At 44.0% G+C, this 57671-nt stretch carries 49 protein-coding genes and 1 pseudogene (2 of these 50 cut by a window edge); 47 read left to right on the top strand and 3 right to left on the bottom strand.

What is annotated here, in order from left to right:
- The 20 genes and pseudogenes from D9X91_RS06695 to D9X91_RS06600 form a co-directional block, all read left to right on the top strand.
- Positions 1 to 195, top strand: the 3' portion of a protein-coding gene (locus tag D9X91_RS06695) for a flagellar protein FliT (protein ID WP_121679803.1). Its footprint begins 153 nt before the window's first position; only the last 195 of its 348 coding nucleotides appear in the window; its start codon lies off the left edge, out of view; its stop codon occupies positions 193 to 195.
- Between the two features lie 9 nt (positions 196 to 204).
- Positions 205 to 588, top strand: a complete 384-nt coding sequence (locus D9X91_RS06690; protein ID WP_121679802.1) for a hypothetical protein — start codon at positions 205 to 207, stop codon at positions 586 to 588.
- Positions 589 to 927: 339 nt separating this feature from the next.
- Positions 928 to 1953, top strand: coding sequence for a dTDP-glucose 4,6-dehydratase (rfbB, locus tag D9X91_RS06685; RefSeq protein ID WP_121679801.1), 1026 nt, complete (start codon positions 928 to 930; stop codon positions 1951 to 1953).
- Positions 1954 to 1957: 4 nt separating this feature from the next.
- The gene (locus D9X91_RS06680; RefSeq protein WP_121679800.1) at positions 1958 to 2515 is read left to right on the top strand and encodes an LbetaH domain-containing protein; all 558 of its coding nucleotides are present in this window, start codon (positions 1958 to 1960) and stop codon (positions 2513 to 2515) included.
- Positions 2516 to 2533: 18 nt separating this feature from the next.
- Positions 2534 to 3266 (top strand): annotated as a pseudogene (locus tag D9X91_RS06675) (sugar phosphate nucleotidyltransferase).
- A gap of 31 nt (positions 3267 to 3297) precedes the next feature.
- Positions 3298 to 3771, top strand: coding sequence for a GNAT family N-acetyltransferase (locus D9X91_RS06670; RefSeq protein WP_121679799.1), 474 nt, complete (start codon positions 3298 to 3300; stop codon positions 3769 to 3771).
- Positions 3768 to 4904: a dTDP-4-amino-4,6-dideoxygalactose transaminase gene (gene rffA, locus D9X91_RS06665; protein WP_121679798.1), complete on the top strand. Its 1137-nt coding sequence runs from the start codon at positions 3768 to 3770 to the stop codon at positions 4902 to 4904. Before D9X91_RS06670 ends, rffA begins: the two co-directional genes overlap by 4 nt.
- A gap of 207 nt (positions 4905 to 5111) precedes the next feature.
- Positions 5112 to 7301, top strand: coding sequence for a glycosyltransferase family 4 protein (locus D9X91_RS06660; protein ID WP_121679797.1), 2190 nt, complete (start codon positions 5112 to 5114; stop codon positions 7299 to 7301).
- A gap of 161 nt (positions 7302 to 7462) precedes the next feature.
- Positions 7463 to 8029, top strand: coding sequence for a ribosome hibernation-promoting factor, HPF/YfiA family (gene hpf, locus D9X91_RS06655; RefSeq protein ID WP_121679796.1), 567 nt, complete (start codon positions 7463 to 7465; stop codon positions 8027 to 8029).
- Between the two features lie 685 nt (positions 8030 to 8714).
- A complete protein-coding gene (locus tag D9X91_RS06650; RefSeq protein ID WP_121679913.1) occupies positions 8715 to 10319 on the top strand; it encodes a gamma-glutamyltransferase family protein in 1605 nt (534 codons plus the stop codon).
- A 37-nt stretch (positions 10320 to 10356) separates the two neighbouring features.
- Entirely contained in the window at positions 10357 to 10917 is a 561-nt protein-coding gene (locus D9X91_RS06645; RefSeq protein WP_121679795.1) for a chromate transporter, read from the top strand.
- Positions 10914 to 11447, top strand: coding sequence for a chromate transporter (locus D9X91_RS06640; RefSeq protein WP_121679794.1), 534 nt, complete (start codon positions 10914 to 10916; stop codon positions 11445 to 11447). The genes D9X91_RS06645 and D9X91_RS06640 overlap by 4 nt, the downstream gene beginning before the upstream one ends.
- 472 nt (positions 11448 to 11919) lie before the next feature.
- Complete coding sequence (locus D9X91_RS06635) at positions 11920 to 12954, top strand: SEC-C metal-binding domain-containing protein (protein WP_121679793.1); 1035 nt, start codon at positions 11920 to 11922, stop codon at positions 12952 to 12954.
- Between the two features lie 407 nt (positions 12955 to 13361).
- Positions 13362 to 15875, top strand: a complete 2514-nt coding sequence (gene secA, locus D9X91_RS06630; protein WP_121679792.1) for a preprotein translocase subunit SecA — start codon at positions 13362 to 13364, stop codon at positions 15873 to 15875.
- Between the two features lie 143 nt (positions 15876 to 16018).
- A protein-coding gene (gene prfB, locus D9X91_RS06625) for a peptide chain release factor 2 (protein WP_121679791.1) occupies positions 16019 to 17120 on the top strand; the annotation gives its coding sequence in 2 pieces (ribosomal slippage) (positions 16019 to 16090 and positions 16092 to 17120; 1101 coding nt in all).
- A 441-nt stretch (positions 17121 to 17561) separates the two neighbouring features.
- Positions 17562 to 18428 carry a YitT family protein gene (locus D9X91_RS06620; RefSeq protein WP_121679790.1) on the top strand — a complete coding sequence of 289 codons (867 nt, stop codon included), beginning with the start codon at positions 17562 to 17564 and terminating at the stop codon, positions 18426 to 18428.
- Positions 18429 to 18472: 44 nt separating this feature from the next.
- Complete coding sequence (gene cccB / locus D9X91_RS06615; RefSeq protein WP_121679789.1) at positions 18473 to 18811, top strand: cytochrome c551; 339 nt, start codon at positions 18473 to 18475, stop codon at positions 18809 to 18811.
- A gap of 421 nt (positions 18812 to 19232) precedes the next feature.
- Positions 19233 to 19919 carry a cell division ATP-binding protein FtsE gene (ftsE, locus tag D9X91_RS06610; RefSeq protein WP_121679788.1) on the top strand — a complete coding sequence of 229 codons (687 nt, stop codon included), beginning with the start codon at positions 19233 to 19235 and terminating at the stop codon, positions 19917 to 19919.
- A complete protein-coding gene (ftsX, locus tag D9X91_RS06605; protein WP_121679787.1) occupies positions 19909 to 20793 on the top strand; it encodes a permease-like cell division protein FtsX in 885 nt (294 codons plus the stop codon). The genes ftsE and ftsX overlap by 11 nt, the downstream gene beginning before the upstream one ends.
- Positions 20794 to 20922: 129 nt before the next feature.
- Positions 20923 to 22224, top strand: a complete 1302-nt coding sequence (locus D9X91_RS06600; protein ID WP_121679786.1) for a murein hydrolase activator EnvC family protein — start codon at positions 20923 to 20925, stop codon at positions 22222 to 22224.
- 167 nt (positions 22225 to 22391) lie between these two features.
- Here D9X91_RS06600 and D9X91_RS06595 read toward each other — a convergent pair whose 3' ends face one another.
- Positions 22392 to 23423, bottom strand: a complete 1032-nt coding sequence (locus D9X91_RS06595; RefSeq protein WP_233569715.1) for a LacI family DNA-binding transcriptional regulator — start codon at positions 23421 to 23423, stop codon at positions 22392 to 22394.
- A 387-nt stretch (positions 23424 to 23810) separates the two neighbouring features.
- Between D9X91_RS06595 and D9X91_RS06590 the strand changes: the two genes are divergently transcribed.
- The 7 genes from D9X91_RS06590 (at position 23811) to egtB (ending at position 31650) form a co-directional block, all read left to right on the top strand.
- Positions 23811 to 25130 (top strand): ABC transporter substrate-binding protein, encoded by a 1320-nt coding sequence (locus D9X91_RS06590; protein ID WP_407644176.1) that lies wholly within the window; start codon positions 23811 to 23813, stop codon positions 25128 to 25130.
- Positions 25130 to 26011 carry a carbohydrate ABC transporter permease gene (locus tag D9X91_RS06585; protein ID WP_121679784.1) on the top strand — a complete coding sequence of 294 codons (882 nt, stop codon included), beginning with the start codon at positions 25130 to 25132 and terminating at the stop codon, positions 26009 to 26011. The genes D9X91_RS06590 and D9X91_RS06585 overlap by 1 nt, the downstream gene beginning before the upstream one ends.
- Positions 25998 to 26828, top strand: coding sequence for a carbohydrate ABC transporter permease (locus D9X91_RS06580; RefSeq protein WP_121679783.1), 831 nt, complete (start codon positions 25998 to 26000; stop codon positions 26826 to 26828). Before D9X91_RS06585 ends, D9X91_RS06580 begins: the two co-directional genes overlap by 14 nt.
- A gap of 329 nt (positions 26829 to 27157) precedes the next feature.
- On the top strand, positions 27158 to 28102 hold the full coding sequence (locus tag D9X91_RS06575; protein WP_233569714.1) for an MTP-1 family protein: 945 nt from the start codon (positions 27158 to 27160) through the stop codon (positions 28100 to 28102).
- Positions 28103 to 28130: 28 nt separating this feature from the next.
- On the top strand, positions 28131 to 29192 hold the full coding sequence (locus D9X91_RS06570) for a BtaManbiosPhlase (protein WP_121679781.1): 1062 nt from the start codon (positions 28131 to 28133) through the stop codon (positions 29190 to 29192).
- A 75-nt stretch (positions 29193 to 29267) separates the two neighbouring features.
- Entirely contained in the window at positions 29268 to 29645 is a 378-nt protein-coding gene (locus tag D9X91_RS06565) for a thiol-disulfide oxidoreductase DCC family protein (RefSeq protein ID WP_121679780.1), read from the top strand.
- Positions 29646 to 30369: 724 nt separating this feature from the next.
- Entirely contained in the window at positions 30370 to 31650 is a 1281-nt protein-coding gene (egtB, locus tag D9X91_RS06560; protein WP_121679779.1) for an ergothioneine biosynthesis protein EgtB, read from the top strand.
- Positions 31651 to 31704: 54 nt separating this feature from the next.
- Here egtB and D9X91_RS06555 read toward each other — a convergent pair whose 3' ends face one another.
- Positions 31705 to 32373 carry a haloacid dehalogenase type II gene (locus D9X91_RS06555; RefSeq protein WP_121679778.1) on the bottom strand — a complete coding sequence of 223 codons (669 nt, stop codon included), beginning with the start codon at positions 32371 to 32373 and terminating at the stop codon, positions 31705 to 31707.
- 484 nt (positions 32374 to 32857) lie between these two features.
- Between D9X91_RS06555 and D9X91_RS06550 the strand changes: the two genes are divergently transcribed.
- From D9X91_RS06550 to D9X91_RS06490, 12 genes are all read left to right on the top strand, one after another.
- Complete coding sequence (locus D9X91_RS06550; protein WP_158598251.1) at positions 32858 to 34054, top strand: MGDG synthase family glycosyltransferase; 1197 nt, start codon at positions 32858 to 32860, stop codon at positions 34052 to 34054.
- A 635-nt stretch (positions 34055 to 34689) separates the two neighbouring features.
- Complete coding sequence (locus D9X91_RS06540) at positions 34690 to 38376, top strand: EAL domain-containing protein (RefSeq protein ID WP_121679775.1); 3687 nt, start codon at positions 34690 to 34692, stop codon at positions 38374 to 38376.
- Between the two features lie 189 nt (positions 38377 to 38565).
- Positions 38566 to 39141 carry a class I SAM-dependent methyltransferase gene (locus tag D9X91_RS06535; protein ID WP_121679774.1) on the top strand — a complete coding sequence of 192 codons (576 nt, stop codon included), beginning with the start codon at positions 38566 to 38568 and terminating at the stop codon, positions 39139 to 39141.
- A 155-nt stretch (positions 39142 to 39296) separates the two neighbouring features.
- Entirely contained in the window at positions 39297 to 39995 is a 699-nt protein-coding gene (locus D9X91_RS06530) for a response regulator transcription factor (RefSeq protein WP_233569713.1), read from the top strand.
- 78 nt (positions 39996 to 40073) lie between these two features.
- Complete coding sequence (locus D9X91_RS06525) at positions 40074 to 40457, top strand: OsmC family protein (protein ID WP_121679773.1); 384 nt, start codon at positions 40074 to 40076, stop codon at positions 40455 to 40457.
- A 13-nt stretch (positions 40458 to 40470) separates the two neighbouring features.
- Positions 40471 to 41085: a hypothetical protein gene (locus tag D9X91_RS06520; RefSeq protein WP_121679772.1), complete on the top strand. Its 615-nt coding sequence runs from the start codon at positions 40471 to 40473 to the stop codon at positions 41083 to 41085.
- The gene (locus tag D9X91_RS06515) at positions 41082 to 41669 is read left to right on the top strand and encodes a peroxiredoxin family protein (protein WP_121679771.1); all 588 of its coding nucleotides are present in this window, start codon (positions 41082 to 41084) and stop codon (positions 41667 to 41669) included. The genes D9X91_RS06520 and D9X91_RS06515 overlap by 4 nt, the downstream gene beginning before the upstream one ends.
- 64 nt (positions 41670 to 41733) lie before the next feature.
- Positions 41734 to 42870: a trans-sulfuration enzyme family protein gene (locus D9X91_RS06510; protein WP_121679770.1), complete on the top strand. Its 1137-nt coding sequence runs from the start codon at positions 41734 to 41736 to the stop codon at positions 42868 to 42870.
- A 197-nt stretch (positions 42871 to 43067) separates the two neighbouring features.
- On the top strand, positions 43068 to 44531 hold the full coding sequence (locus tag D9X91_RS06505; RefSeq protein WP_121679769.1) for a S41 family peptidase: 1464 nt from the start codon (positions 43068 to 43070) through the stop codon (positions 44529 to 44531).
- Positions 44532 to 44681: 150 nt separating this feature from the next.
- On the top strand, positions 44682 to 45869 hold the full coding sequence (locus D9X91_RS06500) for a PDZ domain-containing protein (RefSeq protein ID WP_121679768.1): 1188 nt from the start codon (positions 44682 to 44684) through the stop codon (positions 45867 to 45869).
- Positions 45870 to 46261: 392 nt separating this feature from the next.
- The gene (locus D9X91_RS06495; protein ID WP_121679767.1) at positions 46262 to 47494 is read left to right on the top strand and encodes an O-antigen ligase family protein; all 1233 of its coding nucleotides are present in this window, start codon (positions 46262 to 46264) and stop codon (positions 47492 to 47494) included.
- A gap of 140 nt (positions 47495 to 47634) precedes the next feature.
- Positions 47635 to 48831, top strand: coding sequence for a MalY/PatB family protein (locus tag D9X91_RS06490; protein WP_121679766.1), 1197 nt, complete (start codon positions 47635 to 47637; stop codon positions 48829 to 48831).
- A 66-nt stretch (positions 48832 to 48897) separates the two neighbouring features.
- Here the strand turns inward: D9X91_RS06490 and D9X91_RS06485 are convergent, their stop codons facing one another.
- Positions 48898 to 50016, bottom strand: coding sequence for an S-layer homology domain-containing protein (locus D9X91_RS06485; RefSeq protein ID WP_121679765.1), 1119 nt, complete (start codon positions 50014 to 50016; stop codon positions 48898 to 48900).
- A gap of 197 nt (positions 50017 to 50213) precedes the next feature.
- Here D9X91_RS06485 and D9X91_RS06480 point away from each other — a divergent pair, with 197 nt between their 5' ends.
- The 8 genes from D9X91_RS06480 to D9X91_RS06450 all read left to right on the top strand — a co-directional run.
- Positions 50214 to 51686 (top strand): MFS transporter, encoded by a 1473-nt coding sequence (locus D9X91_RS06480; RefSeq protein ID WP_233569712.1) that lies wholly within the window; start codon positions 50214 to 50216, stop codon positions 51684 to 51686.
- A 127-nt stretch (positions 51687 to 51813) separates the two neighbouring features.
- A complete protein-coding gene (locus tag D9X91_RS22995) occupies positions 51814 to 51936 on the top strand; it encodes a hypothetical protein (protein WP_267900801.1) in 123 nt (40 codons plus the stop codon).
- Between the two features lie 454 nt (positions 51937 to 52390).
- Positions 52391 to 53215 (top strand): undecaprenyl-diphosphate phosphatase, encoded by an 825-nt coding sequence (locus D9X91_RS06475; protein ID WP_121679764.1) that lies wholly within the window; start codon positions 52391 to 52393, stop codon positions 53213 to 53215.
- 377 nt (positions 53216 to 53592) lie between these two features.
- Positions 53593 to 54234 carry a response regulator transcription factor gene (locus tag D9X91_RS06470; protein WP_121679763.1) on the top strand — a complete coding sequence of 214 codons (642 nt, stop codon included), beginning with the start codon at positions 53593 to 53595 and terminating at the stop codon, positions 54232 to 54234.
- A gap of 11 nt (positions 54235 to 54245) precedes the next feature.
- Entirely contained in the window at positions 54246 to 55349 is a 1104-nt protein-coding gene (locus tag D9X91_RS06465) for a sensor histidine kinase (RefSeq protein WP_121679762.1), read from the top strand.
- Positions 55350 to 55465: 116 nt separating this feature from the next.
- The gene (locus D9X91_RS06460; protein WP_121679761.1) at positions 55466 to 56401 is read left to right on the top strand and encodes an ABC transporter ATP-binding protein; all 936 of its coding nucleotides are present in this window, start codon (positions 55466 to 55468) and stop codon (positions 56399 to 56401) included.
- A 21-nt stretch (positions 56402 to 56422) separates the two neighbouring features.
- Positions 56423 to 57541 (top strand): ABC transporter permease, encoded by a 1119-nt coding sequence (locus tag D9X91_RS06455; protein ID WP_121679909.1) that lies wholly within the window; start codon positions 56423 to 56425, stop codon positions 57539 to 57541.
- 1 nt (position 57542) lies between these two features.
- Positions 57543 to 57671 carry the 5' end (the start) of an ABC transporter permease gene (locus D9X91_RS06450; RefSeq protein WP_121679760.1) on the top strand. It continues 1017 nt past the right edge of the window, so only the first 129 of its 1146 coding nucleotides appear in the window; its start codon is at positions 57543 to 57545; the stop codon falls past the right edge of the window.

The raw sequence follows: 57671 nt of genomic DNA, 5'->3' as shown, positions 1-57671 counted from the left end.
TCTCCGGATGAAGAGAAAATGGGAAAGCAGATGGTGCGCTGGAACGAGGAAATCGGCAAGAACCTTGAATTAATCAAACGTTTGATTAAGAGAGATATCAACGGTTTGTCCAAGAAAAAGACGTCGGTCCGGCGCTATATGAATCCATATGAAAACTTGCAATTCGACGGGATGTTCTACGACAAGCGGAAATAGGTGAAATCATTGAATTTGACGGAAGAACAGCTGGACTTTTGCCAGCGCTATGCTGCTTTGATTGAAACGATCAACGAGGCACTGGACTACGTAGCAGCCAGCTTCACCGATTTTGAAAAGACCGAGGGCGACGTGGTGCTGCAAGATGTCATCGATGCTTTTGCACAAATTGCCCAGAGCCATGTCACCCTGGAAATATTGTTTCAAGAAGAAGAAAAAATGGTAGAGACGATTGAAGCATTCGTACTAGTGGTAAATGAAGCTTCCATGCTGGATGGCAACCTAGCGGATCCAACCCTAATGTGTTCGATCATAACCGAAGGCCTGACACCGACCTACCATAAGTGGAGCGAGAAGATGCAGAAAGAACTTCAGCCTTACATAGTAATTTAAGTTGAAACCACTGAATATTTGGTGGTTTTTTCAAGTTAACAAAGGATATTTTCAAATGATTTTGTATAAAAAATGTATTATTGAAGTAAGCCATTATTTATGTGGTTGATTGGAGCGGCAGGTGCGAGACTCCGGAGGGATCAGCGGGCATGGTGAGACCCCGCAGCGCAGCGAGGAGGCTCACCGACCGCCCCTCGGAAAGCGAGCATCCTGCAGCGGAAATCAACCCGCACGACCACCGTCTTAACGGTGGTTTTTTCTATCCCCAGACATAGCCCAAGTCCCAACAGAATAAGCTGATGAAAAGATCCTTATTTTCAGGAAAAGGGATGAAGCGGTATGGATCAAGGAGCGCTTGCTCGAACGATATTGGTTACTGGTGGGGCGGGGTTCATCGGCTCACATTTTATCCATTATTGGCTCGGCCGATATCCACATGATCACATTATAAATGTTGATAAACTTTCCTATGCGTCAAGCTTGGACTATTTGAAAGGGTTATCCCCAGATTCGCACACATTTGTCCATGCGGATTTAGCGAAAGAAAAAGTTATTCACAGGACGATGGAGCAGTATAAGCCCGACCATATCATCCATTTGGCGGCCGAATCGCATGTCGATCAATCGATCCAATCCCCTTGCAACTTTATTTCTTCCAATATCGTCGGCACGTTTCATTTGCTGGAGGAGGCAAGAAAGCTGTGGACAAAGGAAGGCCGGCTGGAAACCTCGCGTTTTGTTCACATATCAACAGATGAGGTTTATGGAAGCCTAACCAAAGATGATGATGCATTTTCAGAGGAATCTTCGCTTTTGCCGAATTCCCCTTATTCAGCGACCAAGGCGGCGAGCGACCATCTTGTCCGTGCTTACTGGAAAACGTATGGACTGCAGACGCTCACGACAAGATGCAGCAATAACTTCGGTCCCCATCAGCATGAAGAAAAATTCATCCCCAAGATCATCCACAATGCCCTGAATCATCAATCGATTCCGGTGTACGGGAACGGTGAACAGATCCGAGATTGGCTTTATGTCCTCGATCATTGCCGGGCGATTGATGCGGTTTTCCACAGAGGACAGGTGGGAGAGATATACAACATCGGGGCTCAAAATGAGCGGAGGAACCTTGATCTTGTATCGCTCATTTGCCACATACTCAATGAGATGAAACCTGATAAGGAATTAAAAGACTACAAAAAGTTGATCACCTTTGTCGAAGACCGGCCAGGGCATGATTTCCGCTATGCGATGAATGCCGACAAACTCAAGTCCGAGTTGAATTGGAAGCCGGATTATCCATTTGAATATGCACTCAAGTCGACAGTCCGACGGTACATAAAAATGATGGAAGAGAAGGAGTGATGTGATGGTTGTGGATAAGTCTTTATTGATATATGGGTCATATGGGCTTTCCGAAGTGGTCAGGCAGCTCGCAGTCGACACTGGATGGAAAATTGGAGGTGTCGTGACGGAATTAGAAAGAGATTTTGATTTGATCGAACTGATCCATAATGAATATCCTCCGGACTTATACGAGGTTGCGATTGCTCTAGGATACAGCAGTCTCAACGACAGAAAACAGGTGATGGCACAGCTTCATTCATCAGGTTATGATATGGCGACGCTTATCCATCCGAAAGCATATGTGTGCCAAACGGCCACGATACAAACCGGCGCAATCATCATGAACAGTGCAGTAGTTGATATGCATGCTTCCATCGGTGAAGGGGTCGTCATCTGGCCAGGGGTGGTCATCAATCATAACGCCAAAATCGAGGAAGGGACGTTTTTATCCCCCAACTCAACGATATGCGGTTATTGTACCGTTGGCAGGGATAGCTTCATCGGAGCAGGGGCGGTGGTGGTCGATCATCGCATCGTTCCGCCGGAGAGTTTGGTAAAGGCAGGAAGTGTTTTCAGTTGAAGATATGGAGGTGAGGTAGTGAAGGGCATCATTTTGGCTGGCGGAAAGGGGACTCGCCTCTATCCTCTAACGAAAATCACCAATAAGCATTTGCTCCCTGTCGGAAAAGAACCGATGATTTTCAATCCGATCAAGCAGCTTCGGTCTGCCGGGTTCGACGAAATATTAATCGTGACCAGCAAAGACCATATGGGCGAAATCGTCCGGCTGCTGGGAAGCGGCAAGGAATTCGGCTGTGAATTTACATTTAAGGTACAGGAAGAGGCGAAGGGGGTGGCTCATGCCCTTTCCCTTGCACATTCATTCACACGCGGGGAGAGGTGTGCGGTCATTTTGGGGGATAACATCGCCACTCACAGTATCCGTCCGTATGTGGATGAGTTCATGAAGCAGCCTTCAGGGGCAAAAGTGCTGCTCAGGAAAGTCAGCGACCCGGAACGATACGGGATTGCCGCATTGGATGAAAAAAAGGTCATCCAGATTGAAGAAAAGCCCAAACAGCCTAAAAGCAGGTACGCCGTCGTCGGCATTTATATGTACGATGAGCAGTTGTTTGATTTGATTAAGCAGATTAATCCATCCAAACGGGGGGAGCTTGAAATCACCTCAGTGAACAACTTATATATCGAAAAAAGGCGAGCTCAGCTATGGCATTTTGGCTGGAGAATGGACCGATGCCGGCACCTTCGAATCACTTAGACTGGCGAGTGAAATGCTCAATCGGGTAAACAACAAAATTTTGGATCGGTAATAGGCACTTGAATAGAAAGGATGGATGACGAATGTTCACCATTCGCAAACTCACTCCCCAAGATGTGGACCTCGTATACGAATTCTCAACAGAAGCCCAAACAAGAAAAATGTCTTTGAATCAGAACTCCATCCCTTATGCCTCCCATCTTGTTTGGTATGGTTCTTTTCTAAAATCGGCCAATGTCGGACTGATCGTGGAGGAACATGACATTCCAATTGCTTTTTTTCGTGTAGCGTCAGATGGGGAAGTCAGCATTACATTAAATAAAGATTACCGCTCCAAAGGTTTGTCGCACCTTATCGTCAATCAATCTATACATACATCGCGGGAATTCTTCACACCAGAGCTGTATATCGCCTTCATCCGCCCGGAAAATACGCCTTCCATCAAATGTTTTACAAAAGCCGGATTCAAGCAAAATGGCGAACAAATCGTCAGAGGGGTGAAGTGTTTAAGGTTCGAAAAAACATTTTATGACGCCGATGGGGAAGTGAGCGAATGATCCCGTTCCATAAACCGCTGGTAACCGGAATCGAGATGAATTATTTAAGGCAAGTGATTGAAACGAATAATCAATTCTCCGGAGACCATACCTTCACGAAAAAATGCAGCCAATGGTTTCAGCAAAATCTCTCCTGTCCAAAAGTCCTTCTCACGCCTTCTTGCACACATGCTCTTGAGATGGCTGCCATCCTCGCCAATATCGGACCGGACGATGAAGTCATCATGCCCTCCTATACCTTTGTGTCGACCGCCAATGCGTTTGTTCTCCGCGGCGCAAAAATCGTTTTCGTTGATATCCGAAAAGATACGATGAACATCGATGAACACCTATTGGAAGGAGCCGTGACGGAGAAAACAAAGGCGATTGCAGTCGTTCACTATGCGGGTGTCTCCTGCGAAATGGCTGCCGTTTTGAAAATAGCTGAAAAATACAATCTTCTAGTCATTGAGGATGCAGCGCAAGGGTTGATGAGTACGTATAAAGGGAAGGCGCTTGGGACGATCGGTGATCTCGGCTGCTTCAGCTTCCATGAAACGAAGAATTACCATTGCGGCGAAGGCGGGGCGCTTCTCATCAATCGCCAGGATTTGATTGAACGTGCCGAAATCATCCGGGAGAAAGGGACGAACCGTTCGAAATTTTTTCGCGGCCATGTCGACAAATATACGTGGGTCGATATTGGTTCATCTTATTTAATGAGTGAGTTGAACGCAGCATTTTTGTTCGCACAGCTCGAAGCGGCAAAAGAAGTGAACAAAGAAAGACTGTCGCTTTGGGAGCATTATCATGAGCGAATGTCGCCCTTGAAAAACAGCGGCTTAATCGAGCTCCCTCACATCCCGGAGGAGTGCCTGCATAATGCCCACATGTTCTATATCAAGCTCAAGGATATTGACGAAAGAACCCGTCTTATCGACTATTTGAAAAAGAATGGGGTGGGAGCAGTCTTCCATTACATTCCGCTACATTCCACTGAAATCGGAAAATCCGTTGGCAGATTTCACGGCCAGGATACCTTTACAACAACAGAAAGCGAGAGGCTGCTTCGGCTACCTATGTTTAATGGCCTCAATCGAGAAGAAATAAATACCGTCGTCCAGTCGATTCGGGGATTTTTTAATCAAGGTTGATCTCTAACATATTGTTTCTTGAAAAATTGATTGCCAAGCGGAAGGCGAATATTCTGTAGAGGGAATTTATGTGAAAACTTTGCTTTGGTAATAACAGATTTCCAGCTGTTGATTGGAGTGAAAGTCGTAGACTCCCGACCAGCCCGCAGAAAGCGAACAACCTGCAGCGGGAATCAACAATTTAATGAAAGAACAGGATGTGATTTGGTGGCAGCGAAAATCCTGCTTGTGTTAAAGCAAGAAGGAAGAAAAGACGCGAGACTGCAGAAGCTGGTCAGGACATTCAAAAAGAAAGGATTTCAACTGGAAAACGTCTCATTAAAGAATTTGAAATTCGATCAATTAGAAAATGTCCTCGAAAAAGTAAAGTCGAATCATAAAAAAGTAGAACGGATCTCACTCATATCCAACCATCGCCTGCTGCTTTGGGGATGGTTTCGTGCCTATAATTCGTTGATTGATGATTTTATATATGTGCCTGCCATAGAGGAAAAAGATACATTTCATCAGGAGCCGCTGAAAACATTGGCCAACCTGTATGAAATGGAAAAGGAAACAATCGTCGGTGACATATACGTAGACATCGATTTTGAGAATCAGCATTTGTTATTCCCGATGCTGCTGGTCAATTTCCGTTTTCAATACTTTTCGACGATGGGTGAATTTGATTGGGATGAGTCACCTAAGAAGGATCCAATTCTAAAAACTTATCAACTTGCAGGAACGACCTACTCATTCGGGAAAATAGGGATGGCCAACGAAACGATTGAATTGAATGATCAAAAACCGAAGCCGTTTGCCATGGATATGGATTTTATGAAGGCATTGGCAGCAAAGCCGGATTTATGCATGTATATTTGCATCAACGTCCTTAATATGCAAATACCTGCGAGCATGAAAGGGGAAGTACTGAATACGATTTTTTCCCTATTTCAAGAGACAACAGCGAAAGAAAGCATTTTTGGAGATTTGGAAAAATATCTTATGACCAGCAACCCCTCTTTTCCTGAAAGAGTCTATTTATTAGCATCCAGTCTCTTTTTAAAACATAAACCAAAGCTGTTGGAGCTGATCCATAAAACGATGCTCCAATCGCCAGAATATACGTCTTATCACTATCCTTTGTTGATGTCATCATTGGGCTTCATGACTTCATATGGCCTTGATAAATATGAGGATTTGTTCAATGACCAAATTCAGATTATGGAAAGAATCGTGACTTATTATAAAAGCCTGCTGCCGGAGCCTGTAATCCAAAAGAAGAAAAAAATTATTCTAGTGGTAAGTCAGCTTCTCAGTGTGAATCACTCTCCTACCTCTCTTGCGATTAATTATGCGATTTACTTAAAAAAAGCAAATCCCGAATATGGAATATCGATATTTGTCGATGATTTTTTTGCATACAGTCCAAATGAAGTGTTATTTCCAAATGCCTATCGGTCTGCATTATCAACACAACTGCAAAAAGAACATGAAAAAATGCTTGATGGCCATGAAGTCCATCTTCATTACTCAGATTCTTCGCTTCCTCGCGTAGATAGGCTGAAAAAGGACCTTATATTCATGGAAAATGAGGGACCGGAGCTCATCTGGAAGCTGGGAGCGAATTTTAGCTTGATTGGTGCGATTCTTTACGATCATGTCCCTGTCTTATCGACCACATTGGGCGGTGCTGAACCGATTCCGTACGCATATCTCTTTACAGGAGGAAATACAAAAGAAGAAATGGAAGATGAGTGGAAAAAACATAATGGTATTTCAAGCAAGTACAAGCAAATCACATACGGTCTGGATCTCCCTGGGCCAACAGCTGTTGAAGAACGGTCGAAATATGGATTGACGCCTGATGACTTTGCGCTGGCAACGGTGGGGAACCGGCTAGATGCCGAAATGACAGAGGAATTTATCTCTATCATGAACGACGTTCTGAAAAAGGATCATTCAATAAAATGGATGATCGTAGGGAAAGGAAGTTTCGGCGATCTACGAGATGCATGCAAAGATTTCATTCAAAATAAACAAATAATTTTTGTGGATTATCAACGTGACCTGCCCGGTTTTTATCAGCTATGTGATGCTTATGTGAATCCTTTTCGGCAAGGCGGAGGGATCAGCGGGGCGATGGCCATGAATGAAGGGCTGCCTGTCGTGACACTTAAAGGTCCGTACGATGTCACCATCTACACTGGTAATCATGCCGCTGTGGAAAAAGAAAAGTTTGGAGCTGAAATCGAAAGGTTATTCCTTGATCCGTCCTATCGGAAAGAGAAAGGCGAAGAAATGAAACAAAGAATCCAGGAACAATTCGGTTTTGATAAAGCAATCCAGGATATTATGGAATGCATCGAAATTGCAAAAAAAGAATTTGAAAATAAAAACAAGCAAAGTGAAGCATAATGAGTAAGGTGAAAATATTGCCATGTGCAATCCTGCCCTGTAATGTCAGGATTTGACGATATGTCCATTAATTTGACAAAATTTTTAGAAAGTTTAAGCAGGAATTAAAAGGGTAAACTCGAATATTATATACAAGCTTTTATTAAAGGAGGATTCCACATATGCTAACTTACAACATTCGAGGCGAAAACATTGAGGTAACTCCAGCAATCAGGGAATATCTTGAAAAGAAGATCAGTAAGCTTGAACGCTATTTCAACGATACTCCTGACGCTAATGTACATGTAAACTTGAAAGTGTATCAAGATAAAACAGCAAAAGTCGAGGTTACAATTCCAATGCCGCATTTAGTATTGCGTGCTGAAGAACATAATGACGACATGTATGCCGGAATTGACCTGATTGTCGATAAATTGGAGCGTCAAATCCGTAAACATAAAACGAAAGTGAACCGTAAATTCCGTGAAAAAGGCAGCCCTGGCGAATATTTCGCTGCAATGGAAGGGACAACGCAAGCCCCTGAAGTGAAGGAAGAAGACCCGGATATGGAAATTGTCCGTACTAAGCAGTTTGACCTGAAGCCGATGGACAGCGAAGAGGCCGTCCTGCAAATGAACCTCCTTGGCCATAGCTTCTTCATTTACACGGATGCCGATTCCATGGGAACGAACATCGTCTACAAACGCCGCGACGGCAAATACGGCTTGATCGAAACCCAGGCCGACTAATAAAAAAATTAAAGCAAACCTCCGCAGTGGATGCTGCGGAGGTTTTTATGTGCAGAATATTTGCGATTTCTTATAGAAAGTGTCGCTATTTCCCGGAAAATAGAATTTTAAAAAAGTGGAACAAAATTTTTGTCGGAACATTAATGATTGATAGGACATTTTCATTAATTGTTTTAGGTGTTTTAGAAGGCTAGAAAAGTAAAAATAAGGCTGTTTTCAAAGATTATTCTTTTAATAGTACTCTTGGAAATATTCATCTTATGGTGTTGATTGGAGCGGAAGGTGCGAGACTCCTCGAAAATGCATACTCATTTTCTTCGTGCGGTGTTAGTTCAAAGATGTGAATTCAATGTCCAGAGGGAGTAGCGGGACAGGTGAGACCCCTCAGCGCAGCGAGGATAGGGAAAATAGGATGTTCGATTAAGTTCGGCACATCGTGTGCCAACATCGAACGACCTCACTTCGTGTGAGGCTCCTCGGAAAGCGAGCATCCTGCAGCGGAAATCAACCGTCGTACGTTTACTTTTATGTAAACCTTACATGGACCCAATGTTATTAGCAATTCACTCTATCTCTTACAAAAATAGATAAAATTATTGTAAAATTAAAATTATTTTTACTATAATAGACATATCTTACATTTCGACAAACGAAAGATTTTCAAAGGAGGGGAATCAAATTGAAAATGGATCATCTTTACCAGCCGTATCCATCCCAGCGGAATACGGTGTTTGCTAAAAATGGAATGGTGGCGACCTCACAGCCGCTTGCTGCACAAGCGGGACTTGAAATTCTCCAAAAAGGAGGAACCGCCATCGATGCAGCCATTGCGACGGCTGCCGCATTGACCGTTGTGGAACCGACGTCAAATGGGATCGGCGGCGATGCGTTCGCCCTTGTATGGGTGAAGGACAAGCTCCACGGTTTGAATTCCAGCGGTCCTGCACCAGAAGCACTGACAATCGAGCAGGTGAAGGCACTCGGTCATGAAAAGATGCCCGTCCACGGCCTCATTCCGGTGACAGTACCGGGCGTACCTGCGGCTTGGGGAGAGCTTTCGGAACGGTTTGGAAAGCTGCCATTGTCGGATGTACTTGCACCGGCAATCAAGTATGCAGAGGAAGGCTATCCGATTTCGCCGATCCTCGGAAAGTATTGGGGGCTAGCCTTTAACAAATTCAAGGAGCTTTTCAAAATCGAGGAATATCAGCCATGGTTCGATACATTCGCTCCTGGGGGCAAGGCGCCTGAAATTGGTGAAATATGGAAATCGGCCGGTCATGCTGCAACACTTCGATCCATCGCAGAAACGAACGGAAAAAGCTTTTACGAAGGTGAACTTGCCGATGAAATTGACCGCTTCATGAGGAAACACGGTGGATTTTTTACAAAAGAAGATCTAGGACGCTTCAAACCGGAGTGGGTCGATCCGATTTCAGTCCACTACAAAGGTTATGATGTTTGGGAAATCCCACCGAATGGCCAAGGAATCATCGCTCTCATGGCATTGAATATTGCTAGCGGTCTTGATTTCAATGAAAAAGAAAGCATTGATACATATCATAAACAAATCGAAGCCATGAAGCTTGCGTTTACCGATGGGAAGGCGCATATCACCGATATCCTCCATATGAAAACGGAGGTGGAGGAGCTCCTGTCAGAATCCTACGCCAAGGAGCGGCGTTCACTGATTTCAGAACATGCCATTCAGCCGGAAGCATACAAGCCTCCAAAGGGCGGAACCGTTTATTTGGCGGCAGCCGATTCTGAAGGAAATATGATCTCGTATATCCAAAGCAATTACATGGGCTTTGGTTCCGGCATCGTCATTCCAGGTACCGGCATCGCACTTCAAAATCGCGGTGCTGATTTTTCTCTGGATGAAGGGCATCCGAATGCACTCAAACCAGGGAAGCGGACCTACCATACGATCATCCCTGGATTCTTGACGAAGGACGATAAACCGGTCGGTCCGTTCGGAGTGATGGGAGGCTATATGCAGCCGCAGGGTCATTTTCAGGTGATCATGAACAGCATCGATTTCCATTTAAATCCACAGGCCGCCCTTGATGCACCGCGCTGGCAGTGGATGGAAGGGAAGAAAGTGCTCCTTGAGCCCCATTTTCCAAACCACTTGGCTCAAGGGCTCGCTAGGAAAGGACACCAGGTGCAGGTCGCAACGGATACGGGAAGCTTTGGAAGAGGACAGATTATTTGGCGCGACCCTGAAACAGGAGTTTTGATGGGCGGCACCGAATCTAGAACAGACGGAGCCATTGCCGCTTGGTAAAAATAAAAACGATACAGCTTGAGAAGGATGAGTCATTGTGAAGCTTTGGAATTTGTTTTTAGCTTTTTTTCGAGTGGGGATCCTCGGCTATGGGGGTGGCCCATCCTCGATTCCACTTGTTCATAAAGAAGTCGTAGAAAAATATAAATGGATGAATGATGATGAGTTTTCGGATGTGCTCGCACTTGGAAATGCATTGCCCGGACCGATTGCGACGAAGATGGCCGGGTATATCGGCTTTCGGGTGAGCGGCTTAATGGGGATGATCGTTGCCGTGTTCGCAACCATCATCCCGAGCATCATCTTGATGATCTTACTATTGACCGTGCTTCATGCCTATAAGGACAAGCCATGGGTAAAAGGGATGTCAAAGGCGGTGGTCCCGGTCGTAGGGGTCATGCTGGCCGTGCTGACGTGGGACTTTATCAAAAAATCAAAAAAAGGACTCGGATGGCTTTGGAGCATCGTCCTGATTGCGGGCAGCTTCATCTGGCTGCAGGTGCTTGATCTTCACCCTGCGATTTTGATCGGTATACTCCTTGCAGCCGCGCTGCTTTCAAAGAGTGATCCTAAAGAGAAGAAGGTGAAGTCATCATGATCTATTGGCATATTTTCTTGGCCTTTTTCCTGCCTGGAATATTGGGATACGGCGGAGGCCCGGCTTCGATTCCGCTCGTCGAGAATGAAGTCGTGGGCCATTACCACTGGCTTTCCGTCAACGAGTTCAGTGAAGTCCTTGCCCTTGGGAATGCGCTCCCGGGACCGATCGCGACAAAAATGGCCGGCTACATCGGCTTTCAGGTCGGAGGTGTATTCGGTGCGATCGTCGGAGTCTTTGCCACGGTGGCGCCGTCCTTGATTTTAATGATTGCGCTCTTGAGCCTTTTATTGAAATACAAGGATTCACCAAAAGTGAAAAGATTGACCAACCTTGTCCGACCGGCGATTGCCGTTTTGCTGGGCATCATGGCATTTGGATTCTTCGCCAACTCCTATCAAGGGGTCGGATGGCTGCAGACCATCATCATCGGTGCGATCAGCTTCCTGCTCATGGAAAAATGGAAGGTCCACCCGGCCTACGTGATCGGCGCAGCACTCGTATATGGGGCGGTATTTTTGGGGTCGTAAACAGGAAAATTTTATTGATAAGCTACCAAATTTAAAAACGGTTCGGTTTTATTAGGTTCAACTTTCGAGCGAACGATTAAGCATTACATTAAGTTTGCTGATATTCTTCCCCTCGTATTTCCATGAGGGCAAGGGTTATTTTTTCTAATATACATAGAGAGTATAAAGCTCATCTATGTAGTCAGTTGATTGGAGCGGAGGGCGGCGACTCCAGCGGGAAAAGCGGGACCGGCGAGACCATGGACTGAGCGTAGCGAGGGAAGCGGCTCGGCCCCGCCCGCGGAAAGCGTCCGCCCGGAGCGGAAATCAACACTTAATTAAGCTAGGAAGAAGCTACCATTTGATTGGTGGCTTTTTTTATTTATAAAATAGATATATAGTCTGAATGTTGATAAATTAGATTTTACCGGCAATTTGGTATAAGATAAGTAATTGTGTATTTAGATTTAAGACGTTTTTAGGAGAGGATTTTATGTTGCAAGTTGGACGAAATGAACCTTGTCCCTGCGGAAGCGGGAAAAAATATAAGAAATGCTGTGCGAATAAAACGGTATCGATCGATAATCTAGTTCAAGAGGAGCTGGATTTGCTCCAGGTTGAATTGGAGGAATATTTCATTGATTATTACCGCATTACCTTCAATCGCTTCTTCCTTTATGAAAAAGGCAATTATCCATTGCTGGCACAAAACGAGGACGAATTGATCATGGAGCCGGTGAGGGACTGGTACATTTTCTCCCAGCCGACGCTTGAGGGAAAAACCGTTGCGGAAAAATTCGTAGAGGAGCGCATGCCGACGATTCAGCGCCAGCGCACGAAAGATCTTTTTGCCAAATGGCTGGACTATGATATTACTGCGGGCATCATCAAGGATATGGAAGGGGACACAATGAAACTTGTAGATTCTCTTTCCAATGAAACACTGAATGTCCATGCACACGGCGGCAACTTTAACGAAATGTATGAAAAAGGACAGTTTATTTTCGGTATATTGGTTGGCGATCGATTTGCTGGAGTTGAAGGCGACATGCCAGCCGAACATGCAGCTGCACTTGAAAATTGGCTGAAGGAAGATTTCGAAAAATCCGGTTATAACGATGCCCAAACCTATTTGAAGGAAAATTTCCTTGCTGTGTGTGAAGGTTTCTTGAATGTTGTTGAAGATCCGGATGCATTGGAAAAAGTAAGTGAGGAATCTAAAGAACAAAGTGTGGATTTAGAAGAACAAGATGAAGTACTGTTTAAGCTGGAAGCATTCCTAAGGGAAAACGAAGCAGATGTCGAAGCCATTAATAAGGCTAAAGGCGCATGGGAAGAGTTTAGCTTAAAGAAAAATCCATCCTTCCAAAACCCGGATATTTTCGTTGGTGCATTATATTATTATTTAATGCAGTCCGATGCAGATGTTCAAACCTACACCCAGAAGGACTTGGCGGCAAAACTCAGCGTTTCCCCAAACAGCATTTCCAAGCGGTTTAAGGAAATCAAAGAAGCCATTAATGAATAACAATGAAAAAATCGCTCCCATTTGGGGGCGTTTTTTATTTTAGTTGTTTGTCTAACGATTTATTTTGTATCTTTTTACCATGGAATGTTGGCTGGAGGGGAAGGTGCGAGGCTCAGGAGAGATCATCGTCAGCCTCTCGGAGATGGAGTACCCTGAAGCGGAAATCCTTAATAGCCGGCAGTAGTCTCTGCTTTTTACAATACACAACCGCTTCCCCTCTTAAGTTGTCCTTCCCCCCTCAGAGTGGTAAGATAGATATGGGAAATATTATTTCGTAAAAGGAATTTTCTTTCTTTTCAAGAAATAGTAATAGATGGTTTCAAACCATGGAGACACAATCCCTTTTTTTATGACTGCAAACATGAGGCGGATGAAGATCCGCACATCTATATAAAGGAGCGTTACAGATGCTTGGTATTTTGAATAAAGTATTTGACGACAACAAAAGAACGCTGAAACGTCTAGAGAAAATGGCGGATCAAATTGATGCACTTGGCCCGGAAATGGAAAAGCTGTCAGATGATCAGCTTCGCGGGAAAACAGAAGAATTCAAAGCCCGCTACCAAAAGGGCGAGTCGCTTGATGATTTATTAATAGAAGCTTTTGCCGTGGTACGCGAGGGATCGCGCCGCGTGCTTGGATTATATCCTTATAAAGTACAGCTCATGGGTGGTGTTTCCCTGCACGAAGGGAATATTTCTGAGATGAAGACTGGTGAAGGTAAAACCCTTACCGCCACAATGCCGGTTTATTTAAATGCCCTTTCCGGAAAAGGCGTACACGTCATTACAGTCAATGAATACTTGGCCAGCCGTGATGCAGAGGAAATGGGTGAGCTTTATCAATTCCTCGGCTTGACTGTCGGTTTGAACCTGAATAGCATGTCGAAAGAGGAAAAACAGGAAGCTTATAACGCGGATATCACATACGGAACCAACAATGAGTATGGATTCGATTACTTGCGGGACAACATGGTGCTTTACAAGGAACAAATGGTGCAGCGTCCGCTTCATTTTGCCGTAATCGATGAGGTCGACTCGATTTTGATCGATGAAGCACGGACACCGTTGATCATTTCTGGTCAGGCGCAAAAATCGACGCAGCTATATATGCAGGCAAATGCGTTTGTCCGTACACTGAAAAAAGAAGAGGATTACACGTACGATGAAAAAACGAAAGGCGTCCAGCTTACAGAGGAAGGAATCAATAAGTCTGAGCGCGCATTCGGCATCGATAACCTATTTGACATTACGCACGTAACCTTGAACCACCACATCAACCAAGCGTTGAAGGCGCATGTCAGCATGCATCTCGACGTCGATTATGTCGTTCAAGAAGGCGAAATCATCATCGTTGACCAATTTACGGGGCGTTTGATGAAGGGACGCCGCTATAGTGATGGGCTGCACCAGGCAATCGAAGCGAAAGAAGGCTTGGAAATCCAGAACGAAAGCATGACGATGGCGACCATCACCTTCCAGAATTACTTCCGTATGTATGACAAGCTCTCCGGGATGACCGGTACGGCGAAAACGGAAGAAGAGGAATTCCGCAACATTTACAACATGCGCGTCGTTGTCATCCCGACGAACCGTCCGATTGCCCGTGATGACCGAGCAGACTTGATCTATGCAAGCATGCAAGGGAAATTCCGCGCCGTTGTTGAAGATATCGCGGAACGAAATCAAAAGGGACAGCCGGTGCTTGTTGGTACGGTTGCGATCGAAACGTCTGAATTGATTTCACAGCTTCTCACGAAAAAAGGCGTGCGTCACAATGTATTGAACGCGAAGAACCACGGCCGTGAAGCGGAAATCATCCTTGATGCCGGTCAAAAAGGCTCCGTGACGATCGCGACGAACATGGCCGGACGCGGTACGGATATCAAGCTCGGCGATGGAGTGAAGGAGCTCGGCGGTTTAGCCGTAATCGGAACGGAACGCCACGAATCCCGCCGTATTGATAACCAGCTTCGCGGACGTTCCGGACGTCAAGGGGATCCTGGTGTGACTCAGTTCTATCTTTCCATGGAAGATGAACTGATGAGACGCTTCGGTTCTGATAACATGAAGACAATGATGGAGCGCCTGGGCATGGATGATTCCCAGCCAATTCAAAGCAAGATGGTTTCCCGCGCCGTTGAGTCCGCTCAAAAACGCGTGGAAGGAAACAACTTCGATGCTCGTAAACAATTGCTTCAATATGACGATGTCCTTCGCCAACAGCGTGAGATCATCTACAAGCAGCGGAACGAAGTATTGGAAGCGGAAAATCTCCGCGTCATCGTTGAAAACATGATTACATCTGTGATCAACCGTGTGGTGGATGCACATGCGCCGCTTTCAGAAGATGAAGAGAAGTGGAACCTTCAAGGATTGATCGATTACGTCAATGCCAACCTTCTTCATGAAGGTGACGTGACTGTAGCCGATCTTCAAGGAAAGGATCCGGAAGAAATGTCCGAGCTTATCTTCGCGAAGGTAACCGAGCGCTATGATGAAAAAGAAGAGCTTCTGGACGAGGAGCAAATGACTGAATTCGAAAAAGTCATCCTTCTTCGTGCGGTCGATACGAAATGGATCGATCACATCGATGCGATGGAGCAGCTTCGCCAAGGTATCCATTTACGTGCATATGGTCAGATCGACCCGCTTCGCGAATACCAGAATGAAGGGTTCGCAATGTTCGAGGCAATGGTCGAAGCAATTGAAGAAGATGTCGCCAAGTATGTCATGAAAGCTGAAATCCGTAACAACCTTGAACGCCAAGAGGTTGCAAAAGGACAGGCGGTCAATCCAAAAGAGGACGGCGAGCAAGTGAAGAAGAAGCCGCTCAAAAAATCACAGGATGTCGGCCGAAATGAACCATGCCCATGCGGAAGCGGCAAAAAATATAAGAATTGCCACGGCAAACTTGCATAATATATAATCAAACGTGAACAACACGAAACGATGAATGGTGAAGGGGGCATTCCCTCCTTCACTTTATTTTGGTGTAAACCGGGCCCACAACCTTTGGTGACAGGCACCATGGGGCAGGGTCACTATTTATAGAGGTGATTGGAATGGAATTATTCGAGATTCGTACAGAGTTAGAGAGAACAGCTAAGATATTAGCGGACTTCAGGGGGTCTCTTTGACTTAGAAAACAAAGAGGCGCGCATTGCCGAGCTGGATGAAGTCATGCTCGACCCGAACTTTTGGAACGACCAGCAGGCAGCACAAGGCATCATCAATGAGGCCAATGGATTGAAGGATCTGGTCAATGAGTATAACGACATGGTGGAAACGCAGGAAAACCTTGAAGTCACTCATGATTTGGTAAAAGAAGAAGACGATCCGGATCTGCGTGAAGAGCTGGAAACGGAATTGAAGGATTTAATCAAACGTTTGAATGAATATGAGCTGCAGCTCCTTTTAAGCGAGCCATACGATAAAAACAACGCCATCCTGGAACTTCATCCAGGAGCAGGCGGAACAGAGTCGCAGGATTGGGGTTCGATGCTTCTTCGCATGTATACACGCTGGGCGGAGAAAAAAGGCTTCAAGGTGGAGACACTTGATTACCTCCCTGGCGACGAAGCTGGAATTAAAAGCGTGACGCTTCTTATTAAAGGGCACAATGCTTACGGCTACTTGAAAGCGGAAAAAGGGGTTCACCGTCTTGTCCGCATTTCGCCGTTTGATTCATCAGGACGCCGCCATACTTCATTCGTTTCTTGTGAAGTGATGCCGGAGCTGAATGACGACATCGAAATCGACATCCGCACCGAGGATCTGAAAGTCGATACGTATCGTGCAAGCGGCGCCGGCGGTCAGCATATCAATACGACGGATTCTGCCGTTCGGATCACTCACATCCCGACCGGCGTCGTCGTTTCGTGCCAATCCGAGCGCTCACAGATCAAAAACCGCGACCAGGCGATGAAAATGCTGAATGCCAAGCTTTATCAACGCAAGATCGAAGAGCAGGAAAAAGAATTGCTCGAAATCCGCGGGGAGCAAAAAGAAATCGGCTGGGGAAGCCAAATCCGCTCTTACGTCTTCCATCCGTACTCCATGGTGAAGGACCACCGCACCAATACAGAAATGGGAAATGTCCAGGCGGTCATGGACGGCGACCTTGACAGCTTCATAAACGCATACCTGCGTTCTCGCATATCTTAATACAGTTTGAAGCAGCTGTTTCCTTTGGGGAAACAGCTGTTTTTTTATGTGTGTTGAAAAATAAAAATTCGACACTGTCTATTGCAGCGGATTACAAAAGACTTCTGCGTTTTCAATGGAAAACCAATAATTTCATTTTACGCGCAATTAATCTGATTAACGCGCAAAAAAACCAAAGAAAGGCGCAAAAATTCAGATATAGGCGCAAAAAAAACAAATTGCGCGCAAAAACCTAAATGGCGGACTCCAACCCTCCACCCTGGTGCCTGTCACCAAAGTGCCACCCCTATTTCCGCGCATGGTTTTTCTGTTTTGGAACATCCTAAAAATGAGTCGGTTTAACACTTTAACACGTTATCTTATTGGCATTTACACCCAATGTTCTCCGTGCTATACTCACTTCGGCAATAATCGATAAATGCATCAAAGGAGCACATAATCATGAAAAAAAGAAAAGGGAATCACGAAAGCAATCCGAAGTGGCAGAAGCTTTCAGAATATATTCAAGTCGTTATCGGTTCATCGATCGTCGCTATCGCTTTCAACGTATTTTTGCTTCCTAACGAAGTTGCGTCAGGCGGAGTGAGCGGCATCAGTACGATTTTAAAAGGACTTCTAGGCTGGGAACCGGCATATGTCCAATGGGCATTGAACATTCCTCTTTTTATCGCTGGCCTCATCTTTTTGGGACTTCAATTTGGTTACAAAACGCTGGTGGGTACGATTTTCCTTCCTTTTGTTGTCTATTTGACAAGGGATTGGGAACCTTGGACGAATAATCCGCTTTTAGGTGCGCTTTTTGGCGGAATCGGCGTCGGTCTCGGACTCGGCATTGTCTTCAGGGGAAAAGCCTCGACTGGGGGAACGGACTTAGCGGCGCAAATCATCACTAAATTTACAGGCTTTACGCTCGGAAGATCAGTCGCGATGATCGACGGTTTGATTGTCCTCTCGGCTGCCATCGTCTTTAATGTAGAAAAAGGACTATATGCTTTAATCGGATTATACGTAACAAGCAAAACAATCGATCTTGTTCAAATCGGATTCGGCCGTTCGAAAATGGCCTTGATCATTACTAACCGCAAAGATGAAGTGCGCGAAGGAATTTTGAATAAGATCGACCGCGGAGTGACAAAACTATCTGCATACGGGGGTTATACAGACAGTGAAAGACCGATCCTAATGTGTGTCGTCGATCAAACCGAATTCACCAAATTGAAACAATTGGTGAGAAGCATTGACCCGACTGCTTTCATTGTTGTGACGGATGCCTCCGAAGTAGTTGGGGAAGGTTTCAATGAAGCATAGAATTGGTATAATTTAATCATTGAGGGTTTCAAAGGAGGAAACACATGAAAAAGCTATTATCCATTGTTCTGGGAGCCGCTCTGATCATGGGTCTTGCGGCTTGCGGAAGCGGTAATGATAACTCCCAAAATGGTGGAGGAGACTCCACGGAAACGGCAAGCTCCGGTGATCCGGCTGCGAAAATATTCAAGCAAAAATGTTCAACTTGCCATGGGAACAACCTGGAAGGCGGATTTGGCCCTAACTTGCAAAAAGTTGGCTCAAGATACACCGAAGATCAAATTTTGCTCATCATTCAAAACGGTAAAGGGCAAATGCCTAAAGGAGTCATCAAAGGCGACGATGCCAAAATGGTTGCCAAGTGGCTGTCAAAGAAAAAGTAATTATGAAGTGGCCTATGATCCTATGGGCCATTTTTTATTGGATTAAAGCGTGTTGTAAAATACTCCAATGAGCTCCGAGGAATGGAAGGTGCTAGACTCTGGAGCCTCGCACCAGAAAACTCATCTTAATCCCTACTAAAATGGGTTATTTATCCTACATGTCGAATAATTACCAAAAATTTAGCATCTTGAAATAAAACTGTAATAAAAATTACCCTTAACATGCAAAGCGAGGATGTTATAATGAGGTTGTGCCAAAAATTCGATAAGATTCAACAAGGATTATGCGTTTTCTTGTCGAATATTAAGAATTGGTAAACATCTACATACACGATTAACAGACTATTTTAAAATTTTGATATAGTTATATATTACTAACTTCACGGACTATACACATAATGAGAATAATAGGTGATTAATGATGATTGATATGCAGGATGTCCATAAAAAATACCCGAATGGGATTATGGCTGCGAACGGGATTAACGTTCACATCAAACAAGGCGAATTTGTCTATGTAGTCGGCCCGAGTGGTGCCGGTAAATCGACGTTCATCAAGATGATGTACCGAGAAGAAAGACCTACAAAAGGATCCATTGTTGTGAGTGGTGTCAATTTGGAAAAATTAAAAAGCAGCCGTGTACCTTACTTAAGAAGGAATATAGGTGTTGTCTTCCAGGACTTTAAATTGCTTCCAACGTTGACCATCTATGAAAATATTGCGTATGCCCTTGAGGTAATCGAGGAGCAGCCAAAGTATATTAAAAAACGTGTCATGGAAGTGCTTGACCTCGTTGGTCTGAAGCATAAGGCCCGTATGTTCCCGAATGAACTGTCAGGAGGGGAGCAGCAGCGGATTTCCATCGCGCGTTCCATCGTAAATTCCCCGAAAGTCGTCATTGCGGATGAGCCTACAGGGAATCTGGATCCAGAAACTTCTTGGGATATTATGAATCTTTTTGAAGAAATCAACACGAGAGGGACAACAGTGGTCATGGCTACCCACAACCGTGAAATAGTCAATACGATCAGGCATCGAGTGATTGCCATTGAAAACGGTAAGATTGTCCGTGATGAGCAGCGGGGTGACTACGGATATGAAGATTAGAACACTTGGACGTCACTTTAGGGAAAGTTTTAAAAGCTTAAGCCGGAACGGATGGATGACGTTCGCTTCCGTCAGTGCAGTGACAGTGACATTATTATTGGTTGGGGTTTTCTTCGTCATTATGATGAACATGAATAAAGTGGCATCGGATATCGAAAAGGACGTCGAAATTCGTGTTCATATCGATTTGACAGCAAAGCAAGCGGATGAAGTTGCGCTTAAAAAGCAAATCGAAGGAATCGATCAGGTACAATCGGTCAAGTTTTCCTCCAAGCAAACGGAATTGAAAAACTTGATCAAGGATATGGGAAGTGACTTTGACTTATTCAAACAAGATAACCCATTGTATGACGTGTTTATCGTAAAAACGAAGAATCCAACAGACACAGCGATTGCAGCGAAAAAAATCATGAAATATAAAAATGTGGCCCAAGTGGAATACGGAGCCAACAAGATTGACAAGCTGTTCAAGTTTTTAAAATACAGCCGTAATGTTGGATTGGTCCTCATTATCGGATTATTGTTTACAGCGATGTTCTTAATTTCCAACACGATCAAGATCACCATTTTCGCCCGCAGGACGGAAATCGAAATTATGAAGCTGGTTGGAGCGACGAATTGGTTCATCCGCTGGCCATTTCTCTTGGAAGGCTTTTGGCTTGGGATTCTCGGATCGATTTTCCCGATCGTCATTGTCATTACCGGTTATCGCTATGCGTATGACTACATTGAACCAAAGCTTCACAGCCATTTCATTAAAGTGCTCGACTTTGCACCATTTGTATATGAAGTCAGCGGCATCTTGATCTTGATGGGCGCCATCATCGGCGGATGGGGCAGCATGATGAGCATCCGCAGATTCTTGAAAGTTTAGGAAGTCAAAGGTTTTAAGGGAGCAATTAGTATAATTGTTCCCTATACATATCGACGTAAAACATAGGTTAAAAGTTTCATAAATACAAAGAAAAACATGAGAAGTGTAAGGACAGAAAGGGGAAAAGACGTGAGAAGACGGAAATTACTTTCACTGACTTTAGCTGCTACTCTTGGATTGAGCGGGATGTTTGTATACGGAAATGGTGCAAGCGCATCCAAGCTTTCGGATTTAAAAAGCCAGCAAGATAATATCCATGAAAAACAATCAACGGTAGATACAAATATTACTTCGAAAAAATCAGAGATTGAAAAGGTCAAAAACGATCAGGTAGATCTGAAAGAGGAAATCGGGAAGCTAGATATCGCGATCGCTGATACGGATCAAAAAATCAAAGATAAAGAAGATGAAATCGCCAAAACGAAAGATCAAATCGAAAAGCTAAAAGCGGAAATTGCCGATTTGAAAAAGCGCATTGCAGAACGTAATGAACTTTTAAAACAGCGCGCACGTTCCATTCAAACAAAAGGCGGTTCTGTTAATTATTTGGACGTCCTTTTAGGAGCTGAAAGTTTTAGCGACTTCATCGACCGCGCATCCGCTGTAACGACTCTTGTCAATGCGGACAAGCAAATCATTGAAGAGCAGAAGCGCGACCAAGCAACATTGGAAGAAAAGCAGACATCCGTTGAGAAAAAGCTGCAAGACCTCCAAAATATGCTGAGTGACTTGAATGCGATGAAAGCACACCTAAATTCTCAAAAAGTAAAGAAAAACGAAATGATGAAAGAGCTTGCTAAGCAGCAAAAGCACCTTGAAGATGAAAAAATGTCTTTAGAGGAAGAGCAGGGCTTATTGAAAGATCAGGAAGCTGCTATTCAAAAGGCGATCCAATTGGAAAAAAACCATCAGGCTGAGCTTGAAAGACAGCGCCGCATTGCAGAACAGCAACGTTTGGCTGCTGCGCAGTCTCATTCTCAGTCCAGCTCTAGCTCCGATGGTGGTGGAAGCGTTAATCTTCCTGCCATCCAATCAGGAATCTTCACACGTCCGGCTGACGGATACATCTCCTCCGAATTCGGTATGCGCTGGGGAGAAAAACATCCAGGAGTCGACATTGCAAGAGGTGGTACGGTTCCGATCGTAGCTGCTGCTGATGGGGTTGTCATTCGTTCATACCTATCTTCCAGCTATGGAAATTGTATTTTCATCTCACATTCTATCAACGGCCAGCTATATACGACTGTCTATGCCCATATGAGAAGCCGTATGGTCGGCACAGGTGCAACAGTCGCTAAAGGCCAGCAAATCGGTATCATGGGATCTACCGGCGAATCTACCGGGCAGCATTTGCACTTTGAAATCCATGAAGGACCTTGGAATGCGGACAAAACAAATGCCGTGAACCCACGTAAATATATTAATTTCTAATTTGAAGTTTTACAAAAAACACAGCTTACCAGAAGAGATTCTGGCGGGTTGTGTTTTTTATTTAAGGGATCATTTTTTCATCACTTCTAGGAAATGACCATGAACAAGCAGAATAGGGTATCCGGTGTGAAAGAAACCCGCCACAATGATGTGGCGGGTTCGATACATTATTCACCTTTTAAAGTCGAGCCTCTTACTAGCAGTTCTGGCGAGAGCAGGATTTCCTGAAATGGTTCATCCTTATGGTCCATCCGCCATAGGAGCTGTTCGACGGATTTTCGGCCAAAATAGTTCAAGTCAATATCCATTGTGGTAATTTTAGGCGTCGAGATTTGAGATAATTGTCCATTATCAAAGCTGCAAACCGCCGCCTCATCAGGGACGGAAATTCCTTTTTGCTGTAGTCCGGATAGAACGTGGAAACCGAAGCCATCATTTACACAAAACCAAGCGGTGGGCAATTCTTTTGATTGAAAGATAATCTCAAATATATTCGGCTGTTCTTCCTTTATAGAAGAGTAAATATAATCAGGATTCATGACCAGGTTGTGCCGTTTTAAGGCTAATGAATATCCCTCGAGCCTCTCTTGATAGCTTGGTGATTTTTCGACGTCGCCGATAAACGCGATCTCTTTGTGTCCGTCCTCTATTAAATGTTTGACCGCATTATAAGCACCGAATCGATTATTGGTTAAAATGGCGTCAGCTTGCAGAAGCGGATCATGATGATCGATGAGTACGACTGGCTTGCCGGTGTTGATCAATGAAATGATATAGTCGGTCGTAACATGGGAGAGGACAAGGATTCCATCGATCTCATGGTTCTTAAGCAGTTCTGGCAAACGGCTTTCCTGGCTGGCATCAATCTGGACGGATTCAATGAAAAGATTCATCCCTCGTTTTTTGACCTCTTTTTCAATGCTTAAATAAATTTCTCCAAAAAAACTCTTTAGTGAAAAAGCATACTCCGATGCGATCAAGGCGATGTTTTTCGGATGCTGATTTGTGTCTTCTGTTTGTTTGCGGGGTTTTGTGTATTGGTATCCTAATTCCTCCGCAGTTGTTTCAACCAGTTTTCTTGTCGCTTCACTCACTCCGGGTTTTCCGGTTAATGCCTGCGAAACCGAATTTTTTGATATTTTGAGATGATCGGCGATGTCTTGCATGGTTACTTTCGTTTTTTTTCTGTCCATATCCATTCAAACTTCCTTATCTATCGAATTTCGTCACTTTCTTGTAATTAATATTGTAACGTTACAAAATGCATATATCAACTAATTTATATGCTGGTAAATCGACTTTTATTGTGAAATCCAATTGACTTTATAAAAAAGTGGTGTAATAATGAGTTTGTAAAGATGATTTATACATTACAAAATAATTGTAATGTTTGTAATTAGTTGGGAGCTGTTGATACAAGTTATAGAATTTATACATACAGTATAAAATTTTTTCTGTATAAATGATAGCGCTAACATTTTTGGCGGTCCCGACTGTACTTTTAAAAGTTAGAGTTTAATAGTGTCATTTTTGGCTGCAAATAATTGCTGTCAAATGGAAAAAGGTGGAGGGGATTCGAGATGAAGATGAAAAAGTTTGCATCTGTCATGATTGCGGGAGCACTTACAGTTTCAGGTCTTGCAGGGTGCAGTACAGGAAATACGAGCAATAGCCAATCGACTTCCAAAAATGGTGTTACGACCATTGAATTTTGGGCAGCGCCTAACCCGACCCAGCAAGTCTACTGGCAGGAAGTAGCAGAAGAATTCACAAAAGAAAACCCGAAAATCAAGATTAAGGTCAGCCCGATGAAGGAAAGTCCGACATCAGAGGCGAGCATCCAGTCGGCGATTGCCGGAAAAAGCGCTCCAACGATGTCTGAGAACATAAATCGGGGATTCGCTGCACAATTAGCGGAAAGTAAAGCGCTCGTCCCATTGGATAGTCTTGATGGATGGGATGAAGTGAAAAAAGCTCGCCATATGGAAAATACGATGAAGGGCTGGGAATTTTCCGACGGCCATCAATATGTTTTGCCCATCTATTCCAATGCCATGCTGTTTGGCTGGAGACTGGATATCTTGAAGGAGCTCGGCTACAACGAACCGCCGAAGACATACAGCGAAATGCTGGATGTAGCCAAAAAACTAAAAGAAAAATTTCCAGACAAATATGTATGGGCAAAAGCCGACCTGGTCGATCCGACTGCCTGGAAACGCTGGTTTGATTTCTTTATGCTCTATGATGCGGCTTCCGATGGAAACAAGTTCATTGAAGGCAGCAAATTCACAGGGGATGACAAAGCGGGAGTCAAGGTTTTGAGCTTTGTAGATAACCTTCGTAAAGAAAAAGCATTGATGACGAGACAAGCAAAAGATCCTTTCGAAACAGGATTGGGGATCTTTACGGATATCGGCCCATGGACGATCAGCTATTGGAAAGACAAATTCCCTAAAATGAAATTCAATGATACGTATACGTTGGCAACACCGCCGGTTCCGGATGGAATGGATACGAAAAATGTGAAAACATTTGCCGATACGAAAGGTTTGGTCATCTACGCTTCGGCAACAAAAGATCAGCAGAAAGCTGCGATGAAATTCATCAAATGGGTATACTCTAATCCTAAAAACGATGAGAAGTGGCTTGAAAAAACAAACCTTCCTCCTGCCCGCGATGACCTGACAACGAATGAAACATTCAAAGACTTCTTCGATAAGAATCCAGCACTGCAGCCGTATGCTGCTGCTGTGCCGAATGCCATCCCGCCGATGGATAATGCAAAGTATAATGATCTGCAGACCATCATCGGACGTGAAGCCTTCAATCCTGTCGTAAAAGGAGAAAAATCGCCGGATAAAGCTTGGAAAGACATGAAGAAGGCGTTTGAGGGGGCTCTCAACTAATGGGGCATAAAGGACAAGGAAGATTGGGCTGGCTATTTGCCAGTCCTTATCTTATATATGCTGTCGTTTTCTTTGCCATTCCGTTGATCTGGTCGCTTTTTCTATCATTTACGGATTGGAACTTGATCGCTCCGACGTTTCATTTTAAAGGATTCGATAATTATATCGAAGCATTGAAGAGCCCGGGGGTCCATGCGGCATTTTTTGTTACATTTAAATTTATGTTTTTATTCGTGCCGATGGTGATCGCTTCCTCCATCATTGTTGCCTTGATCATCCACGGATTGCCGAAGTTTAAAGGATTGTTTTTGATCGGCTTCTTCCTGCCGTATCTGGCATCCGGGGTAGTATCTTCCTTGATTGTCAAAGGGATTTTATCTTACAACAGCCCGATCAATGAAGTGTTGAGAAATTCATTCGGAATTGATATCAACTGGCTGGGAAGTCCATTTGCTGCTCTCTTTGTGGTCGCTTTGATCATTGCCTGGAAATTCACCGGCTATTATGCCCTGATTTTGACATCAGGCTTTGAAAGTATCGGGAAGGAAGTCTATGAGGCGGCATTGATCGATGGTGTCACTCCTTGGCAGCGCTTTTGGAAAATCACTTTTCCTTTACTGTACCCGGCGCTGTTCACTGTTTTGATTTTAGCGATCGGCGTGACGTTTGGCATATTCACCGAAGTGTACCAATTGACGGGCGGCGGACCGGATTATGCGACGAATACTTGGCAAATGGAGATTTTCACGAAGGCATTTACCAACCTAGAAGCAGGATACGCTTCAGCAGTTGCGATCATTGCCTCCATCGTTACATTTGTTTCAATTTTCATCATTCGAAAACTCTTAGAATTGTGGGGGAAGCGAAATGGATGGGTCTAAGAAAAAAGGACTGCTGCTCAGATATATCATCGCAATCGTTTTATTATTGATCATGATTTTCCCATATCTTTATATGGTATTGTCGTCATTTGCAGATTGGACACAGGTCGACAGGAAACTCATTCCGACTCACTTTACGCTGAAGTCATACCAGTGGCTGCTGGGAGGCGGGGAATCCGTCATTCCGAGACCGTGGATCCATGCATTTTTCAACAGCTTCCTCGTCTCTGCGGGATCGACGCTGCTCATGATGGCTTCTGCGATTATGGTAGCTTATGCACTGGCGAAAATCCCGTTCAGGGGAAGAAGCACGATCAATAATTTCATTTTGTTCCAAATGTTTTTCCCGGCGATCATCTTGTTGATTCCTACATTCCTTGTCATTCAACGACTGGGCATGTACGACTCTTATCTAGGGATGATCTTGCCGAAAGCGGTCAGTTTATTTGCCGTATTTATGTACACGAATTTCTTTAAAGCAATACCTGATACGTTCATAGAAGCGGCGAAATTGGATGGCGCGAGCGACTGGCAGATCATGTTCAAAATCGTCCTGCCGATGTCGAAATCGATTACCACTGTCATCTTTTTGTTCTTATTTATGGAGCGCTGGACAGAGCTTTTATGGGATATGATCGTCGTCAAGAGCGACAGCCTGCTGACGCTTAATGTTTTGCTGTCACAAATGTTTGGACCATATGGAGGATATCCGGGGCCGATGTATGCAGCATCCGTGCTGCTCACTTTGCCGATCCTCATTATCTTCCTGATTTTCTCGAAAAAATTCAAAGAAGGCATGCAGTTTACGCTTAAATAATTTTAAAAGACATGGGAAATAGGCTGGCTACTAGCTCGAGTGGGCAAAGAGCTTTGAAACGAAAGGCTATGTTAAAGCCTATTATTGATTTTAGGCTGTTTCAAGCAGTTGATTGGAGCGCAAGTCGTAGACTCCGGCGGAAAAAGCGCGAAGAGGGAATAGGCAGATGTTCGATTAAGTTCGGTCCGTCCGGTGCCAACATCGAACGGCCTCGCCTCCGGAAAGCGAAGACTTGCGTGGGAATCAACAGCGATGTTTAACAGAGCCTAACGAAAAAAATTGAAAATCACGCCGAAAGAAGCATGGTTATTGAAAGGAGTCGAAAACCATTGAAGACGTTGACAAAGCGAAGTGTCAAAACATGTGAAGAATTATTGAGGGAGTTTGCCGATGAGGAACAGGCGGCAACTCCGGAGATCATCCGCTATACCGGTGTCGGCAAAAGGGATGTATACAATATTACGGCGCCTTTTGAAGATGATGGTGAACTTGTCATTGCCGGACGTGTGGAGGAAAGGGACAGTGAACATTCAAACGTTTATTTTTTTGTAAAACGGGGAGATGAATGGATTCCGCGGGAAGGGGCACCTGTCTTTGAGCTGCAGGATCCTTTTATTACGCGAATCAAGGGTGAGTTGATTGTTGGCGGGGTGCAGATTTTCCCCCATCCAACCGTTCAGGATGCCCTCGGCTGGAGGACGGTATTTTTAAAAGGAAAAACGATTTCTGAGTTAAAAGAGTTCGCCAAAGGTCCAGACGGGATGAAGGATATTCGCCTCGTCGAGTTGAAGGACGGTTCCATCGGCGTCCTGACACGTCCCCAAGGTGAAAAAGGAGGCAGAGGAAAAATCGGCTTTACGAATATTGAATCAATGGACGAGTTGTCCATTGAACGTATCGAAGAAGCCCCGCTGCTGAAAGGACAGTTTGTTGAAGAGGAGTGGGGCGGTGCCAATGAAGCACACTTGCTGTCCAACGGTCTCATCGGGGTGTTGGGGCATATCGCTTCCTTTGAAGATGCAGGGGACAGGCATTATTATCCGATGGCGTTTGCCTTGGATCCTGCTGCAGGTGCTATATCCGATATTAAGTTGATAGCAGCCAGAAAACTGTTCCTGCAAGGACCAGCGAAGCGGCCGGACTTGGTCGATGTTGTATTCAGCGGCGGCCTTGTCCGGAAAGAGGATGGAACGGCCGATCTTTATGCAGGGATCAGTGATGCGGGAGCGCAAAAAATAACCATTCCGGATCCGTTCCTCGAGTATGAAGCTTAAAAATATGCAGATAAAGGAGAGGTGCAACATGAATGTATATAGATATGAAGAAAACCCGCTTGTCACCCCGATGGATGTGAAGCCCCACAGAGAGGATTTTGAGGTGATTGGGGCCTTTAACGCGGGGATTGAACAATATAACGATGAGACGATCATGCTTCTTCGGGTAGCGGAACGCCCGATCAGCGATGATCCCGGTATTGTGAAAGCTCCGGTCTATAATCCGGAAACGAATGAATTGGAAATCATCGAATTGCGTTCGGATGATCCACTATATGATTTTGCCGATCCCCGCGTCATCAGGAGGCATGATGATTCTCAAAGCTTTGCTTTTTTGACTTCTTTATCTTATTTAAGGATTGCCAGGAGCAAGGATGGCCATCATTTCACCATTGACGATGAGCCATTCGTCTACCCTTCAAATGAATTGGAAACTTACGGGATTGAAGACCCGCGAATCACGAAAATCGATGATACATATTACATCTATTTCAGCGCCGTCTCCCCCGTGGGTGTCGGAGAGTCGCTTGTTTCCACAAAAGATTTTGTGGAAATCGAGCACCATGGTATGATCTTTGCTCCAGAAAATAAGGACGTACTTATTTTTCCAGAAAAAATTAATGGGCTCTATTATGCACTTCATCGTCCTGTTCCAAAAAGTGCAGGCAAGCCTGAAATGTGGATCGCTGAATCGACTAATCTCCTCCACTGGGGAAATCATAAATATTTGCTCGGCTTGCGTGAAGGCATGTGGGATAACGGACGCATGGGCGGAGGCGCCGTTCCAATCAAAACGGAAAAGGGATGGCTGGAGCTGTATCATGGTGCATCAAAAGAAGACCGATACTGCATGGGTGCAGTATTGTTGGACCTCGAAGACCCATCGCAGGTCATTGCACGATCAGACCAGCCGATCTTGGCGCCTGAAGCTGATTATGAAGTCGAAGGATTCTTTGGCAATGTCGTATTTTCATGCGGCGCCATCGTCGAAGGGGATATCGTCAAGCTATACTATGGCGTTGCCGACACATCGATGGCATGTGCCGAACTAAGCTTGAATGAAATTTTGGAATCCTTGACCTACGTGTAAGGCAGGAAGTTTAAGCACCTCCCGGCAGAGGGAATGAAAACAGTGACAACTCTTTGCTTGAAAGGTGGAACAAACATGAAACGCCATAAAGTATTTTTCGATGCACAATGTCCGTTATGCTCCAATGCAAAAAAGATTTTGATGAAGCTGGACTGGGGTAACCGCATTGAATGGATCCCTGTGCAGTCCATTGAAAATACTAGCTATGCTTATTTGAAGGATCAAGGGCGAGATCTCTACGATGAAATTCATATGGTGACGGCGGATGGTCATGTTTTGGCAGGATTTCAGACAGTAAGGCGGATATTAAAAGCTTTGCCGCTGACATTTCCGATCAGCCTCCTGCTCTATCTCCCTTTCATGAATACCTTATTCAGTCCGTTGTACATGTGGGTTTCTAAAAATAGATATGACTGGTTCGGCCGCTATGATCGGCCGCTTGAAGAGTATTGAATAAAACTGTCCTGGATGGTGCTGAACAAGCACATCAGGGCAGTTTTTTTGTTTGTTTTTGGAAAACGATAAGTGGGATTTAAGCCACTATTTATTTGAGTGATTGAGAAATTGTTGGCTCTGATGGAGAAACCAGGATTTGTGATTGAGAAAATCCAATATGTGATGGAGAAAGTGTGATCAATGATGGAGAAAATGAAAGGTTTGATTGATAAAGCTTAATTTGAATACTGGATATGAATAATCAGCCTTAATTTTTACTTTCCTAAACAACATTTTCTTCAAAAAATTTGTTTTTTAACAGTTTCTCTATACAAAAAATCACCATTGCATAACTATTATGAAAAGCGACGGTGTTAATAGAGCCTAAATCAAAATTGCTGAGAGATGTTGGCAGGTTTAAAAGCTCTTCATTCAGGCTATTTACTTATCAAGGAGAAATGCGTGTGATGTTTGTTCTTTAGTAGAACTAAGCCTGCTTTCTCAAAGGTAATATTTTTCACATTTTTTTAAAATAATTCACTATTGGGGTTGATTGTAGCGGAAGGTGCGATACTCCGGAGGGAACAGCGGGCCAGGTGAGACCCCGCAGCGAAGCGGGGAGGCTCACGGCCCCCCCTCGGAAAGCGAGCATCCTGCAGCGGAAATCACCATAGCACACCATTCTATTAATATCAGCAAATTTTACAAAATAAGCAAGGACAAAAGATGAAGGAGGAAAACAATGAGTGTTCAAGATAAAGTAAGCAGCATAGCGGAAAGATACAAGAATATCAGATCCTTAACCGAAAAGATCGTTTACCCGCTTGAAACTGAGGACTACATGGTACAGGCCTCGCCTGATGCCAGCCCTCCGAAATGGCATCTTGCCCATACCACATGGTTTTTTGAAAAATTCATCTTGAAATCATATTTATCTCAGTATAAAGAGCTGAATCCTCATTTCGACTACTTATTCAATTCTTATTATGAAACTGTCGGCGCTTTCCATCCCCGTCATTCAAGGGGGAATCTTGCGCGTCCGACCGTGAAAGAGGTCATTTCCTACCGCCACCATGTCGATGAACATATGCAAAAGCTCATCGGACAAATGAATCCCGAAGAGCATACGGATCTTAAAGACTTGATCGAAATCGGCCTGAATCACGAGCAGCAGCATCAGGAGCTGTTATTGACAGATATCAAATTTAATTTCTCGCAGAATCCGATTCTGCCAACATTTATAAAAGATAAAGATAAAGAGAAAGACGAGACTGAAACGATCCCTTATCAAGAATCGACCACAGTGGAAATGGAAGGGGGGCTTGTGGAGATCGGACATTCTGGAGATGTCTTTGCTTTTGACAATGAAGGGCCGCGCCATAAAGTTTGGCTGAACCCTTATACCCTATCTTCACATCCCGTCATGAATGTTGAATTTATGGAGTTCATTGCAGATGGAGGGTATGAACGGCCAGAACTCTGGCTGTCTGAAGGATGGGAGCACGTACAAAAAGAAGGCTGGAATGCACCGCTTTATTGGAAGAAGCATGGCGACGAGTGGCATTATTTTACATTGACCGGTGAGCGGAAAGTGGAAAAATATGAACCTGTCTGCCATGTCAGCTTTTATGAAGCAGACGCATTTGCAAGATGGGCAGGCAAACGGCTGCCGACTGAAGCGGAGTGGGAGCATGCCTTTGAGCTGGTAAAAGTCGACGGGAACTTTTTAGAAAAAGAAATGATGCATCCAACCTGGGAGGACATTTCCATTCATGGACCGTTTAATAAAGTTTATGGCGATGTGTGGGAATGGACTTCGAGCGCCTATTCCCCATATCCGGGGAGCAAGCCTCTGGAAGGTGCTCTCGGCGAATATAATGCGAAGTTCATGTGCAATCAAATGGTACTGAAAGGTGGTTCGTGTGCAACCCCCATGTCGCATATGAGAGCCACCTACCGCAATTTCTTCCAGCCGGAAAAACGCTGGCAATTCAGCGGCTTTCGCTTGGCAGGCGATCTGTAGCAGTTGCCAATAACGAACGGCCCCTTCTTTAGAAGGGGCCGTTCGTTATATCTCTTACTTCCACTCCAAGATTCCGTTTAAATCTGAATAGATGCTGTCAGGCACAAGGTTCAATTCTTCTACCGGCAGGCCATTTCTATTGATCCATGCTGTATGGAAACCGAAGTTTTTCGCCCCGGAAATATCCCATCCGTTCGATGACATCAACAATACCTCGTCCCGTTTGACGTTCAACTTCTTTATCGCATGCATATAGGAAGCGGTGGTAGGCTTATACTGCTTCACATCATCGATGCTGATGACTTCATCCAAGAGAGGGCCCAGTCCGGATTGTTCGACTAGTGGATCGAGCATATCATGCGAACCATTGGAGAATATGGCCAATTTACGGTCTTTTAACCGGGAAAGGACATCCTCTATCTCAGGATAATGAGTGAGCTTCAAATATTCTTTCATCAATGCCTGCTCCGTTTGTTCGCTCCATTCTGCTCCCTGCTCGGCACATGCATATTTTAATGCACTCTTTGTAATTGTCATAAATGTTTCATAATTGCCCATCAGTTGTCTCAGGAATGAGTATTCAAGCTGCTTCCTCCTCCAGGTTTGACTGATCGCTTCGCCCTTGCCGGGGAAGAATTCATTGCATTTCTCAACAACCGAATGAACATCGAACAATGTCCCATACGCATCAAAAATAAAAGCCTTGATCGTTGAACCTTCCATGTTTGAACACCTCCATTATCAGGGTGACAGGCACCATCCATTTTCTGGATGGTGCCTGTCACCCTGTTTACATTTCTTACATACCCGATTATGATAGGGGGAAATCAAATGAATGTGTGGAAATTGATGAAGTTTAGTTTGAGATTTAATGGATAAAAATATTCATAGGATAGGGTTTAGAAGCAGGGAGGAATCATTCTTCATATTATTTTAATCTGATTTTCATATTCTCTTAACCCAAATCAGTTAAAAATCATAGTAGAATGAGGAATGAGCCTACTTTTGCTTAAATAAATCGCTAAGAATGTGAACCTTTTTTCTTTTTCATTCGTCAATAAAGTGTAATGGTTTTTCAATATAGAGAGTATGTTAAAATGGATAATATAGTAAAGTTACGATCAGCCTTTCATTCAGAATGGATGTAAAAGAGCGATATAGACAATACATTCCCAATGGCAAGTGGGGAATGACAGGAGATGGTGAAATGAAAAAAGTCTTATTTCTACCATTATTTCAGATGCAGTCCGGTCATCACCAAGTATCTGATACAATGATGAATTTATTAAAAAAGCGGAATCCGTCCGTTGAATATAAAAAAATCGAATTCTTTTCCTATATCAATCAGGGCTTTGGCGATCTTGTCACAAAGGGATATTTGACCTGGATCAATGATTTTCCAAAGGCATATGAATGGATTTATAAAAAAGCCGGCTATTCAGAAGATAAGAAAGACAAGCCCAAAAAAACGCTGGAGTTTTACTTTTTACGAAAAATGGAGAGGATGCTGGAAGAGGAAAAGCCTGATCTCATTGTCTGCACCCAGGCATTCTCCTCTTATTTGGTAAGCCGATTGAAAATGTATGGCCGCTGTCATATCCCTGCAGTCAATGTTTATACAGACTTCTTTGTCAATCATTTCTGGGGGAAAGAAGGCATCGATCTGCATTTCGTACCTACAGCTGAAGTGAAGGGCGAATTCATAGATCAATATGCGATTGACCCGAGCCGGGTAAAGGTAACCGGAATTCCCATTCATGAAGCATTTACAAAAGGACAGTGCAAAGCGGATGGACCGAAGAAGCAGGTGCTTGTTGCAGGAGGAAGCAGTGGGCTTGGGGATATCGTCAGCCTGATCCCTGAAACTGAAGATTCCATAACTTATCAGGTGCTTTGCGGCAGCAATAATAGACTTTATGAAGAATTAAAAGCATTGAACCTTCCGCATGTAAAGCCTTTGACGTATATTTCTTCTCGCTCTGAAATGAATGACTTGTATGATCAAGCGGATGCCATCATCACAAAGCCCGGAGGAGTGACGATGAGTGAGGTCCTGTATAAAAGCATTCCGACATTTGTCTACTCCTCGCTGCCAGGGCAGGAAACCATCAATTTGGAGTATTTAAAAGGAAATGGATTAGTGTTTCCATTGGAGAAGGATGTTCCGATCGAAGAGCAGCTGTTGAATATTCTAGACGATTCGCAGAAATTGGAGCGTTATGCCAAGGATGTTGAGCTGTATCATGCCACGAAAGAAATTGAGTCCCAAGAGGGAATCTATCAATCCATTGCCACTACAATGGAAGAGGTTCGCAATAAAAGCTACCGGTTTCAAACCGCATCCAGAACGACATGGCTGAAAGGCATTGGCAAATTCATAAAAGAAAAGATTCTTTATAATTAACTGTTTTAATAGCGTAACAGCAAAGACCGTAGAGAACTCGAAGTATTTCGGGTTGCACTGCGGTCTTTTTAGGCTCTTTTTGTTAGGTTCGATGTTACTCAAAAATAGAGTATAGTTGATTTCCACTGCAGGATGCTCGCTTTCCGAGGGGCCTCACACGAAGTGAGGTCGTTCGATGTTGGCACAGGACAGGGAAATCTTCGACAGCGACAGTCGCACGAAGAAAAATGCCTGGCATTTTTCGAGGACGTGCCGAACTTAATCGAACATCCGCCTAATTCCTCCCCGCTTCGCTGCGGGGTCTCACCTGGCCCGCTGTTCCCTCAGGAGTCTCGCACCTTCCGTTACAATCAACATCAAATCATAATAAGAAAAACAATTTTAAAAAACCATTATGTAACCATCTTATTCTTGAGCATGGATGCCAGTCAAAACACACGTTAAAAAAACTTCAATAGAGCTCCATAAAATACGAGCCAGTTCTGATTGAAATGATATTTATTGGAAAAATCTGATTTTTTATATGATAAACCTTTCAATTTGCTATAAAATAGAATTATGTTCGTCGATATTATGATTAAGGAGAGTCCTTTAACCACAACGAAAACATAACTTTTACAAAAGGTGTGAAGCACATGCAGGGGATGTTTTTTCAACATTTAGATCCGATGCTCCTTACATTGGCGATCGCGGTTTGTTTTGTGATTGGCACGTTGATAGTTCTATTCATTTATCGTTCCACCCATTCAGGACGGAACTCGATCAATCTATCCTTTCATGAGAAATTGGGAGCGAATCCCCCGCATCATTCAGGAAGTTTAGCAGATTTAACGCCGAATGCCATTGTGGTTTATCAACATGGGAAGCTTGTGTATGCAAACCCTGCAGCAGTGGCGGGTTTGGGTGCGTCGATTATGGAGGAAGTTTTGCACAAGTCATTGAGCGACTTCACCCACCCGAAAGATTATCAAAAATTTAAATCTCTTAAAGAAAAAGTCTCCGGCAAGAGTGATAAAGTTCAATTCGATATGAATATCACTGCACTTAGCGGAAGGGAGCTCTTCATCGAGGGAACCATTGCCCAAATTGATTATGCCGATGATCGTGCCTATCTAATCATTGCAAGGGATATAACGGAAAAGATGCAGCTGCAAAAAACATTAGTGGAAAATAAACAAAAGTATAAATCATTGTTCGAATACAATACAGATGCCGTCTATTCAATCGATATTAATGGAACATTTACAAGTGTAAATAATGCTTGTGAAACGATTTCCGGGTTTTCGAGAGAAGAGCTGCTGGCGAAATCGTTCACTGAAGTCATTAAGGAAGAATGCATTGATCGGTGTGTCCAGGCTTTTAAAAATTCGCTTAATGGGAAGGTAGATCAATTAGAAGCAGTCATCATTGGGAAAAATGGACAGGAAGTCATACTGGATGTGACCAGCTTGCCTATTGTTGTCGATGGACAGATTATTGGCATTTATGGAATTGGCAAGGATATTACCGAGCAGAAGGAAGCAGAACATTATATCGCTCATATGGCTTTTCATGATTCTTTGACCGGCCTCCCCAACCGTCGAATGCTTGTGAAACTGATGCTGCAGATCCTCAAGCAAGACGAACAGGCAAAGATGACCATATGCAGCATCGATTTGGATCGATTCAAGGTCATCAATGATACGATGGGGCATAGTATCGGTGATTTGCTGCTGCTGCATGTATCCGAAAGGTTAAAAAAATGCCTATCAGAAAACGATCAAGTCTTCAGGCTTGGCGGCGATGAATTTGTGGTGATGTTGATGGATAGTGATCGAGCTGGAATCTCAGCGATGGCCCAAAAATTAATGGAAGCGCTGAACAAACCTTTTAAGGTGGAGGAATATGATGTATACACGTCTCCCTCCATTGGGATCAGCACATATCCGGAGGATGGAGATACGGTTGAAGCTCTTTTGAAGCATGCTGATTTTGCGATGCATCATGCCAAGAAGGAAGGGAAAAATACGTATCGTTATTATTCCGCTATAGAAAAGAATGAATATCTAAATCCGATGAAATTGGAAATGGATTTACATAAGGCGGTAGAAAGAAATGAATTCGTCTTGCATTACCAGCCTAAGATCAATCTCAAATCAAGAAAAATCGAAGGTGTGGAAGCTTTGGTCCGCTGGAATCATCCAAAACTAGGATTGCTTCATCCCGCAAGCTTCATCTCGATTGCTGAAGAAACCGGCTTAATTTTGCCGATCGGAAAGTGGGTGCTCGACAATGCCTGTCAAGCGAACAAGGCTTGGCATGATCAGGGGTATTCGCATATCGTCATTTCCATCAATATTTCTGCTCGACAATTTTCTCAGACGAAAATAGTCGAAATGGTCAAGGAAGCATTGAAGGAGTCAGGACTTGAACCGAAATTCCTTGAAATGGAAATTACGGAGAGCATGACTTCCTGCATGAATCGGGCTGTGAAGGTCCTCAAAGAGCTAAAGGAATTGGGTATTTTGATCAGTGTGGATGATTTCGGGACAGGCTTCAGCTCCCTGAATTATTTAAAGGAGCTGCCGGTAGATTCGCTTAAAATCGATCGATCGTTTGTACGAGACCTTCAAACAAATCCACGAAATGAAACGATCGTGAAGACGATTATTTCAATGGCCCATAATCTTGGCCTGCAGGTGATTGCTGAAGGGATCGAATCAAGGGAACAGCTATTGTTTTTGCAGCAGCATCTTTGCGACTGCGGACAAGGTTATTTTTTCAGTGGGCCTATGTCCGGGGACGATTGGATCCTGAAGACCTGCGAAATTGAACAGAAAATGATTGATAAAGGACTATCCCAGGACCTCAATGAACGAAAATGGTATGAAGAAACATTGCGCCTTGCTAGGCTGGAACTGCAGGAAACAGTAAGGATGCAGCAGGGCATGACATTCAAATTCAAAAAGGAAAATGGAAGGTTCCTTCATACATTATGTGATGGAGAGCTGCTATATCGGCTGGGACTTACACCAGAAATGGTCATTGGAAAGGAACTCTATGATTTTATGCCCCATCAAATGACTCAGGAGAAACTAGAGCCTTATGAAAGGGCTTGGCAAGGGGAAGAAGATGTCACATATGAAGGTGAGGTCAATGGGGTAAACTATTTTGCTGCACTGAGCCCCATATGGCGGAATGGAAAAGTGGTTGAAGTCATCGCTTCCTGCGTAGATATTACTGAACGGAAGAACATTGAGAAGGCACTGATTAAAAGTGAAGAAAAATATCGTTTAATTGCTGAAAATATGACGGATATGATTGCTATGGTGGACGGCAGCGGAAAAATTGTCTATGCTTCACCATCCCATGAAGTCGTATTGGGAATCTCACCGGGTGAAATGGAAGGCGAGTGCGCTTTCGACCGCGTGCATCCTGGTGACATGGACAATGTAATCAATACCTTTAATGAAATCATTCAAGCGAAGGAATCGAGGCAAGCGGAATATCATTACCATCATCCTGCGGGGAATTGGCTATTGATCGAAGCGACGGGCATCCCGATTCTGGATGAGAATGAAGAACTGATCAATATCGTGACGGTTTCGAGGGACATCACCGATAAACGTCGTGCAGAGGAGCTGCTGTGGAAATCGGAGAAGCTATCGGTCGTAGGGGAGCTTGCAGCAGGGGTCGCCCATGAGATCAGGAATCCGATTACTTCGATCAAAGGATTCGTACAGCTTTTTCAACAGGGCTTGGTAAAAGATGAATACTTTGACGTCATCCTGGATGAATTCGACCGATTGGAGGAGATCATTAAAGAATTTCTTACATTGGCAAAACCACAAGCCGTTGAGCTCAAAGAAACGGATATGCATGTGCTCCTTGGGACTTTAGGCAAAATCATCGAATCGGAAGCACTATTGAAAAATGTCGACATCGAATTCTACGAATATGCATCGAATCCACGGGTTCTGTGTGATTCAAATCAAATCAAACAAGTATTTATCAATCTGCTGAAAAATAGCATCGATGCAATGCCAGACGGCGGAACCATCCAAATTACGACTTTTCATGATAAAGGGGAACTGGTCATTTCGGTCAAGGATACGGGAATCGGCATCAGCAAAGAACGGATTGACAGACTGGGAGAACCGTTCTATAGCAATAAGGAAAAAGGGACAGGGCTGGGGTTGATGGTCAGCTTTCGAATCATTAAAGAACATAATGGCACTATCCAAATCAAAAGTGAGCTGAACAAAGGAACAACGGTCGAAATCCGATTACCTGTCCACAAAAAACAAACGGTCGGATCCCAAAGCCTTGTGCACTTTCAGTGACAAGTGGAAGCATGAAGTTGATCGAAGCTGAAGGTGCGAGACCCGGGAGTGTCCACCGTCCTCCCCACAGAAAACGAGGATCCTACAGCGGATATCAACTTTTTGCCCCCGTGTTCCTAAGCTGATTTGTAGACGAAGATCATTAAAAATGATATACCTAAGGTGGTATATAAAAGGAGCTGATATGTAATGGGGGGTAAAGTATTCAATTATCAAAAAGCAGAGAAACTTCTTGATCCCAAAAGACAGGAATTAATTCCAATCGATCGTGTTCTCCAACTCTTGGATGTAAACAAAGAAGATATCGTATCTGATTTAGGCTGCGGCAACGGCTATTTGACATTGCCGATTGCGCAGAAAGTGAACACGAACGTTGTAGCCGTCGATCTTCAGGCCGAAATGCTGGAGTTGCTGGAGAAGCGCGCCATGGAAGCAAATGTTGGGAATGTCACTTTGGTCCAGGCGTCCCTTGAAAAAGCAGGTTTGGATCATCATTCTATGGACAAAATCGTTTCAGCCTTTGTTCTCCATGAAGTGCCTGAGCTTGAGAAAGTAATGTCGGACCTTCATAAGGCTCTTAAACCAAATGGAAAATGGCTCATTCTCGATTGGGAAGCAATCGAAATGGAAATGGGGCCACCGCTCCATGAACGGATTTCTTCTGGCAGGATGGCAGATCTTCTCGATGAAAAAGGCTTCCAAACCGAAGTCGGCTACTTTAACCAAGGTGTTTATTACATCGTCGCAGCAAAGAAGGAAGCATAACTTTTTTCGAAAGGCTGTACTCTCAAGGCAGTTCACTTCACACTTTGAGGTTGATTAAAGCGGAATTTCACGTGCAATTTAGCTGCAGCGTTTACGAAAATAGTCTTTAAATGGTTCTCTGCAAAGAGGACCAATTTTTATGAGTGGGTGATGTTTTGGAGATTCCCGTAATTAAATCGAAGACGATCCTTGTCATTGAAGAAGATTTCAACATTCGCGAGCTGATCAAATCGTATTTGCACAAGGAAGGGTACGAAGTCATTGAGGCGGAAAATGGAAAAGAGGGGAAGGAGCTTTTCTTGAAGTATGATCCCTGCTTTGTGATCTTGGACTTGATCCTCCCTTTCATCACTGGTGAAGAGGTGTGCAAATGGATCCGGAAAGATCTAAAAAGCAATGTACCGATTATCATTGTCACAGGAAAAATTGATGAGCAGGATAAAATTGGCGGCCTGAAGCTCGGGGCCGACGATTATATGACCAAGCCCTTCAGTCCACGCGAGCTGGTCATCAGGGTGGAAACGGTTCTGAGGAGGACGGCTGATCGCTGCCAGAAAATCAGTGTCAACGGCTTGGTGCTTAAACCTCAAAAGGGAGAAGTTGCCTTTGAGGGAACTGTTATTAAAGCAACGGCATTTGAATATAAAATTTTGCACTTGTTCATGATTCATCCAGGGCAGGTACTGACAAGAAGGCAGATGCTCGATGCCCTCTATACGAATAATGAACGGCATGTGACAGAACGGACGATAGATGTTCATGTCCGCCATTTACGAAAAAAGATCAATGAATGTACAAAAAAAGATATGATTGAAACGGTCCGTGGGATTGGCTATAAATTTGTCATCGTGTAAAATGTGGATATTTTCTCTCTGCTTAATACAATCTTAACAATTCCTATCTATGATGATGTCAAAAAGGAGTTGTATGAGATGAATTTCACATTGACGGATTACTTGGCAGCGGATCTGCCTTTCGGGGAACTTCGTGTTTCGCCAGATAATGCGAAAGGGTTCAGGCCGTTAGAAATGTTTGTTTCAGCCATGGCCGGATGCAGCAGCCATGTTTTGAAGAAAATTCTTGAAAAGAAACGGGTGGAATTTGGGGAAATCACGATAGCTGCAGATGTCGATCGTGATGCCGACCGCTCCAATCGTATAAAAAGGCTTGTACTCGATTTTTCCGTAAACTGTTCATCCAAGGATTTCACAAATGAACAAATAACCCAATTGGAAAAGCTGGTGCTTTCCAATTGTGGAATGCTTCAAACGATAACAGACAGTGCGGATGTACAATTATCGATAAAATTTTTATAGACAGGTGATGTTATTGACTTGGTACCATATTGGAGCTTTTTCCTTCCCTGCTTCATGGGTAGCGATTGCAGCTTCAAGTTTTATGACAATCGTTGTGCTTTATCTCCTAAAGGAGAAAAAAATCGCCGATCTGTATAGCAATGCCTTATTTCTTTGCTTTGTTGTGTGGAAGTTGAGCATCGTTTTATTCGAGTTCAGTATTTCAGTTTCCCATCCGATGTCCATTCTCTACTTTAATGGGGGTACGAAAGGATTCTTTCTCGGAATAGCCGTTGGAATGCTTTATTTGCTTAAAAAGATAAGGATTGATCATGAAGTTGACGCTCTCGGTATTGCCTGGGTCTTTCAAGGAGCCTCATTTGAGTTGCTTGTACAAGCCCTCAACGGATTCGATCTCATTCCGATGTGTGTCCAGCTTGCCGGGAACGCCTTGCTGGTGACTTTCATGATTAAAGCCAAAAAAGAGAAGAATCATTCATTTATCTTGCAGCTGCAAACGCTCTTTCTTCTGTTCCAAGGATTCATTGATTCTAACAAGGGGGCATTGCTGACACCAAGCTTATTTAGTTATTTGCTGCTTTATTTGTTAATGCTCATATTTTATTGGAAAAGGAGGTCAACAGAGTGAACAAACGAATTTTCTCCCTTTTGGTCGTCGGGCTCCTGATGGGAATTTTGGTTTTCAACCTGATCGATAAGACTTCCCAAAAAAGGAACTCGAATGAGCAGGGAATCGAATTGGCTGATGGACAAGGATCGGCTGACACAGGAGATTCAGGAGGATTGAAAAAAGGAAGTAAAGCTCCGGATTTTCGGTTGCAGACGATCGATGGGAAATTCGCCAATCTGTCTGACTTTAAAGGAAAGAAAGTCATCCTGAATTTCTGGGCGACCTGGTGTCCGCCATGCCAAGCGGAAATTCCACATATGGTCAAATTTTATAATGAAAAGGCAGAGAAGTTGAACTTTCAAATCGTAGCCGTCAACTTGACAAGTCTCGATAAAGGCCAGGATAAGGTCAAAAGCTTTGTGAAAGATTATCATATGCCATTTCCTGTCCTCCTAGATGCAAAAGGGGAAATCGGGAAGGAATACGGTGCCTTTGCCATCCCGACTTCTTATATTCTGGACGAAAAAGGCATCATCCAGGAAAAAATTGTCGGACCGATGGACGAAGAAATGATGCAGAAGCTTCTGACAAATCAACAATAACCTGTATAATGGAATCAGCCGTGCACTTAAGTGACAGGCACCAAAGTACAGGGGTGATGAATAGATGGATTTTTTTACGAAGTCCGTACATAGTTCGTTGAAGAGCAGGGAAGCAATCAAGAGTAAGTCGACGCCGATTTATCAAACGTCCGTGTTTTCGTTCGATTCCTTGGAAGAGCTGGAAGGCTTTTACGATGGAGATTCATCTTATCTGTATACGAGGACGGGCAATCCGAATACGGATGAATTGGGAATGGCAGTCGCCAAGTTGGAGGAAGCTCCGGCAGGTGTTGCTTCGTCATCAGGGTTATCGGCGATTTTGGCAGGTTTTCTATCGGTCGTGAAGAGCGGCGATCATATTGTCGCGGCAGATGATGTTTACGGGGGGACTTTTCATATATTGAATCATGAACTAAAGGAGCTCGGCATCGAGACGACCTTTGTTTCATTTGAACATGAAGAGGAAATCCGCTCAGCAATCAAGGAAAATACAAAGCTATTATTTTCTGAAAGCATCTCCAATCCTTTCCTCCGGGTGGAAAACATCCAGGCTCTTGTAAAGATTGGTCAGGAAAAAGGCATCAAGACGATGATCGACAATACTTTCGCGACGCCACTCCTTCTTCAGCCGTATAAGGAAGGGGTCAATCTTGTCGTCCACAGCGCTACGAAATATTTGGGTGGCCATAGCGACGTCTCATCCGGGGTGCTGACCGGGGATGAAGATCTTGTCCAAAAAGCAAGGGGAAAGATCGTGAATCTTGGGTCGAACTTAAGTCCGTTCGAGGCTTGGCTGACATGCCGCGGCATCAAAACGCTTGCCTTGAGGATGGAGCGCCAGTCGCACAATGCAGAAAGATTGGCATCCGCCCTGAAGGAGCACCGCGGCATCCAAACGGTGTATTACCCAGAGGCTGTCTCTCCTAAAGGCAAGGGAGCGGTCGTCACCGTCGAGCTTTCAGGCTCGGCCGATCACCATCGCTTCTTCAAGTCGCTTGGCTGGGTCAAAATCGTGCCTTCCCTTGCAGGTGTCGAAACGACAGTATCCTATCCGTTAGGCACATCGCATCGCGCCCTCTCGCCTGAAGCACTTGAAAAGCTGGGAATCAACGAAAGGGTCGTTCGGATTTCTGTGGGGATAGAAGATTCGGAGGATATCATCCACCAGTTTGAAACTGCCCTTGAGCAGTCGATGTCATGAACTTCTTGCCAACATCGATTCATAACTCGTCCAACCCAATCATATAGTGAAGTAACAACAACATCGCACCCGGAGCACGTGCGATGTTTTTTTGACACTTTACTGATGGCTATTTCGGAAGTCTCTGTTAAGAAGTCGAACAGAATCTTTTTAAAACAGCCTTACTAAACGACCGATATGGGTGAAGGAGGAACAGCATGAATCGAAAATGGCTTGTATTAACCATGATCGTTTGCCTGCTTATAGGAGCCGGCGGAGCATATGGGGGACTGAAGTGGGCAGGGTATGAAAAAGCGGGACCCCCGAATACTGCAGAAAAAAAGCAGAGTGGAGTGAATGAAGGGGGGGCGCATCCATCGACAGCGGAGTGGGCAAAGGTAGAAAAGGCCTACAATCTGATCATGGATAGGTATGTTCAAGCTGTCAATCCGGATCAGCTGATGGAAGGCGCGATCCAAGGGATGATCGACACGTTGAAAGACCCCTATTCGGTTTATATGGATGCGAAAACGGCTGCACAGTTCAACGATTCCTTGTCTTCTTCCTTTGAAGGGATCGGAGCGGAAATCACGGTGGAGGACGGAAAGCTGCTCATCATGTCCCCGTTTAAAAATTCACCGGCAGAAAAAGCAGGATTGAAGCCCAAGGACCAAATCATCAAAGTGAACGGAGAGTCGGTGGAGGGGCTGGACTTATATGAAGCCACCTCAAAAATAAGGGGGAAAAAGGGGACCAGTGTTTCATTGGAAGTGGTCCGCAGCGGCTTGGCTCAGCCATTGAAAGTGGAAGTGAAAAGAGAAGAAATACCGGTTGAAACCGTTCATTCCAATTTGAAAAAGGAAGCAGGAAAATCAATCGGGTATATAGATATTACATCTTTCTCAGAACATACCGCAGAGGATTTCATTGCCTCCTTAAAAAATCTTGAAAAGAAAAAAATCCACGGTTTGATCATTGATGTGCGCGGAAATCCAGGGGGTCTACTTTCCAGTGTTGAGGCGATCCTCAAGCAATTCGTGACGGATACGAAGCCTTATGTCCAAATTGAACAGCGCAACGGGGAAAAGCTTCGCTACTTCTCCACCTTGAAAAAAAGCAAGCCATATCCGATCGTCGTCCTTGTCGATAAAGGCAGCGCTTCCGCTTCTGAAATATTGGCCGGCGCCTTGAAAGAAGCGGAAGGATATACGCTCGTCGGGGAAAAAACATTCGGAAAGGGAACCGTTCAGCAAGCTGTTTCGATGGGCGATGGCAGCAACATCAAGTTGACGATGTTCAAATGGCTGACACCGAATGGAAACTGGATCCACCATAAAGGGATCGAACCAAATATCACTGTCCGGCAGCCGAGCTACTTCTCTACTCACCCACTTGAGGTAGAGGATGCATTGAAGCCTGATACGAACGGTGAGCAGGTGAAAAACGCACAGGAAATGCTGCAGGGACTTGGCTATGGACCTGGCAGGATCGATGGCTATTATAGTGAACAGACCGAAAAAGCAGTGAGTGCCTTCCAGCTGAGAAATCATCTGGAAGAAACGGGGATCATCGACCAGAAAACAGCAGACCTGCTGCAAAAGAAAATTACCGAAGCGATGAAAGATGATGATAATGACATCCAGATGCAGGCTGCCTTGAAGATCATCACCACGCCGAGATAGCAACTGATGGAGCCGTCCCGCAATAGCGGAACGGCTCTATTTTTTCTTTGCTTTTTTCTGAACAACCAATAGGTTTTAGGACGGTATTTTGGTAAAATAGAGATTAATATATTCGGAAATTGTTTTACATAGTTGAGGATGGTGATTGTAGTGGTACAAGATTGGATCATAGATGTTTTAAAAGGATTCGGCAAGTTTTTTCTCCATCCTATTTTTTATTACTCGATCATCCTGGCATTTGCTGCAGGGATGACACGGGTAAAAAGGGAACGCAAGGATTTTCACGTTCGTGTATATGATGTTTTCCACGAGCTCCGCTATGTTTTTCCTGTAAGTTTGCTGGTGGGGCTGATTTATTCGGTCATTTCGATTGGGACAGGCTTTGTGCTGCCATTTGCAGCAATTGTGGTGATTGCAGTGGCGACCATTCTTTTAAGTCTGCCGATGGGCTTCCGTCTGCTCTCGCCAGCTTATTCAATAGGGCTATCTTTCTTCTTCCTGCTGTTTGCCGGGTACTTTGGCTGGGATCTTCCGCTGCTTGATTTTGGAGCGATCGGACAAACATATTTAACGGGCATTGCACTCCTCCTGGGCTTCCTGCTTATTGCGGAAGGAATATTCGTCTATAAGAATGGTTCGCAAAACACTTCGCCAAGATTAAGAAAAAGCCCTCGCGGATTGACTGTCGGCGCCCATCAAGCGAGACGTCTATGGGTGGTGCCGCTGTTTGTGCTCGTACCAAGCGGTCCCTTGACAGCCCCATTCGAATGGTGGCCGGTCATTCACTGGGGGACGGAAACGTATTCAATCCTTCTTATCCCCTTTGTTGTCGGTTTTCAGCTCCGTGTGCAAAGTACGCTTCCAGCCATTGCAATCAAACAAATCGGCAGGAACGTGCTGTGGCTTGGGGGAATAGTCTTGTTAATTGCTGCTGGAGCATTGTGGTTACCGATGTTGGCGCTGATTGCTGCAGCAGCGGCATTGCTGGGCAGGGAGATCATCTCCTACAGGCATCGCATTCATGAACAAGGTCATCCTTTCTATTTTTCTCCGAAATCGACAGGTTTGACCGTTCTCGGTGTCCTTCCAGGCTCACCAGCTGACAAAATGGCCTTGCAGATCGGCGAAACAATCCAAAAAGTAAACGGCATCGAAGTCGCGGATGAACGGGAATTCTATGAGGCGCTGCAACTGAACCGCGCCCATTGCAAACTTGCCGTCCTGGATGTCAATGGACAGATCCGCTTCACACAGCGGGCCCTTTATGAAGGGGAACACCACGAACTAGGGATCCTTTTCATCGAGAAAAATCAAAGACGTGAAATTGATGCGGTGTAGTTTTTTTATCAACCTAAATAGGCAACCAAAAGAACAGGCATCTTTTGTTCTTTTGGTTGTCTTTTTGTATTTCCAATTATTACACAAAGGATTTTAATTCATTTTTAATAAAAACGTGATTCAATGTGTGGGAAACAATTATACGGGCCAGCTCAATTTTAAATGAAGGTAATAGAGGATCAGCTGGTTTAGGGAAGTTCGATTTGGGTAAAAGTTGTGTGGAACTTTTATTTCAACGTACATATCATGCGGATTGTAGATTCATCTATTAAACATATTCGTTTTTCTTGCCACTGAATAAAAACTCTCAAAAGGGTCCTTCTAAATGAGCGGGTTCCTTTTTTCATTTGGATAAAAAAATGGAATATTCCAAAAAGAATTGAGGTTAATGTATGCATCATATAAGAAACAATCTAAAAAGGTGGAATACATTTGAATCGGGGCTGGGTTTATGCTTCCTGCTCCCTCCGATCGGTGTAGGCCTCCTTTTAATAAAAGGATTGGCATCCGCCTTCAACTATACGAAGAGCAGTAAGAAATCTTTTTCCTTGATGCACCTGTACTTTATTTCGCTTGTATGCTCCAGCATGTTTGCTGCCATTCACTCTGCTGATGTAGTTCTGTTTGGTGCTGGAATTTTGAACCTTGGCTACTTTGGTATCTATCTGTCTCTCACTAAAAATAGAATGGAAATGAATATCGGTACGTACAAATGGATCATCATCATCGGGGGCATTTATAATTGTTTGATTGGCTGGGTGCTCGATGGAGTCTCAATCAATCCGGTCATTCGAATGTTAACAGGAACCGAGGTTTTTCAGGGAAGGTTAGTAGGAAGCTCTTATAATCCAAACTTTACAATGTATATTCTTTTGCTTGCACTTGCATTTATTTTAAGCGAACTTTTAACAAGTATTCGGGCGAGAAAATGGGCATATAGTGCATGGTATTGTGCAGGTATATTGGTGTTGGCGAAAGGAATGATCGATACTGGTTCACGCGCGGCGTTTATTACGATGATGATACTGTATGCCATTTTCCTGTTCCAGTTAAACAAAAAGTTATTTATTACGGGGTTTACATTGACTTTACTAAATATAAAATGGATTTTTGAAATTATGCCAAGGAGCGGCCTTATCGATAAATCCATCGGGGTCAGGACGGAGATCTGGGAAAACTCCATTGAATTAATTGGGCGTCATCCGCTCGTAGGTGTAACGCCATTTGGTTTTTATAAAGAATATGCGAATTCATTTCCATATTCAGGTAATACGATCATTCATCCACATAATTCTTTCATCGGTGTCTTTGCAGAATATGGAACGATCAGCGGTATGCTCTTTTTGCTATTGGTCGCGGTCATGGGAAAGAACATGATTACGATATTTTTTGCGAAGCAAAAGGAACGCCGCCTGTTTAATAGCTTTTTCCTTGGACTGCCCATCATATTGCTGACAGGAATCTTCGATGAGCCGTTCTTTTCACCGCAAATTGCAGTGCCAACCATCATGCTCGTGGCATATTGGAATAAGTATACGGAAGGAAGTTTGCAAACTGATTCAGTCCCTTCAATTGAAGAATACATAGACAGGAGATGGATCAGGAAAAAGAAAATCGGAGCATGATCTAGTCGGCTTAAAAAGGTACATCCGTTATAAGTAAATGAATCCCATTTTGATTTTCCCAAGTCCCGCGGCAGGAAAATATCGTATAATTATCCTTGGCATAAAAACATGAGACTGCTGAGATCAAGGGGGATATAAGGATGAATTGGGATGAATGTATTGAAAGAGCCAATACACATTCAGTGAAATGGTCGACAACAGAGGGAAATGTCATACCGATGTGCATTGCGGATATGGATTTTCAAGTATCCGATGCCATCATAAATGCCATTACACGCAAAGCCCAGCATGGCATTTATGGTTATACGACTTTTTGTGAACGATATTACCAATCTATTATTTCTTGGTGGAGCAGACGATTTGGGGTAGAGCTGCAAAGGGATTGGATCAACTTCAGCCCTGGGATCATTCCCGGCATCAATCTTTTACTATCTGTTTTAACAAAGCCTGGTGATGGAGTCATTATTCAGGATCCGGTCTACTATCCGTTTTACAGTACGATTGAAACCCATGATTGCACAATCTTAAAAAATCCATTGTTGTACAATGATGGGCGCTACGAGATTGATTTTGAAGATTTGGAGAAAAAAGCGGCTGATCCGCGGGCAAAAGTGCTTATACTATGCAGTCCCCATAATCCTGTGGGCAGAGTGTGGACGAAAGAGGAGCTGCATAGAATCGGCGATATTGCAGAAAAACATGATTTATGGATTATTTCTGATGAAATGCATGGGGATCTGGTTTATGAAGGGAATGAACATTTTCCGGTTTTTCAGGTTGCAGAAGGGCTGCTGCAAAGGAGCATTATTTGTGCTGCCCCCAGCAAAACCTTTAACATTGCTGGATTGCAGACCTCCATCTTGCTTATTCCCAATGAAAGTTTGAGAGAACAGTATAATAAAAAACTGACACAATTCGGAATGATGCGGCCGAATGTCTTTGGGGTAGAAGGCACGATTGCGGCCTATGAAGAAGGCGAGCCGTGGCTGCATGACCTCCTGTCCGTGCTGGAAGAAAATAAAAGAATGGTCCAAGTCTATTTAGAGAAACATATCCCTGAGATGAAGGCCATTCTTCCCCAGGCGACCCATCTGATTTGGATCGACTGCAGGGAGATCGGCTTGAAAGGGAAAGAGCTTCATCACTTCTTCTTAGAGGAAGCAAAGGTCAAATTCGACGAGGGATTCAAATTCGGAGGTAACGGGGAAGATTTCGTCCGGATGAATATAGCCTGTCCAAAGGAAAGAATACATGAGGCATTAAAAAGAATTCATCGGGCGGTTGCTGCAAATCGGGGAAAAGCCAGCAGCCTGCAAGAGCAGCCGATGCTCTTTTAATCTATTATTCACCTAAAAAACCGACTCTTTGAAAAGAGTCGGTTTTTATGTGAAGTTCGCATTCTATTATTTATCTGTCAATGCCATCGCTTCATTTGCTGCACTTTCTTCCTGATCATCATCCAATTCTACGTAGTAGACTTTCCAAGAACCGTCATCTGTCTTTTTCAAGTAAGCCGTGTTGGAGGCGTTAATATTGATTGACGTATGGCCATCAGGGAACGTCGTCGTGACCGTATATTGGAAGTCATTCACATGGACTTTAGCAAAGCGGTTATTCTTCGATAAAACCGTTAGATTGAAATCTTTTGTGACATCCACTTTGATGCTTCCGTTCTCTTCTTTGATGTAATCCAGTGCATCAAGGCCTTCCATGGAGGCTGCATATTGATAGTCTGTTGTTGTGTCAGTATAGAGATTTTGTAATTGCGCTTTGTCTCCATTGTTAATATATTCAATTTCATCTTTGTTCAATCGCTGTACGGCAGTTGTCAACGCTGCATCGTCGGGTAAATCCGATGTCTGCTGAAGCAGTGCTCGGTGGATCATGACTATTGCCTGTGCGCGAGTAGCGAAGTTGTGAGGTTTGAACAACTCACCATATCCTTTGACGATGCCATTTGCTGAGGTTTTATTGATCGCTTCATAGGCAAAGTTAGTGGACGGCACTACATCTTTGAATGCGAGGCCGCTGTCTTTAAATTCTATACTTGATTTAAAAGCACGGTAAATCATCGCTGCCACTTGATCTCGTTTGATTTTTTCACCAGGAGCAAATGATCCATCAAGCTTCCCGTTTACAATCCCTAAAGAACTAGCTGTCTGTACATAATCATAGTACCAGCTTGACGCTTTCACGTCTGGGAAGGATTTTCCGCTTCCTTCTAGTTTTAATCCAAGTGCATTCACGAGAATTTTAGTGAATTCTGCACGGGTGATCGTTGCTTCCGGCTGTATGTAAACAACGGAATATTCCTCTCCCGAATCCTCATCGATTTCATTCTCTATATGTCCATCGATGATGCCGGCATTAATGAAATCATCAAGTTCATCAAATGCCCAATAATCAAAATCAAGATCCTCCGGATAATATAAATCCAAAGATTTTTGCTCTGCAGACGCGTGCATGAGTGGTGTTAAGCTAAGTGCCAGTACGATTACCAGCAAGGAACGAAAAAATTTCAACCTAATTGACTCCCTTCAATATTTAAACATATGGATCAAATCCTTCCTAATTATCCTTGATTTTAAAATTAGTGTAAACGGATATTTATGGAAGATAAAGTGCCGGGAGCAAAGGTTATTTACGGTGTTTAATGACAATTGAGCAGGGTAGGAAAAACATATAAGACGGTTAACAAATTTATAAGGAGGGAAGAAACGTGTCTGAAAAGACGGATCATCCAAAAAGAAAAGGCTTGTTTCAAAAGAAGAAGCAGAAATTACATAAAGATGATATTACAGTGATTGATACGCAAACGGCTAAAAAGGCTGTTGTTGCGACTGGCTTGGGGAATGCGATGGAATGGTTTGATTTTGGGATCTATTCCTATCTTGCTGTGACCATCGGAAAGGTATTTTTCTCTGAATTGGATGGACCACTGCAGCTGGTTTATACGTTCGCCACATTTGCAGCGGCCTTCCTCGTCAGGCCGATCGGTGGGATGTTTTTCGGCATGCTAGGCGACCGGTTGGGAAGGAAAAAGGTGCTGGCAATTACATTGGTGATCATGGCGCTCAGCACACTGAGCATCGGATTGATTCCAAGCTATGCATCAATTGGCATGACTGCACCGATCTTGTTGTTGGTTGCCAGGCTTGTCCAAGGTTTTTCGACTGGTGGGGAGTATTCAGGAGCGATGACCTTCATTGCTGAATCGACCCCCGATAAAAAGCGGGGCACCTTGGCCAGTGGTTTGGAAGTAGGGACGTTGATCGGATACATTGCCGGTTCTGGTATCGTCACGCTGCTCACTTACATGCTTGGTTCGGACAAAATGATGGACTGGGGCTGGCGGATCCCATTCCTGATTGCAGCACCGATCGGGTTGATCGGTTTCTATTTAAGGAGTCATTTAGAAGAATCACCTGCCTTTGAAGCCATGGAAAAAACAAAGGAAGGGGAGAACAAACACGTGTCCATGAAGGACATATTGATCTATCATCGAAAACCCCTGTTGGTAGGGATGATCTTGGTTCTTTTCTATAACGTGGCAGACTATATGGTGCTCTCATACATGCCATCCCACTTGAGTGCTGTACTCGGCTATGGGGAAACGAAGGGTCTCCTGCTTATATTGATCGTCATGTTCATCATGATCCCGATTGTCCTGATGATGGGCCGTTTCAGTGATAGGATCGGTGCCAAACGAATCATCCAAGGCGGACTTGTTGGACTGATCCTTCTATCCATTCCTGCGTTCCTCATGATTGGCAGCGGCAATAATTGGCTAGTTTTTCTAGGATTGATCATCCTGGCTGTCTTCTTGGCATCCTTTCAAGGGACGATGCCAGCACTCCTTCCGTCCTTATTCTTTACGGATGTAAGGTATGGAGCATTGGCGATTACCTATAATATATCAGCATCACTATTTGGCGGAACGACGCCATTGGTGCTTGCCTGGCTCATCGATTTTACCGCGAACCGGATGATGCCTGCTTATTATCTCATCGTTGCTTGTCTGATCGGAATCGTGGTGGTTGCGATTTTTGTAAAAGAAACATCGGGTAAGCCGCTCCGTGGGTCCCCTCCAGCAGTCGAACATGAAAAGGAAATCGAGGGGGTATTAAAAGAATCTAGTGACTCATTGTGGTGGAAGGAAGAAAAAATGGAAATCGATGAACAAAAAGGTTAAAAGATAGAAACGACTTACGTTTCTATCTTTTTTTTGTTTAATCATTGAACAAGCGGGTATATATGAACTATAAGAAAAAACGAATCGAATAACCTATCAAAATAACAAACGAAAGGTGATGGAAAGAATGGATAATCAGAATAAAGCTACTGATCTCACGGTTGATTTCAAGGAAGTTGCCTGGATGGGTGCAGGTGTTTCGGTCATTTTAGGGCTTATGGAACTTGCGAATATTTTGTTGATCCATTAATGAGGGATAGAAGATTTTAGTCTTCTATTCTTTTTTTTGTTAGTGCCGCTGATACCCGGGGCCATCAACTGCAGGGGGAAATCCTATCTGCGGTTTTTTTTTTGGATACACTAGATAAAGGCTGCGGCGGAGCAGAGGCGTTTCCATCGTTTAGTTCGGTTTTGTATACCACCTCACAGCATCCCGGCTATGTTTTGGGATTGGAAGATGAGAGAATTCTCATTTAATTATCTCTATAATTTAATGAATTCATCTCCTTTTTTTATTATGGTATGAGAGAATACATTTGAAAAAATTTATCCGTTTTTGTCGAACCTGTTCTTCAGGTACTAATAATATTCGTTTTATAAGAGTGGAAGAAACCATTGAAAGTCTGGTATGATAAATGGTGTTTGAACAAAATTAAGGGATCATTCCCTTAACATAGATGTAGCTGTTGAAAAGGAGAGAGAAAATGAGTGATCTTTTAACGATTTTAAAATATGCATTCCTTGGCATCGTGCAAGGGATAACCGAGCCGCTGCCGATATCATCAAGCGGGCATCTGGTTATCATTGAGCATGTGCTGGGGCTGAAAATAAAAGGTTTGAGCTTCGAGGTGTTGATGAATTTCGCCTCTTTGATCGCCGTTTTGATTCTATTCCGTGATGAAGTGTTCCGCATCGTGGTTAATTCTTGGGAATATGTCAGACGAAGAACTCCTTCAGCCAAAGCGGATTTCAATCTTGCCGTTTATATTGTCCTTGGGACGATTCCTGTCGCTGTGCTTGGAGTCTTGTTTAAGGACCTCATTGAAAGCTATCTGAAGACATTGACCTTTATTGGAATCGCCTTGATCATTACCGGAATTGCTTTGTGGGTCATCAGGAACTTCAAGGGCAGCAAAAGCGAGGAGAATTTATCTTTCAAAGATGCCATGCTTGTCGGTGTTTCCCAGGCGATCGCATTGATCCCGGGCATCAGCCGTTCTGGAGCGACCATTGTAACTGCCCTTGGCCTAGGGATTGAAAGGGAAACGGCTTTCCGTTATTCGTTCCTTTTGTATATTCCTGTAAGTGTGGGTGGGATTGTCCTATCGATTTCCGATATGTTCCATGATCCGAAAATCCACCAGCTTCTTCTTCCTTATGCAGTGGCTTTCATCCTTTCATTGGTGATGTCCTTTTATGCGCTGCGCTGGTTCAAGGAAATTGTCATGAAGGGGAAATTGGGCTACTTTACTGTTTATTGCCTCGTAGTCGGGGTTGGTGTTGTGTTGTATTCGATGATAGCTGGCTGAGGCTGGTTATTTTAGAGCTGTTCCTCTTTTATGAGGAACGGCTTTTTTTGTTGGACTAGAGTATAGTTGATTTCCGAGGGGCGAGCGAAGAGCCCTCAGGAGTCGCGCACCTTCTTCTTCAATCAACATCAGAAAATGGTTTTAACAACAACGTTTTGAACGGTTTCATTCTCCTTAGAAAATTCTAGTAGTCGGGCCAATTTTCAAACCAGCAACAGAGGATATCAGCCGTTCGACAAACAGCGACAAATTTCGCCTGAGCGGAAATTACTCTATATGTACTTCCCTGGCACCCACATTCCTTAAATCCATCCTTATTCAGCAGCAAATAGTATATAATGGTAAAAAAAGATGCAGTCTCGGGGAGATGTGGATTCATGAATATTAAAATTATCATTGCCGATGACAATTCCTTCATTCGTGAAGGGATGAAGATCATTTTAAATACATATGAAGAGTGTGAAGTTCTTGCAACAGTCAATGATGGCAAGGAAGCGATCGATTACTGCACCACGCATGAGGTGGATGTGGCGCTGTTGGACGTACGGATGCCGAACATGAACGGGGTGGAGGCAACCAAGGAAATCAGTGAAAAAACGAAGACGAAGCCATTGATTTTGACCACGTTCGATGACGATGAGTATATTTTGGATGCCGTGAAAAATGGTGCGAAAGGGTATTTGCTGAAAAATACTGACCCGGAGCGGATCAGGGACGCCATCAAAAGCGTTTATAGTGGAAATACAGTCATGCAGGATGTGGTGCTTGATAAAATCAAGGCAAACCTTCAGGAAAATAGAGAGGCAGAGCCGAAAATTGATCGAAGTCTGTTCACGGAGCGCGAACTCAGTATCATGGAACAGATTGCGAAGGGGCTGTCCAACAAGGAAATTTCAAAGAAGCTGTTCATTTCCGAAGGCACCATCGCCAATTACATATCGACGATTTTAAATAAAACAGGGCTTGAGCACCGTACACAAATCGCGATTTATTATATTACCGGAAAAGTGAACGAATAAAGGAGTATTTGATGGACAAGTGGCTGATCATCCATAAAATCATCATCATTGCATTTATTATTTTGAACATTGTCAGATCAAAAACTGGCAATGTTGGATGGATCGTTTTTTACCTATTATTGTACCTTTCGTTGAATCTTGTGATGTACATCGTCAGGCATAAGCAGGTTGAGCGGATTGCCAATGCAGCTGCCCTGATTACCGTCATTTATGCTGCCAGTTGCTTTCAGTCAATGCTGATCCTCCTTTTTCCGATGAATATTTTTGAGCTTCTTTCCTCCTATCGATTGAATAAATTATTGATGCTGACGGCTTCGGCGCTTCCTTTTATCTTTCTCGAACAGGATATCATGGGGGAATATGGTTTGATTACAGCACTTAGCTTCATTTTCTTCTTTGGCATCCAGGCGTATTTCGATATGGTCGAACGGTATGAGAGCCGAATGGACATGATGCGGGTTAATTTACAGAAACTGTCAAGAAACTTAAATGAGAACAATGAATTTATCCGCCAGTCGGAATATACATTCAAATTGGAGGAGCGAAACCGGCTTTCCCAGGAGATACATGATAATATTGGCCATGTGATGACTGGGGCGCTGATCCAGATGGAAGCTTCGAAGCATTTGATGGACAAGGATAAGAATAAGGCGGTTGAACTCCTCCAAAATGCCATTAATCTTTCGAAGGATGGGATTGAAAAAATCCGATTGACGTTGAAGAATATGAAGCCGCCGGTCGAACAGATGGGGGTCCACAGAATCAAGCTGGTCATTGATGAATTCATGACCAAGCATGATATCCAGGTGACGTTCGTCCATAAGGGGAACTTGGATAAGATCTCGCCGCTCCAGTGGAAAATCATTCATGAAAACCTATTGGAATCATTGACAAATGTGATGAAGTACGCAAATGCCACGACGATTTCCCTTGAGTTGAACGTATTGAATAAGTTCATACGCTTCGAGGTGAAGGATAACGGCGTCGGCACTATGAAAGTCAAGAAAGGACTCGGAATCGTTGGGATGGAGGAGCGGACGGCTTCCGTGAAAGGAACGATCATCGTCGACGGGACAAATGGCTTTTCCGTTACCACTCTTCTGCCGCTTACATGAAATTTCTCATTTTCACAAAGTGAATATTCTCATATAAAAAGGATGAACTCCTGCACTAACGGAGCTTCATCCATTTTTTTATAATAAAAGTATAAAGAATAACAGGGGTGAACCACATGAACGTGTTGGAAATTAATAAATTGACAAAGAAATTCGGGGATTTTGTGGCGGTCGATCATATGTCTTTAGCCATCAAAGAAGGAGAGATTTTTGGCTTCCTTGGTTCAAACGGAGCTGGTAAAAGTACGACGATCAATATGATTTCCGGGCTGCTGCGTAGCAATGAAGGTGAAATCAAGATCCTCGGGAAGAATATCATGAAAAACAAAACCTTCGCCAAATCGAATATAGGAGTCGTCCCGCAGGATATCGCCATATATGAAGATTTGACGGCATATGAAAATGTGAAGTTCTTTGCGGGCCTTTATGGTCTTCGCGGCAGTGAGCTTCACGAACGTGTAGACGAAGCGCTGAAGTTTGTCGGGCTGTCCGATAAACATAAGAGCTATCCGAAGAACTTCTCCGGTGGGATGAAAAGAAGGTTGAATATCGCCTGCGCCATTGCCCACAGACCAAAAATCATCATCATGGATGAGCCGACCGTCGGAATCGATCCTCAATCAAGAAACTACATTCTGACTTCTGTCCGCAAGCTGAACGAAATGGGCTGCACGATTATATACACAAGCCACTACATGGAAGAGGTAGAGGAAATCTGCACGAAGATCGCCATCGTCGATCACGGAAAGATCATCGCGGAAGGGACGAAGGAACAGTTGATTTCAATCATCACAGATACAAAGGATGTGTGGATCGAAGTCAAATCGGTGGAGCATTTGATCAGCGATGAACTGAAACAGATCAAAGGGGTCAATGCTGTGCAGGTAGAGGACAATACAATCAAGGTAAATTCCGATACTGGCGTCAGCAATCTGAACTTGATCATCGGCTACCTGATGTCCAATGGATTTGAAATTCGTTCGCTCGACGAACAGGAGCCTAATCTGGAGACCGTATTCCTGACATTGACGGGCAGAAACTTAAGGGATTAATCATAGAGGGGGGAAGTAATGATGAAGATCATTTCGATCGCTTTGAAAGAAATCAAGACCAGCTTCCGTGATATTCGGACGTTTACTTTTATGCTGGCATTTCCAATAGTCCTGATGCTCATATTAGGAACGGCGCTTTCGAACGCCTTCAGTAATAAAATTTCAGTCGACGATATTCATGTGCTATATAAGGACAATAGCGAAGGGGCCGTGACGCAACCATTCCAATCTTTTTCAAAAGAAGTGAAGAAATCCGGCGTCGCATTCAAAGAAATCAAAAGCGGCATGAATGGGAAGGAAGAGGTTAAAAACGGCAGCTATGATGCATATGTAGAATTGAACAAGGAAGGCATCGTGCTGTACGGAAGCGATAAAACAAATATCGAATCAAGCATCGTTCAAGGAATGCTCTCAGCTTTCGCTGGAAAGTACAATCTTGCCGCTGAGGTGGCAAAGGCCGATCCAGATGCTGTGAAAACGGTTCTGGCCCCAACTAAGGATGATTACATTAAAGATACCGCATTGAATTCAGACCATCAGGTGGGATCAATGGATTACTACGCGATTGCGATGACGACGATGATTGCACTTTATGGAGCGATCGGGGCAAGCTCATTGATTCAAGGAGAAAGGACACGGAATACTGCCGATCGTTTGATGGCGGCTCCTGTTTCCAAAGGGGAAATTTTTATTGGAAAGCTTCTCGGCAGCCTCTTGGTCAACAGTGTATGTATTTTTGCTGTCATGGCTTTCAGTAAATATGTTTATAAAGCCAATTGGGGTGATCACCCATTGTTTGTGCTGGCAGTGCTGTTGACGGAGGTCATCTTCGCTGTCAGTTTGGGAATCGGCATCAGCTTCATGGCGAAAACCGGAGCAGGTGCCAGAAGCATCATCATGCTGACCGTTCAGATGGCTGCGTTCTTCGGAGGCGCCTATTTCAAAATCGAAGGAGCTGGAAAGATGCTGAACTTCTTCCTGGATCTTTCCCCGCTCACGTGGGTCAATCATGGCATCACAAAAATCATTTTCGCGAATAACTACAATGATGCCTATCATGCAATTGCGCTTAACCTAGGGTTTTCACTTATCCTGTTGATCATTGCGGTCATTTCATTAAAGAGAAGGGAGGGGCTGTAAAATGAAAGAGCTGTTTTGGCTTATCAAAAATACATTGAAGGTCACGTTCAAAAATAAACGAAGCTACATCATTTACTTTGGACTCCCGCTCGTTGGCATCCTCATTGCATTCATGGCTTACGGAAATCCA

Source organism: Falsibacillus albus (assembly GCF_003668575.1).
GTDB classification, from domain to species: Bacteria; Bacillota; Bacilli; order Bacillales; family DSM-25281; genus Falsibacillus; species Falsibacillus albus.
Note: the sequence above shows the minus strand (reverse complement) of the source record. Positions and strands in the feature narration are given on the sequence as shown.

Coding starts and splice junctions, on each gene's coding strand:
- hpf (WP_121679796.1), top strand. CDS start 7,463: ATGCTAACTTACAACATTCGAGGCGAAAACATTGAGGTAACTCCAGCA.
- D9X91_RS06465 (WP_121679762.1), top strand. CDS start 54,246: ATGGACAAGTGGCTGATCATCCATAAAATCATCATCATTGCATTTATT.
- D9X91_RS22995 (WP_267900801.1), top strand. CDS start 51,814: ATGGATAATCAGAATAAAGCTACTGATCTCACGGTTGATTTCAAGGAA.
- D9X91_RS06595 (WP_233569715.1), bottom strand. CDS start 23,423: ATGGATATGGACAGAAAAAAAACGAAAGTAACCATGCAAGACATCGCC.
- D9X91_RS06505 (WP_121679769.1), top strand. CDS start 43,068: ATGAATCGAAAATGGCTTGTATTAACCATGATCGTTTGCCTGCTTATA.
- D9X91_RS06455 (WP_121679909.1), top strand. CDS start 56,423: ATGAAGATCATTTCGATCGCTTTGAAAGAAATCAAGACCAGCTTCCGT.
- cccB (WP_121679789.1), top strand. CDS start 18,473: ATGAAAAAGCTATTATCCATTGTTCTGGGAGCCGCTCTGATCATGGGT.
- D9X91_RS06565 (WP_121679780.1), top strand. CDS start 29,268: ATGAAACGCCATAAAGTATTTTTCGATGCACAATGTCCGTTATGCTCC.
- D9X91_RS06580 (WP_121679783.1), top strand. CDS start 25,998: ATGGATGGGTCTAAGAAAAAAGGACTGCTGCTCAGATATATCATCGCA.
- rfbB (WP_121679801.1), top strand. CDS start 928: ATGGATCAAGGAGCGCTTGCTCGAACGATATTGGTTACTGGTGGGGCG.
- rffA (WP_121679798.1), top strand. CDS start 3,768: ATGATCCCGTTCCATAAACCGCTGGTAACCGGAATCGAGATGAATTAT.
- ftsE (WP_121679788.1), top strand. CDS start 19,233: ATGATTGATATGCAGGATGTCCATAAAAAATACCCGAATGGGATTATG.
- D9X91_RS06540 (WP_121679775.1), top strand. CDS start 34,690: ATGCAGGGGATGTTTTTTCAACATTTAGATCCGATGCTCCTTACATTG.
- D9X91_RS06670 (WP_121679799.1), top strand. CDS start 3,298: ATGTTCACCATTCGCAAACTCACTCCCCAAGATGTGGACCTCGTATAC.
- D9X91_RS06680 (WP_121679800.1), top strand. CDS start 1,958: ATGGTTGTGGATAAGTCTTTATTGATATATGGGTCATATGGGCTTTCC.
- secA (WP_121679792.1), top strand. CDS start 13,362: ATGCTTGGTATTTTGAATAAAGTATTTGACGACAACAAAAGAACGCTG.
- D9X91_RS06490 (WP_121679766.1), top strand. CDS start 47,635: ATGAATTGGGATGAATGTATTGAAAGAGCCAATACACATTCAGTGAAA.
- D9X91_RS06495 (WP_121679767.1), top strand. CDS start 46,262: ATGCATCATATAAGAAACAATCTAAAAAGGTGGAATACATTTGAATCG.
- D9X91_RS06475 (WP_121679764.1), top strand. CDS start 52,391: ATGAGTGATCTTTTAACGATTTTAAAATATGCATTCCTTGGCATCGTG.
- D9X91_RS06460 (WP_121679761.1), top strand. CDS start 55,466: ATGAACGTGTTGGAAATTAATAAATTGACAAAGAAATTCGGGGATTTT.
- D9X91_RS06585 (WP_121679784.1), top strand. CDS start 25,130: ATGGGGCATAAAGGACAAGGAAGATTGGGCTGGCTATTTGCCAGTCCT.
- D9X91_RS06590 (WP_407644176.1), top strand. CDS start 23,811: ATGAAAAAGTTTGCATCTGTCATGATTGCGGGAGCACTTACAGTTTCA.
- D9X91_RS06525 (WP_121679773.1), top strand. CDS start 40,074: ATGAATTTCACATTGACGGATTACTTGGCAGCGGATCTGCCTTTCGGG.
- ftsX (WP_121679787.1), top strand. CDS start 19,909: ATGAAGATTAGAACACTTGGACGTCACTTTAGGGAAAGTTTTAAAAGC.
- D9X91_RS06550 (WP_158598251.1), top strand. CDS start 32,858: ATGAAAAAAGTCTTATTTCTACCATTATTTCAGATGCAGTCCGGTCAT.
- egtB (WP_121679779.1), top strand. CDS start 30,370: ATGAGTGTTCAAGATAAAGTAAGCAGCATAGCGGAAAGATACAAGAAT.
- D9X91_RS06535 (WP_121679774.1), top strand. CDS start 38,566: ATGGGGGGTAAAGTATTCAATTATCAAAAAGCAGAGAAACTTCTTGAT.
- D9X91_RS06640 (WP_121679794.1), top strand. CDS start 10,914: ATGATCTATTGGCATATTTTCTTGGCCTTTTTCCTGCCTGGAATATTG.
- D9X91_RS06635 (WP_121679793.1), top strand. CDS start 11,920: ATGTTGCAAGTTGGACGAAATGAACCTTGTCCCTGCGGAAGCGGGAAA.
- D9X91_RS06555 (WP_121679778.1), bottom strand. CDS start 32,373: ATGGAAGGTTCAACGATCAAGGCTTTTATTTTTGATGCGTATGGGACA.
- D9X91_RS06510 (WP_121679770.1), top strand. CDS start 41,734: ATGGATTTTTTTACGAAGTCCGTACATAGTTCGTTGAAGAGCAGGGAA.
- D9X91_RS06470 (WP_121679763.1), top strand. CDS start 53,593: ATGAATATTAAAATTATCATTGCCGATGACAATTCCTTCATTCGTGAA.
- D9X91_RS06570 (WP_121679781.1), top strand. CDS start 28,131: ATGAATGTATATAGATATGAAGAAAACCCGCTTGTCACCCCGATGGAT.
- D9X91_RS06650 (WP_121679913.1), top strand. CDS start 8,715: ATGGATCATCTTTACCAGCCGTATCCATCCCAGCGGAATACGGTGTTT.
- D9X91_RS06620 (WP_121679790.1), top strand. CDS start 17,562: ATGAAAAAAAGAAAAGGGAATCACGAAAGCAATCCGAAGTGGCAGAAG.